Genomic DNA, 57671 nt, shown 5'->3' with positions numbered 1-57671 from the left:
GACTACCCCATACCAGCACCTGCTCATCGCCGGTCAACCGCTTGGGGGGGCGCCTGACAAACCGCAGATCATCGGCCAGATGGGCACAAAAGGTGCGCATAAAGGCACGCTTCCAGAGCGAAAATCCCACCAGATAAAGCCGCCGCCAACGGGCTGGCGCCATCTGCTGGCGGGCCAGCAGCTTGACGATGTCCTCGACTTCGCAACGTTCTCCCAGCACAGGGTCACAATAACGGGGATAACGAATAAGCGCCGCCGCCACCAGTTGTGGCAGCGACACAGCCTCATCGGCCCTTGACAAAACACGCCGCAAGCAGAGCTTGCTGTCATGGGTCAATCCCCAACCGGCGTAGAAAGGCATACCAAAGCAGTGGACCGGCTTGCCAAGCAGTAACGCCTCGAACCCCAGTTGGGAAGAGACGGTATAGACCGCATCCACCATCTTAAGCAGGAGATGGGGATGACAGGGCTCGCTCACTATCTCCAGATCTGCCAGCTCAGGGAGCTTTTGTGCCAATCGCGCCAGCACGCCGCTCTTTTTGCCAATACGCGTATCAGGATGGGTGCGCAGCAGCAGACGGGCACCGGGATGATTGCGCCGAGCAGCGGCCACCATCGCCAGAAAATCGGTATTACAAGCCAACGCCCCCGGGATGGAGAGATCCCCTGCCACCTGATCGACCAGCAATACACTGGGTCTGCCATCTTGCAGCAACCCCTCGGCCAAAGAGACAAGCCCCCCCTGCTCTTCACCATACGGCGCCTGCGTGGCAAGCTCATAGGGATGAGTGGCATAGCAGTTGTATTTGGTGACGCCGAGGCGTACCAGCTCACCGATCAGTCGCTCAGCCCGTGCCAACATCTCTGGTTCGCACGGGGTGGCGATCAACTGCTCAAGCTGGCTGGGCTGGCGGGCATCGTAGTAGATCCCCACCGGATCGGCGATCAGCGAGACCGCCTTGCCCCCCCTGGCGGGATGGCCGATATAACCGATAAAACCATCTTCCAGCTGCCAGTAGGGAAACCCCAATTCCTGCGCCTTCTGTTTAATCTGACCGGTATTGGCCTTCTGGCCCCAGCCGACCAGCACATCGCCCGCTTGTGGCAAACACTTGGAAGAGGGCTCAAGTCGGGCCAATGGCTGACCGAGACAGGCAGAGATCTGCCGCCTGCGCGCCAGAATGCCGCTGGATTGTGTCCATAGAGTCATTATTAATGCTCGATTCTGTATTTGGTAATGGTAAAAATGTATATGGCATTTTCATTTAAATTAAATTTTTCGTCATATCAAGTTCAACTATGGATAATGAATTATTGAAATCAGACTTTCTAAAAATTGTCACAGACTTAAATGAACATAGGCCTATATTGCAACATGATGCAATAAATACACTTGGCCTTTACAAAACTGACAAGAAATAGACTATGCCATTCCAGAATTGGAATGTTTTTCTAAATCGTATTGCTATCAAATTTGGTGGTCACCCAAGCGGTCACCTGTAATGTAGTTGGCAGTTACAACAAATTATTTACAACCTCACACAACCAACATTCACCTTTATTTTTTGGATATGAAAAAAACAATAGCCTTACGATTTCCTTTATCTCCTACAGAAAATGCGATGAGCAGTTTGTTTTTAATATAATCATAACTCAACCCCTCAGGTTCCCAATGCGTTCCCATGCCAGTGGTTGCTGCAATATCCCAACCAATAACAATGTTCTCTTCTTTATTAATCAAATTACCATTAAAGTCATAAGTAAACAGCCTTTTAGGCAATAAATCATCTTTACCACTCAAAGTATAAATATGACTATCATCCGCTGTAATTGCTTGAAAATGATATCCATCTTTAGTTAAACCAGCATCTACGCCCCACTCAACAATAAAGGATGATGATAGGTCGTCATCATCCTTTATTTTGTTGTGATCGTAGAGACGCAAAACATTTTTACCATTTTTCCTCCCTCTAACGATAAGAATATCTCCGCTTGGCGTAAATGTAGGCATGCTATTTGTTGTTTTGCTATACCCATCACCAAATGCTTTTATTATTTTTAAATTCAGCGGTTTACTGCCAGCGGAAAATGTAAATCTTGTGATATACCACCCTCTGTTTTTAACTTCTGTACCGGCCGATGAATATAAACTACCATCTATGGGGTTAACACTGACCCCTTGATGGCCGATAAATTTAGATTGTAACTGTGTAGAAATTGCTATAGCTGAAACCGTATCAGTGTAATCAAAGCGATTAATCACTCCAGCTTCAGGCTTCCCTGTTACATGAAGAGTGTAAAGAAAATTATTTTTTTGGTCTAATGCAATACCCTGGATGACATTGTTTCTCCCTGCCCCATTTCTCACCAAGTTGAGTGAGGTGTAAGAGCTTTGCATAATCCCACCACATGGGTTAATACTTCCCTCATCTTTAGCAAGCAAGTATTTAGGGAGAGATAGCAGTGCAAGTGTAAAAATTAAATATTTCATCATTACAGACCATTAAAAAACATCAAAAGCAATCAAATAGCTTTCTATTTATAAAAGCTCGCTCTTTCTCTGTATGTTTGCATAGCCAAGTAACTCTTTCATTAAAAGACATCGACTTATCAAGTTCACTTGGGTATGAAAAAAAATAGCTGTAATACTCTTTGTTCATTGGTGGGCACTTAATAATTGATTCGCTATCACTATATATAAACCGGTCTTTATAGTGTTCGATAAGTACTTTAGGTATTGCTAGATTTCTTACTTTTACTTTATCTGTAAATAAACTACATGGAATCCCTTTATATAAAAATTGAACCTCCATTGCAGAAATATCAGTTAAAGCATATTGAACTGACAGTCGTTCTGGTAATTCCACATTGTTTTTACGCTTGGAGAATAAATCAACAATTCGTTTAGCTGGTGAGGCCCCAATTAAATAGCTCTTTAGCCCTGCTATATCAAGCATATTCATCATAATTAACAAATCATTTTTCTTAGATTTGATTCGATGACCTAAGTTAGGGTGGGATTGTACGTAAACGGTGCTGATTTTATACAAGTGACAAAATTCTATTATTTTTTTTGTGTTAGCGACACATACTGAGCAATAATCTTCATCTGGCACACCACCCTCCCATGTGGGAGCATAAACCAAAGCGGTGGAATGTTCATCATAAAAATATTTATTGCTACCAACAAACGTATTACCTAGAGTGATAACTTTCCCATTCTGAATATCGTACTTAGAGAAAATCCCAGATTTTAGATAACGGTCTATACCAACCTGACCTGATGTAACCACATAATCATAGATTCTGACAATTGGTTTTATTGATGCTAGTTTATGACTTTCACCATGGGTAACAAAAATATGTGTTAAATTACGGTTTGCGACTAGCCTGCAGTTTGATTGCGCATTGAAAAGATAAAATACAGTTTTATTGTTTTCTAATTTAATGTCAGAGTGCTTTTTTATAAATTTGAAAGTTATATTATTTTCAGTGAATTTTTTACTAAACGACTTTTCAATATCTATATAATACTTGCAAAGCACACATATACAGGCCTTCTGAGTGAAAACCTGTGCCTGAAAATACCTAACCAATTGCTCAATCGCCCCACTTATCTTGGTGTCCATGTAAATATAATAATACTTTTCAGGCACATTATTCATTGTGTTACCGACCATCCTTACGAATATCAACAATCAATCCAGTTTTATTCGTTCCCAACACCTGAAGCGTTGTAAGAGCTACCTCGTTTGCGCTTAGTAGCATCTCCTCTGGTTCAATACCAAAATTAGCAGTGCGCATAGGTGTTGCTGTGCGTTCAGGATTGATACAGTTAATTTTTATTTTCTCAGAACTCCACTCATCAGCCAACGCTTGAGTAAAGTTAACGATCGCCGCCTTGGTGGATGAATAGAGCGCATAATAAGGACGACCACGAGTATAAGAACTGGATGTAAAGTTAATCAACATCCCAGACGTCTTGGCTAGAAATGGCTTGGCCGCGACAGTAACATTTACTGCCCCATGGTAGTTAATACCGATCAAGCTATGTATTTCTTCGATAGAAAGCGCATCGATTGGTTTCTTGATTAAAAGGCCTGCGGTGTTAATAATGTAATCAATAGAGCCTAATTTATCCTCTATACGCAAAAGATAATCTTTTATAGAGTCAATATCAGTGATATCGATACCATTAAATGATCGACTGGCTACTTCAACCTTAGCACCAAGTAATATTGCATTGTTTTTGATCTCAAGCCCAATACCACTACTGCCACCAAAAACGACTATTTTTTTATTACGTAAAAACCCTAGATCTTTATCTATAGATAGTGGAATGTCATTTGATTCTTGCAGCAGCTTTTCAGCAATAAAAAGATCAATTGGTTGAGTTATTTTCATATTAGCTTCGCTACCATTAACGGTTGCAACTCTAACGCCTGGAATCATTGAGCGAACGACACCACAGTCGCAGGTAAATGTAAACTTCTGGGCGACAATGGCTTTCTCATAAGCAAGTTTTATCACCCCCAGCTTGAATGCTTGAGGAGTCTGACCGCGTCGCATAACAGAACGATTTGGAATATTAGCAATACACCCATCATCATATACTTCAACCAAAGTATCGGCAGATGGAATAACAACATCTACAGCATCATAATACTGCAAAGCGTGGATGCAATCATGAATAATCTCTTCAGTTATTAATGGACGAACTGCATCATGAAAAAGAACATTGGCATTATTGTCAACGTATTCAAGACCCTGCAGTGCTGAATAGGTAGAGTTAAATCTTTCATTACCCCCAACAAATACCTTGGTAACTTTCCCCCATTTATTTTTTTTAATTAGACTCCAAGTCAGATCAATATAGTCTGGTTGGGAAACAATAACAACCTCGTCGATTTCACTGGCATTATTAAATGCATCTATCGTATATTCGATAACAGCTCTTCCGGCCAACTTTGTAAATTGTTTAGGGAGTGTTCCTCCAAAGCGTGAACCGACACCACCGGACAAAACCACTGCAATATTTTTCATTATTAATACATCTCTTATTGATTAACAAAGTCACGTGGGTTGGCATTTAACTCTTTATCTGCACTGACTCGTTGAAGTTCGTGATCAAATGTATCGTTGATTGTTTTATCAATCGACAATAAATAGTCCAGAGCTTTGTATCTTGCCTCTTTTAGATAATCATTACCATTTATTAGCACATCATCTATAAGCTCCATAAGTTGAGGTATATTGTTAAATACATATGCATAATCTGCATACTGCATATCGCTACTAGATGTTGAAATATCCCTGTCAGTAGGAATATAAATGAAAATTGGCGATAGCGATGAGATACACTCACTCACTACTGCAGATATATCACATATAAAAGCATCGCTACCGACTATTAAATTTGAGATTGGAGTACTCTTTTCCGCCACATCCAACATATAAGTACGGTCTGCAAACTCCACCTGTAAAGATGTAGTAATATTTTTTAGCGTTACATCACGAGAACCTGTTACAGGGTGGTATTTTGCTGATATTTTACAGTTCAGCTTACGTTGAATTTCTGACAGAAGAATAACTGACAGATGAGCAGAAGAGTAATTGTTTTCTTCATAAACACCTTCCCATGTAGGAAAATAGGTTACTTTAGAAATTTTATTTTTAATTTCAATTTCATTATCAATTGAAGTTTTTATAATGTGTTTTAAATTGGGGCGCCCCACCTTTACAAAGTCAATATGCGCGGTATTAAAACCTGCATTTTTGAATCTATCTATATGTGCCTGACCAGCTACCCATATTTCATCGTACACACGGAAAAACTTATGAGCACTGGCAGATTTATCACTATCTCCATGTCCTAAAAAAATGTGTTGGTAACGATTATAACGCAAAGTATGAATGAGGTTTCCTGTATTGGAAAAGTAATAAATAGCCTTAAGAAATGGGAGCTTATGTAATACCTTTTCCACATCAGTAGGATTTTTTGCATAAATAATATTCAAGTATGGGTATTTATCAACCGCCCAGTTATACAAATTAAAATCTCGGACTAAAATTGAAAATTCTTCTTTGGAAGATATAAATTCACCTACCCACAGTTCAAGATGTGAAGGACCATGTGTCATTCCCTCCCCAGTATGGAGCAAATGAGCAATCCTCGAAAAAAGTCGACTGTTTTTAGTAATTACAGTAACAGGTGAAGGTGATTTTTTTTTGGCTTGAGCAACATTTTTTTTGGGGGTTGGTGATGTACTTTGATTAGTTAAGCCAACTCTATTTAAAAGTGAAACTTTCTTTTTCAGCATATCAGAAATGAAAAGTGTAGGGGTGTTCAATAATTTTGTAAACTTAGACATGATACAATCCAATTTTAATTTCATTCAAAATAAAAGATCATTGATAACATAAAGATCTCTAAACCAGATTTTTCATCCAATACTTGACTTAATTGTTAAAGAAAATATTCAATGCCATTTCGATGATTCTCTGCCCTTCTTAGCTGATATTTATATGTAGATTGCATTTAATAAAAAATCACACACTAATCAGTTTAGATAGCAAGTAGTACACCCGCCGACACGGCGATCTGGTAAAGCACGCTGGTAAAGTCTTTGGTAATTTGCAGCGATTTGGTTTCAACCTGCGGCAAGACAAAGATCTCGTCGCCCGGGGTTACGCGAATATTTCTATCGTCCAGTTCGCTCTTCTCTATCTGGCTAAAGGTGCCGTCGCGATGCAGCAGCAGGATACGTGAGTTGCTCGCCTTCTGGGTAAAACCACCGGCCAGATTGATATAGTCCGCCACGGTGCGTTTCTGATCCGCCAGGATAGCGTTCGGGAACATCACATCCCCGTGCACCATCACAAGATTGGTCTGGCGCGGAATGCGGATGATGTCGCCGGGCTCAAGACGTACCTCTTCCAGATTGGGGGCGTTGGCCAGCACCACCTGACCGCTTGGCTCGATCTCTTTGGCCCGCGTAACCCACTGCATCAGCAAGTCCGCCTCGCTTTTGCGCAAGCTGGCTTCACCATCGGAGGCGGAGCGGGCGGTGAGAATGCTCGCTTCAAAAGCCTTGAGGGAGGAGCCCAGCATCTCTTTCTGGCGAACCTTGACCAAGTCGCGATAGAGCTGAATGGCATTGATATCGGCATCGCGGGTCAATTTCAGGCCATTGAGCACCTCGCCCAACCGCGCGCCGTAGCGCAGTACCACCTCCTGCTCGCTGTCGTGCTCCCCCTCAATGCGTACCGCGATGGAGGCATAACGCTTGTCGGCGATAGCCTCCACGGTATCGCCGCTGCTGACCATTACCCGAGCCAAAGTAGCAGCATCACTGAGGGGATAGTTATCCATCCGGATATCTTCCCCCTGATTGCGGCTGACCCGGATATGGGTGGCATCTGCATCGGGTCTGGCCAGTTGCAACAGCTCGGCCAGGGTCATATGGGGGGTGGCCATCTCAAACTTGTTGGCATTGGCCACCTTGCCACGCACCGTGCTCTGATAGCGCAGCGGCGCCACCACCAGGGTATCGCCGTCGCGCAGTTGGGTCGGCTGCAGATTGCCGTTTAGCAAAAACTGGTAGAGGTTGAAATTGCGCAGGGTCTTGCCACCGCGCTTGAGCGCCACATCCAGATAGCTGCCACGCTCGGGGGAGATGCCACCCGCCTTGTCGAGGAAATAGAGGATGGAATCCCCCGATTGGCCGGCATAGAGGCCCGGTTGATTGACAAAGCCGGTAACGAAAATCTTGACCGGCTGGCTCACATCAAGGGTGGCGTAGACGCTGACGTTCTTTTGATAGACGCGGGTGATGGCGCCAAGCAGGGTGTCATTGAGCTGCTCGTTGCGCACTCCGGCAACCTTGACCGGCCCGACCTTGGGCAGAAAGATATTGCCCTGGTGATCCACCAGCAGGCTCTGTTCAAACTCGACCCCGCCCCACAGTTGCACCTGCAGCTTGTCGCCGATGGCGATGCGATAATCGGGGTTGAAGCCGTTGAACGATTCACGGGCAAACTCGCCGCGAAACAGCCAGTTGCCAAAGACGGGATCGCGAGTCTGGGTGTCGCTCACCACCTTGCGCACCGGCGCCGCCTCCTGGGCGACCTCCAGTCCATAAGCCTGAGGGGTCATCAATGCGGCAACCAGCGCCAGTGATGTGGTGCGGAGATTGAAGTGGATAGACGTTAACCGCCGGTTGCGTCCGGGGTCACGGGTTCGAGAGAACAACGTTGAAATCAAGGTAAGCTCCTGCGGGGCGCAAGTTTATGCACTGCGCCATCGGGTATTGAAAAGGACGAGTATCAATTGGTGTTGCTACCCGTGCTGGCGGGTAGCAGTGGCCATCAATCCTGATGTTCGCGCAAGGTGGCGAGTCCCATTACCACCAGGCCATAGAAGAGGCAAAGCAGCACGCCAATGGTGGCTAGGTTGTAGAGGCGGCGCGGGTACTGCGCCTCCTGTGCAGCACTTGGCGTACTCACCACCAACAGGTGCTTGAGCTTGCGATAGGCTTCGACTCGGGCCTGCTCCAGACTGACCAGCCCGGTTTTGTAGATGTCGGCCGCCAGCTGGGTCTGTACCTGCACCGCCTGATAGTCGGCATTCACCTCGTTAAGGGACTGTTCCTCGTTGCTGGTCAGCCGCCGCTTCTCTTGTGCCAGCTGGCGGGTCAGCGCGTCCACCCGGTCTTTGGCTGCCACCACATCAGGCGCTTTGGGATTCATGTAGATTTGCAGCCGCTTGAGCTCGGTATCCTGGCGCACCAACTCGGCCTCCAGCTCCGAGACCAATCCCAGCATGGCGCTGCTGGTGGCCTCAGGGCTCATCAGCTTGTGGCGATTCTGAAACGCCAGCATCTTGTCCCGCTCGGCCTGCAACCGCTCGTGGGAACGGGCCACCTCGTTTTCGACGAAGGCGAGCTGCTCGAGGGCGACCTGATGGCCCAGTCGGTTGATAAAGCCCTCCCCCTCTTTCAGCATCAGGGCCACCACCTCGCGGGCATACTCGGGCTCGAATGCCTGTAGCCGGATGGTCAGGATCCCCGACAGCTCGTCAAGGGTCAGGGTGAGATGGTCACGGTAGTAGGCAAGAAACTCTTCATTGCTGGCATCCAGCGAGAGACGTGATAACCAATCAGCGTGACCACTCTGATAGTGCCCCTTGAGGTCGAGCGCCTTGTCGAGCCGCTGCAGCATGTCCCATGAGCTCAGATGGGCATGCAGCACCTGCACATCCTGATGATTGCTGCCACCAAGCCCCAGCATGGAGAGGGCATCCGGCATCATCTTGAGTTGATCTGCCTGCTTGACGATGATGCTCGCTTCGCTGACATAGCGATCACTGGCGATGGCAACGTAATAGAGGGTCGCCACACCAAAGCAGAGCAAGACCCAGAGAAAGCTGCCCAGCCTGACAGCCTTTTGCCATGAGAAGTGGGCAACCTGATATCCCCTGGAATCGATGAGGAAGCGTTTGGGGTCGCGCCTGAATTTGCGCAGCTTGCGACCGATATGGGTCTTGATGGTGCTGGTGTTCATGACTATCCGAAGTGAGGATGGCAAGTGGCCCGCATCGCGCGAACCGACATGGCATCGTGACAAAAATGAGTGTGAAAACAGTGGTTACAGCTTTTGATAGACCGCGATGGCCTCTTCAATATCGGGATAGAGGGTCAGGCTGGCATTGTTCAGCACAATCCCCATGTCACACTGCTTGCGCAGGGTATTCATATCGTGGGAGACCATGATGAGGCTCGCCGTTTCTCGCTTCTGGTTGAAGACATCGATACACTTTTGCTTGAACCTGGCATCCCCCACCGAGGTGATCTCGTCGGTCAGATAGATGTCAAAATCAAACGCCATGCTGACCGCAAACGAGAATTTGGACTTCATCCCGCTTGAATAGCCTTTAATGGGCAGCTCGAAGTGCTGGCCTATCTCGGAAAAGCCCTTGACCCACTCCTCGACCCGGCGCGTGTCATGAATGCCATGGATCCTGCAGATAAAACGGGTATTTTCACGACCCGTCATGCTGCCCTGAAATCCACCGCTCAGCGCCAGCGGCCAGGAGACCCGACTGTGGCGGGTGATCTTGCCGCGGCTCGGCATATCCATGCCGCCAAGCAGGCGCAACAAGGTGGATTTGCCTGCCCCGTTGGCACCCAGAATGCCGATATTTCTATCTCCCGGCAGAGTGAAGTTCACATCCTTCAAGACATAATTACGCCCGAATTTGGTGGGGTAATATTTGCTGACATTTTCGAGGGTTATCATTTTTTAACTTGCAATCAGTCGACGGTGGCTCAAGCGATAGGCACTCATCGCAAACGCCAGAAGTATCAAGGTGGTACCGAACAGATAATTCCAGCTCCCCCCCTGGGTTTGAAACCCAGCAATCCAGCCACTACGAATCAACTCGAGCGCATGCACGATTGGATTCCAGAGCAGCAGATGCTGATAATTTTGGGGTACAGCCGCTAATGGAAAAAAGACCGCAGATATCCAGAGTAGAGGACGCATCAAGATCGGAATTAGCTTGTCCACTTCGGCAGAAAGACTGCTCACAATGCAAAGCAGGGTACCGAGGCCCAATGAGAAGATCATCAGGGTGCCATACCCCATGATCACCGCCAGCGGATCATCGGGTATCGCATCAAAACCAGACCAGACCAGAATCAGGATTAATACGATGGCCACCAATATGCCGATAATGGATTCCAGTACAAATCGGGAGAACAAGGTGGCAAAGGCTGTGACCTGACGATAGCAGAACAGTCCCTTATTCGCGCTGACGGCTGATATCAGGCGATTGGCAGTATTTAGAAACATCAAAAATGGCAGATAACCGCTGGCAATAAACACCGGAGCTTCAACACCACCGAAACCATTGCGTTGCCTGATGCCGAATATGACACAGAATACGGTGATAGTAATCAAGGGGTCCAGCAAGGCCCAGGTATATCCCAGGCGATAATTGCCAAAGCGGGTCTTCAACTCCCTCATCAATAATCCGAATGTGACATCTTTCAATACCACTGCAGGACTGCGTCTTTGTATCAACATTGGGGTTGGCTTGAACACCTCAGGTAATAGATAAGAATGTGGCACTCATTTTCAATGAGTTTCCCTGCGGCCATCGTCTGTACGCCAGGGCTGTCAACTACTTGTAAAACACCATAGCTACCGCACGGCAATGACAATTCCCGAATCTCATTCAAGCCACGTTTTCTAGTTGCTTTTCATTTGCCATAGCTACCGCACGGAAATGACATTTTCCGTTGTCGGGCCAGAGCAGGGGCAGAGTCTCATCGCCAGAGACAAGAAACACTGACGTGCTCTTCGCTTGTCTGAGTGCTGTTGCAACCCATGATGTCTCTCTGGATCACCCGTCTCTTCGACGAGCGGCAATATAGCCACAGGCTCTTTTCGTTTCCACTCGAAACCATGAGAAAACCATGAAATAAGTGTGATTTTTCTATGAAATGTGAATTAACAAACCAAAAAAGACATACTTTTCAGCATTAATCACCAACTCCATCGCCATAGACCAGATACAGAGCGCCAGACCTGATTATGAGAAATGAGGTTGAAGCGCTGGCAAGGAAGTGCTCACCAACCCTTTGCTCACCCAGCACTCTCCCATGCTGCCAGCGACCTCCACTATCGCGAGCACATTCTCATCCGTTTCCAAGCCATCACTCAGCGCTGTTTCACTCGCCAATTGACGAGTAGGCAACAGGCGAAAAGGCACCGCCACAGAGTTTCCGTCGTGCAAAAATGAGCACAACGACACATCAAGCAAGGTAATTACTCACAAGCTTGATAGCCCGTAATCCCTGCGATTATCCGCTGATTGCCCCAAGTTGATTGCGAAAAAACGTGATCACAAGCTACAATACGGCCCTGATTTTATGTCTAGCCATTATGTTAAACGGCGCATAAAGGGTGCATAATTTGATATTTGGTGGCACTGAAATATGATTTCGCTAAATGAAAGTAGCGGAGAGTTAATATGGGATGGCACAGTCATTGCCCAGCTTAGCTCCAGCGAAATTCAGGTTTTGCAATGTCTGCTGGAGAGGCCTGATGAGCTGGTAGAGAAAGAAATTTTGCTAGAGGCAGGCTGGCCAAGTAAAGTTGTACAGCAAAACTCACTGACCGTTGCTATAAAAAACATCAGAAAAGCGTTAGCAGAAATTACCGATGGCCCCATAATTGAAACGCGTCATCGGAAAGGATACATATTTCACCCTGCGGTCAACCAAAATAAAAATATCGAACTCGACTCGCCAATAGATGACGATGTATTTAGCCAAGACAGCTCTATTGAAGCAATAAGTCCTGATTATATTCATGAACGAAACATCCATAAGCCAGGTTCCATTCTCGCCAATATTATTTTTTACAGTGCATTCACGGCTCTTGCTTTATGGTCATTATTCATTACCACTCTCGACACACCAATACACTGTAACAAGATCAACAAGGCAAATCTCTGTGGCTATTCAGAGCTCAGTGATACCGACATAAAGTATATTGAGCAAACCGTTGGTGAATCAACAGGAACTTACCTCTATGGATACGATAAAGAACTGGGCCAGCTTCAAATCCATAAAATGGATTAGTTTCGCTATATTACTGGTTTACTCTGCAACACCCTTTATCAATGGGCTCGGATGTGATTATCAGCAGCAATATGAGCGCGATGATTTCTCATTCTACTCAACCTGCAAGTTTGGTTATGCCAAGAGCGTTGTGCATGACAAGGCCACGGGTGAAGTGCTTAAACATGAAGGCTTGTTAGGGAAACGTGGTGATACTGTCATTTTCATTGCAAATAGAGTGACTCGAACAGCACCACATCCGGACCTCCATAGCAATGTGTATTCGGTGATGCACAATGACTTTCTCTATATTGCCAAGATCATTCATAAAGATAAGGAAGATTGGATTGTCATGACCTATCCCTACTACCGCCTGCAGAAGGTCAAAACGCTCGGTAAGCAGTCGTTCTGGTAACCAAACGATCCAAATCGCATTCACAGTGGTTCAAACTCTTGCAGCCTAAAAGGCCTCATTTACCCCCCTAACAGGCATGAGTTATCCTCGGGAAGATCATGCCAAAGAGGTACCTGGTTCCCATCCACGGGAATAGTCCAAGCTGACCAGCCTCGAGCCCGAGGGTGAGCAAAGTAGAGGAATTTTCACTACGAGCTGGAATGAAATAATGTCCAACGCTGTTCAGTGATGTTCTATGCCAGTCAATACCCGATGGCATATTGAATGGTACATCAGCAAAAGTAAAATAATGAAAAAGCCCAACCTATTCAATAGGTTGGGCTTGGTGTGTGGCGGAGAGACAGGGATTCGAACCCTGGGTGGCATTGCTGCCACAATTGATTTCGAGTCAATCCCGTTCGGCCACTCCGGCATCTCTCCGTGGGGAGAGATTTTTACCTAAGCTGGGCCGAGGATGCAATAAAAATTTCTTAGATATCAAATGGCTGAATCAGCTATCTGGGAGCAGGCTCACAATGCGGCGCGTGATGTTCGCGTTGCGAGGCCGCCCTGTATAGCCCTGTATCCACCCGCTCACACACCCGGCCATTATCCATATCGTGATATTCACCCATTGCCATGAGGCGTCTCTTTTTCCTGCTTGGCGCTCAAATTTATGGGTGATGCCGATTTTGGCAGGTTTCCTATGTATCCCCACATCATTGCGAGTGCGCGGCAAGCTGGTAATCATGGGCTGATTGAGGAACAATCGCGCCATCCTGGCGGCTGTGTTGATGATGTTCCGCCCCGATTGAACTGATGGATCTTCTTATGCGATTGCCGAAACTCAAGCCCCTACCCTTAACGCCCGCCCTTTCCATGTTGCTGGCAGCCATCCTGCTCTGCGCCACGCCGGCAGAGGCCAAACGCTACCCGCTGCCACCTGCCGGGAGTCGCCTTATCGGTGAGCTGGAGGATTACATCATCCAGCAGAATGAACATCTGGAACTGGTTGGCAAAAATACGCAAATTGGATTTTTGGCGCTACTTGAGGCAAATCCGGGTGTAGATCCCTATTTACCCAAGCCGGGTACCCGCTTGACGCTGCCCACCCAGATGCTGCTGCCTGATGTGCCTCGCGAGGGGATCGTCATCAATCTGCCCGAACTGCGCCTCTACTACTTCCCCAAAGGGAAGAACGAGGTCATCGTGCTGCCCATCGGGATTGGTGATATCGGCCGCGAGACTCCGGAGATGACCACCACCGTCATCGAGAAAAATCCCAACCCGACCTGGGTACCCGGTCCCATGGTGCGCAAATCCTGGCTGGAGCAAAAAGGGATCACCCTGCCCGCCGTGGTGCCCCCCGGCCCGGAGAATCCCCTCGGCAAGTTCGCCATGCGCCTTGGTTATGGCAAACGCGACTACCTGATCCACGGCACCAACAAGGATTTTGGCGTCGGCCTGCGGGTAAGCGCTGGCTGCATCCGGCTGCGACCTGACGATATCGAGGCCCTGTTCAAGATTGTGCCGATTGGCACGCCGGTGCGGGTCATCAATCAACCGGTCAAGGTAGCCATCGAACCGGATGGTCGCCGCTGGCTGGAGGTACACTCCCCGCTCTCCCGCACCGAAGAGGAGCTTGAAAATGGCGCACCGCTGGTGCTATCACCGGCCATAGAGAGCTTTATCAGCGCACCTGATGTGATGCAGGATGAGGTGATGGCGGCGCTGGAGAACAAAAACGGCCTGCCCCGCCCCATCAGCAGCCAACTTGTCAGTGGCTAAGTCACCAGCGCCCAAGTCGCACCGGAGTCACCTTACCTCATGAAATTCCTGCCCCTCCTACTCCTGTTGGCCTGTCACTCCTTGTGGGCCAAGGACATTCTCTGGATGAACAATGGCGATCGTCTGACCGGTACCATCGAAGAGATTGGCGATGAGTCGGTACGCATCTCTTTGCCCTATACCGGTGCCGTTACCGTCAAGCGGGATGCCATCAAGCGCTGGCGACTAGAGCATCAGGATAAACCCAAGGCGACCGCCAAAGGTGGATTCACCCTGTTCAAGGATGAGCAGGATGAACGCAAGGCCTGGCTCTGGACCGGTAGTGGCGATCTCAACATCAAGCTCAAACATAAGGACAAGCACACCAACAACGTCAACTTCAAGGGCAAGACCGAGTTGGCCAATCTGGACTGGCGCTACAGCTTCTCCGGAGAGTACTCCTACGAAACGTCTGACAGCGTCACCGATAACCACGACTACAAACTGAACCCGACCATTGACTACTTTTTCGATCAACAGTGGTTTGTGCGCAGCTCGCTCAATGCCGAATATGACATGCTGGAGAGCAACTACCTCAGCCTCGACTATGGTACCGGGCCGGGTTACCGCTTCTGGAACGAGAAGCGCCGTCGGCTGGAGTTCGTAGCGCAGGGGGGTCTGCGTAAGACCTACTTCAGGGAAGAGAGCGGGATTGGGTTGCTCTTCAAAGGCAACCGGATCATCGACTATCCCTTTGCCAGCATGAACTGGGATTATCGCCAACCCATCCCGATATGGCGGGAAAAACTGGAGCTGTTCAGTCAGGGGCGCTATCTGCTCTATCTGGATCAACCCTCCCCCTATATCACTCTGAATCGAGATGTGACCGGCAGCGTGGGCTTGCGCTACTACTTCAACGACCACCTGCGCCTCTCCTGGTCGAGCGAGATGGAGTGGGAAGATGGCGAAGTGCATTTCGTCGGTCTCGAGCAAAAGTACAAAGAGACCGAATTCAGGCACCTGCTCAATCTGGGCGCCAGTTTCTGAGTCAACTGCAAACAGAAAGAGGAGCCAATTTGGCTCCTCTTTCTGTTTTGGTCATCACCTGCCATGGTACTTCTCCGATGATGGAGCAGGCAACAGATGAGAAACCGCCGTACGCTCAGATCAGCCCCCAGGCGGCAATCTGGTAGATCCATACCATCGCCAGCAGGGTGCCGACTAACCCCATGATGACACCGATGCGCACCATCTGGTGACTCTCCACCAGACCGGTGGCGTGGGCCAGCGCATTGGGCGGGGTACTGATGGGCAGCGACATCCCGAGCGAAACCGAAATAGTGACGGCCAGGATCAAGGTGTGGCTGCCGCCCCACTCTGCCAGCTCCGGCATGCTGACTGCCAGTGCCGCCACCAGTGGCAGCAACAGATTGGCGGTTGCGGTGTTGGACATAAAGTTGGCCATCACCACCGCCAGCAGACAGGCACCAATGAGCACCGCCAGCGTGGAGTATTCGTGGAACGGAATGTGGGTGATGAGCCGCTCGGCCAACCCGGAGTCCTCCAGCGCCAGCCCCAGCGCGATACCGCCAGATACCAACCAGAGCACGTCGAGGGAGATCTTGTGCAGATCGTCCTTGGTGATGATGCCGGTGGTCAGGAACACTGCTACCGGGATCATGGCGACCACGTAGGAACTCATGCCATGCAGATCCCCCAGCAGCCAGAGCACTATGGTGGTGATAAAGGTGAGGTAGACCACCCAGGCGCGGGGGGTCTGCATAAAGCGCCCCTCAATCTTGAGATCCATCCGCTTGAGGGTGCTCGGGAAGAAGCGCCCCAGCAGAAACCAGCCAAGCAGCAACAACAGCACCACAAAGGGCACCGCAAATCCCATCCACTGACCGAACGAGATGGCATGCTCGCCGGTCAGGTATTTGAGGGCCACTGCGTTGGGCGGAGTGCCGATGGGAGTGCCGATCCCGCCGAGGTTGGCCGCCAGCGGAATGGCCAGCACAAAGCCGATTTTGGCCGGGTCCTTGTCGGGAAACGCCGCCTGCACCGGGGTAAGGATGGCCAGCATCATGGCGGTGGTGGCGGTATTGCTCATAAACATGGAGAAGGTGGCGGTGATCAACATCAGCCCCAGCATGACGATCCGGGGATCCTGACCGAACGGGCGCAGCAGCACCCGCGCCAGATTGACGTCCAGATGGTACTTGGTCGCCGCAATGGCGAGGAAAAAACCACCGAGAAACAGCATGATAACCGGCGAGGCAAAGGTCGCCATCACCTCGGTGGACTTGAGCAGCTCACCAAACCCCGGTTCAGCCTTGTCGGCAGTCATGAACCAGAGCCCCTGGTCGGAGAGCAGCAGCAGCTCCAGCACGATGATCAGCACCGAGGTAGCAAAGATAGGGATGGGCTCCAGGATCCAGCAGAGGGCGGCCAGCACGAAAATGGCCACGACCCGCTGCTCGATGACGGTGATCCCCTCGAGCGGGATCCAGTGGGTCGGGATCAGCAGGAGGGTGAGGCTCAGCAGCAGTGGCAGAATAATCTTGTTATTGATGGGCACTATTGTCTCCAGGATCGGGAGTAAGAAGCCAATAGTGGCATAACATGCTATCGCCTCACGCGGCCAACTCGCCAAAATGAGAGCTGGCTAACTGCACGGCGCACCGTTTTGTGAGTCATATCAAGCTGGGGTCGGCGCGCTATGGCTGACGCCTCACCCCTTGCAACAAACAGGCAAAAAAACGGGCCCGCTGTTCGTTGCACACGACAGCGGGCCCGTTTCACCATTCATACCGATGAGGGGGCTCAGAAGTAGATGCGGGTCACCGACTCGATGACGCAACCCGGGCGGCGGATCCCTTCGATCTCCACCTTGATCTCTTTGAGCAACTCCAGCCCACCCTTGATGGGGGTGACCCGGGCCAGCTTGGTGCGGGCGCGGATATTGCTGTCCACCTTGATGGGGTACGGGAAACGTACCTGATCCAGCCCGAAGTTCACCACCATGCGGGCGGTCGGGAACTCGGGGGTGGCCTCGTCGACCGAGCCAGTCAACTGTGGCAGCAGCGCCAGGGTCAGGAAGCCGTGGGCGATGGTGGTCTTGAAGGGCGACTCGGCGGCCGCGCGCTCCGGATCGGTGTGGATCCACTGGTGATCCCCGGTCACTGCAGCAAACTGATCGATCATCTGCTGGCTGACATGCAGCCACTCGCCGACATGGGTCTCTTCACCAATGCGAGCCTGCAGGGCGGCATAGAGCTCGGCCGCCTCGGCCCCCAGCTCAACAGCGGGTTCCTGAGCCACGGCTGGCTGACCGTTGGCTACTTGTGCCACTGTTGCTGCATCCTGTTGCTGCTCGCTCTGGGACTCGGCTTGCAAGTCCAGCACACGCCCCAGCAAAGGATGAAGATGTGCCTTTTGCTGAAACTCACGCCAGTAGTCGCGGATCGCCGGAGAGAGCCAATCCTTGAGCTCAAAGGGGTGCTGCGCCAGAATTTCGCGCTTGCGCTTCAGAAAATCGACAACTTTCATCTACCGATCCCTATTTGATTCAATGCCTGTAAAGAGGTCTAACCAGTCCTATTTTATTAAAGTTTCAGCTGTAAGTGCAAAAAAATCTCGGCGTACACCTGTACCAAGGCTGAAGTAACTACTTAGACCATGTAAACCAGCACGATCTGCCAATAAGGAAATCGATTGCCAAAGATGCCGCCAGCAGGGGAAATTCGCGGTGTTCATCATGAAAAAAGGCCCTCATCGGGCCTTGTGGTGGGGACTCAGCGCACGCCCGACCAACCGTTACGCAATCCCTCTTCATCCAGAAAGGACCAGGCGAGGATCCGGCTCACCTTGTTGCCCTGCGCCATGTCGATCACCCGTACCTGACGCGCACCCACCCGGCTCAACGCCTTTTTCGCCCCCGGCAGGTTCTCTTTTTTCGACACCAGCGAGCTGAACCAGAGGCACTGAGTGGCAAACTCCTTGCTCTGGGCAATCATGTTGGCCAGAAACGCCGCCTCGCCCCCTTCGCACCAGAGCTCGGCCTTCTGGCCGCCAAAATTAAGCACAGGGGCGCCTGTCACCTCCTTGCCCAGATTGCGCAGCTTGCGCTCCGTCCCCTTGCTCGCCTCTTCCAGCGATGCATGGAACGGCGGATTGCACAGCGTCAGGGCGAAGCGCTCCTTTGGCCCTATGATGCCGCGAAACACATGGTTGGGGTTACCCTGCAGGCGGCACTCAATCTGGTTGCCGAGTCCGTTGCTCCTGGCCAGCAGGGTGGCCGCCTTGACCGAGACCGGATCGATATCCGATCCCACAAAACGCCAGCCATATTCGCGGGCACCCAGCAGCGGATAGATGCAGTTTGCCCCCACCCCGATATCCAGCACCCTCACCCCCTTGCCGGTAGGGAGCTGGCCTGCGCTCTCGGCCAACAGGTCGGCCGCCCAGTGCAGGTAGTCCACCCGTCCCGGGATAGGCGGGCAGAGGTAACCGGCAGGCAAGTCCCAGTGGGCAATCCCGTAGTGATGGGCCAGCAGGGCGCGATTGAGGGTCTTCACTGCATCGGGATTGGCAAAATCGATGGTGCGGGTGCCGTAGTCATTGATAAAGACGTGGGCAGCCAACTCGGGAGTTCGCAGGCAGAGCGCCTCAAAGTCGTAACCCGCCTGATGGCGATTACGGGAGTGAAGTCCGGATTTGCGGTCGCCCGACTTGGGGCCACCGGCTGATGGGATGCGGGATTTCATGCTGAGCCTGCCGAAGAAAACGGGCCCACACTATAGTGATTTGACTCGGGAAAGTCTAAACGAGGGCAATAAAAAACCGGGCTATCGAGCCCGGTTCAAGTGAGGTTGGAAAAACAGTCCGTACTGCGAGCCGTTTGTCCAGCCTGACTCAGATATCGATCCGGCGAGCTTGCCAGAACTTGTTGCGCCAATATTGGCTATCCAACTTGGAGCGCGTAACACCGGCTCGGGTCGAGGCATGGATAAATTCACCATTGCCGACATAGATACCAACGTGGTTGAGACGACGATTGATTTTGAAGAAGACCAGGTCACCCTCGACCAGATCCTGCTTGGAAACGCGCGTCCCTTCATGGACTTGGGAGCGGGTATCGCGGGGTAATTCGATACCGACGGCATTGCGGAACACTTCACGGGCAAAGGCGGAACAGTCGATACCGCGCTGGCTGCTGCCACCCATCCGGTACGGAACACCACGCCACTCTTTATATACAGTCAGGATTTCATTCACATCGGGTGTCTGGGAAGCTTCCGGTTCGATGACAGGTTCAACCATGGAAACTTCGATCTTGCTTGCGACCTCGGGTTGGGGTGCCGAGGCACAACCCACCATTCCGAGCGCGACCAGCAGTAGCATCAGGTGGCGCAATCCTTTATCCCCGCTAAATAGTAAATCTTGTTAAAATACGGCCCCAAAGGGCAATTTATAAGGCAACAGCACCCGACTATATCCAAGAATTCTATCGAGGCAAGTGAAAATCCCTATCGAGCTCACATTTTTGCAAGGAAATGCACGATTTTTCATAATTAATGTGATCATGCCCAAACAATATACAATCGCAAAAAGAGCCTTGGGCCTCATAGATAACTGGCTTTTATCCCTGCTTCAGCACCTTTTTAAAGTGAAAAATCATGATCGAAACCGATCTTTTTTTGTTAAAACCGGCCAGGGTATGCCAGGAACTGCTTGCTCAATTGCCTGAATGGCTGTCAACCGATGAGCAGCATATCTGGCAAGCCATGACCCATCCTGAACGGCGTCAGGAATATCTGGTGAGCCGCTCCCTGCTGCGCCAGCTATTGGCCGAGCGGCTGCAACAACCCGCCGCCAGTCTGCAATTTTGCAACGGCCCCCACGGCAAGCCCCGACTGCATGATGATGCCTGGCAGTTCAATCTGAGCCACAGTGGCAGCTGGCTGGTGTTGGCACTCTGCCCGCAGGGGCCGCTTGGGGTGGATATCGAACTGGGCAAACGGCGGCATCATCCCCTCCCCCTGGCCCGCCGGTTTTATGCGCAGAGTGAATATGAGTGGCTCTGCGCACAGCCTGCTCAAGAGCAGGAGAGCGCCTTCTACCGGCTCTGGTCACGCAAGGAGGCGGTACTGAAAGCCCACGGTGGCGGCATAGCGGCGGGACTGGAGAAGGTGCGATTTATCCCGGAGGAAGGATGGCGACTCGACAATCGACTCGATGACACCCCTTATCAGGTACAGGATTGGCCATTTGCCAGCGGCTGGCTCAGCCTCGCGGCGACGGCAGCCCCTGTGACCTTTTCCCGGCTGGATGAGCGCTTGAATTGCCACTCGCTTAACCCCATGTTACTCAACACCCTTTCTGAAGAGTCCAACTCATGATCGTCGACATTACTCCCCAGAATTTTCACGCTGAACTTATCGATGCGTCCATGAAGAAGCCGGTCGTCATCTATTTCCATGCTCCGCAGATGCCGGAGTGCCAGGGGATGACACCGCTGATCGAATCACTGGTTGGGCCCGCCAATGAGCAGGTCACCCTGGCCAAGGTGGATATGAACGATCCCCAGTTGCAGCCGCTGGCCAGTCAGCTCGGCCTGCGCGCCCTGCCCGCATTGGTGCTGTTCCATCAGGGTCGCCCTGACGAACAGGGGATCATCGAAGGACCGCAGGATGAAGCCACCCTGCGCCAGTATTTCGCCGCCTTCGCCCCCAAAGAAGAGGAAGAGTTGCTGGCCAAGGGGCAACAAGCACTGGCTGACGAGCAGCCCAGCATCGCCTATGCCCATCTGACCAAGGCACACCAGCTAGCTCCTGAACGTCACGACATCAGCCTGTGGCTGATCCAGGCCGCGCTCGACCTCAACCTGCTGGAGGAAGCGCAGGAGCGCCTCGGCACCATCCCGATGGCGGCGCAGGATAGCCACTTCCATACCCTGAGCTCACGGCTGGCGCTGGCCCTGCAAGCGGCAGACAGCCCGGAGCTGCGCGCGCTGGAAGCCCGCCATGCAGAACAGCCTGATGATTTTGCCCTGGCTCAGGAGCTGGCGGTGCAATACAACCAGGCTGGCCGTCAGGAAGAGGCGTTGGGACTGCTGCTGGAGATCCTCAAGCGGGATTTGGCATTCGGCGATGCCAGAAAGACCTATCTCGATATTCTGGCGACCATGGGCAGCACACCGGCGGCACAGAGCTACCGTCGCAAACTCTATAGTCTGCTCTACTGATCGGAATCGAACTGGCTGGTAATGATGGGGGAGTGCCGGGAGACCAGCATGACCTCATGGGTCAAGTACGAAGAAGGTACTGTGGGAATAAGGTGCTGTGGGAATAGTGGAAATACGGTGAATTTCAGGCAAAAAAAAATGGCGCAAAACTGCGCCATTTTTTTCGCATGGATTACTTCTTGTAGGAAGTAGCCATGTTGTCGATGCGCTGGTTAGCACGCATAGCTTCTTGCTTGGCTTCGGCAACATCAGCAGCGATTTTGGACTGATCAGCACGAACTGCGCTAACATCTTGAGCCAGTTGGTCAACTTTGTTAGACAGATTCTGAACGGAAGTTTCCAGTTCGCTAGTGTTTGCGCAACCACCCAGCAGAGCGGACAGACCAACAACACCTACCAACAACAATTTTTTCATTTTTAAAGCTCCCTTGAACTCGCCAGACGTTTAGCAAGCGGCGTGATTATGGCACAAAAAAATCCTACTTTGCATAGTCCCCACCACAGATAAATGCATTAAAACCCTCATTTTTTTTTGAATGAACAGTTTTTGTCCAGATTCGTCTAAAAAATGAGTGCCGTGTGGTGGGGGCACGGACAAAGGTTAACCAAATTTTTGCCTTATTACAATTTCGTATGAGGCTCAGGCTGTACGTTCTGACAACAATTGACGATATTGCACCAGATCCTCGATGGTCAGCACCGGCATCTGGTGCTTGCGACCGAACGCAACCAGATCTGGCAGACGCGCCATCGAGCCATCTTCTTTGGTCAATTCACACAACACACCAAACGGTTTGAGGCCAGCCAGCTGCATCAGATCGACCGTCGCTTCGGTATGACCACGACGGGTAAGCACCCCACCGGTTCGCGCACGCAACGGGAAAACATGACCCGGGCGGTGCAGATCACCCGGTTTGGCGCCGTCTGCGATGGCTGCACGGATGGAGGTGATGCGATCAGCCGCCGAGACACCGGTCGTGACCCCCTGCGCCGCTTCGATGGTCACGGTAAAGGCGGTCTGGTAGTGGCTGGAGTTGGCTTCCACCATCATTGGCAGTTCGAGCTGGCGAACCCGCTCGTCGGGCAGGCAGAGGCAGACGATGCCGGAGCACTCGCGGATCATCAGCGCCATCTGTTCATTGGTCATGGATTCAGCGGCGAAAATGAGGTCGCCCTCGTTCTCTCGGTCTTCATCGTCGGCCACCAGCACGCCGCCTCCGGCACGCAAGGCAGACAGGGCCGCTTCGACACGGGCAACGGGATCACCGAATTCACTGAGTAGAGACTGATTCATGGTAAAACTCCTAAACAAGACAAGGACCAGAATCAGGGCATGGAAAGGCAGACAGAGACGGGCATGCGGCGGCCAGCCCACAAGGGGCAACACGGCAAGGTCTGTCTTATCCTCTTTCATCCGGACTATGACCGTCGGCTCCGGCATCTCACCGGATCTGCTGACCCCGACCTGGCAATCAGCCAAGTCGGGCGCTCGCGGGCTCCCCGAGTCAATCGGGATACCGCCGGTGGGGAATTGCACCCCGCCCTGAGAATAAGCGCAGACAGCCTAAAGAAAAACGGTTGCAGATACCAGCCAAAATCTCCCGCAGGCTGAAAAGCGTTTCAACATTGCGCCCGGGATCCCGCTCTGCGGCCTGCTCGCCAGCGTGCGAGGCTATGACTGGTGAATTTCTTTATGGCGCGGATCGGTTTATGGCATAGTTCCCGAAACCAAAAAACAGGGCCCGAAAAGAGAGCCTGAACAACGCTGCCGGCGCAGACAGCAGCGCCAACACCACAAACGGAAAATGACAGAGATGGAAAAGAAAATACTGCTCACGGATTGCCCGGATGCCAAAGGGCTCATCGCCAAGATCACCAACATCTGCTACAAGCACCAGCTCAACATCATCAAGAACGATGAGTTTGTGGATCACGAGAATGGCCGCTTCTTTATGCGTACCGAGCTGGAGGGGCGCTTCAACGACGAGACCCTGCTGGCCGACCTCGATGATGCCCTGCCCACCGGCGCCCAGCGCCGTCTGGTCAAGGCGGGCAAGAAGCGTATCGTCATTCTGGTGACCAAAGAGACCCACTGCCTCGGCGATATTCTGATGAAGAACTACGCGGGCGCGCTGGATATGGATATCGTCGCGGTGATCGGCAACTACGACACCCTGGCCGAGCTCACCGGCAAGTTCGATATCCCGTTCCACACCGTCAGTCACGATGATCTGAGCCGGACCGAACATGAAGAGCAGGTTCGCGCCATTATCGACAGCTATGAGCCTGACTATGTGATCCTGGCCAAGTACATGCGGGTGCTGACCCCGAGCTTCGTCGAGGCCTATCCGCGCAAGATCCTCAACATCCACCACTCCTTCCTGCCCGCCTTCATCGGTGCCCGCCCCTACCGGCAGGCATTTGATCGCGGCGTCAAACTGATCGGTGCCACCGCCCACTTCGTGACCGACGATCTGGATGAAGGCCCCATTGTCGAACAGGACGTGATCCACGTCGGTCACGCCTTCAGTGCGGACGACATGGCCAAGGCGGGTCGGGATGTGGAGAAATCGGTGCTGAGCCGCGCGCTGGAGCTGGTACTGAACGAACGGGTGTTCGTCTACGGCAACAAGACGGTGGTCTTCAAGTAATTCGCCCACACGGCCCATATGCAAACGCCAGAAACAACAACGGCTCCCGCGGGAGCCGTTGTTGTTTCTACATCATGTGTCAGAGCGGCAGATCGTTTACCGTCACCGCGCCCTTCTCCAGCTTCAGCTCGGAGGTCAGCGCTTGCTTGTCGGCCTTCAGATAACCCATCAGGGTCAGCTGATCGAGCATGGGGGCCAGTTGCGGCACCGCCTTGCCCAGCTTGTCGCTGAGGCTGGCATGCAGCACGCCGGAGAGGGCCTGCATGCCCGCGTCGCTGTTGAACAGCTGCTCCAGCGAGGTGGAGGCCAGCTTCACGTCCCCCTTCATGGTCACCGCCTCACCGTTGAGCTTGGCGCTGAGATCGGCCAGCTCCAGGGTCGCACCACGTTTGAGCATCTTGCCCAGCGCCTGCTGGATGGCTGCATCTTCAACCCCCTTGCCACCGGCGGCCTGCAGCCCCTGATACCCTTCCAGATCCAGACCGTTGAGGTTGAGCGCCAACTTGCTGTCGGTCACCGCCAGGGTGTCGGTCTCGTTCTCCAGATCCAGCTTGGCAATTTTCATCTGATAGCTGCTGGAGAGGGTCTGGGCATCATCACCGGTCAGCTGAGTCTCGGTTGTCATCCCCTGCAGGGCGACCTTGACGCTGTCAGGCAGTTGTACCGTGAGGGCCGAGAGGGTCATCTCGCTCTGGGGCGAGAGGAGCACACCGCTGATCTCGGCAATGTCGGCACTCCCTTTCAGGTCGGCCAGCACCAAGTCCATCTTGCTCTGCTCTTCATGGACCGTCATCCCCTGCCAGGTCATGGTGAGGTGACCATTCCCCTCCAGATTGCCGTGGAACTCGCCGCTCAGGGGCAGGAAGCTGAACTCGTCCAGCCCCTGTTTGATCTTGAATTCATTGGCCCAGAAACGGCTGCTGTTACCCTGGGTCCAGAGACTGGTGACCGACTCCAGACCGAGTTCCCACTGCTCCATGCCCAGTGCGGTAAAGACTGGCGCCAGAGTGCCATTATGGGTATCGAGCAGGAAGTGGCTCTTGATGTATAGCGGCAGGATCTGGCTCTTGACCACAAGTTGCAACTCGATGGGCTGACTGCCCTCCAGCTCGCTGTCAATGGCAGCCAGCTCCTCCGGCGTCACCACGACCTTCAGGACCCCGTCACGGGTGAAGAGGTTGCTGCTACCCGACTGCCACTGCATGTCGATACCGGTCTCTTGCTCTACCTTGGCGATCTGCTCCGCCATGATGTTGTCGAAGCTGTTGCCCGTGTACCAGCACGCAGCCAGACCACCACCTACCAGTGCCGCACCCACGGCGAGGGCCACTATCTTTTTCATATATCCATGTGTCTCCAGGGAGTTGTCACTGCACTCTACGGGGCGGACTCGGGGCTAGGCAAGTCCAATCAGATGGCGAGTCCACTTTCTTGCGGCTCGCCACAACATCACAGCAAGGGGCTGAAGAGATAGAAGATGTTCTCCATCGCCTTCTTGTACCAGGGGCGGGCCTGCCATTGGGCCAGGGTCATCGGGGTGGCTTCCGCCATATAGCCCTGCACCAGTCGGGTCATCTGGGCCACGAACGAGGGGTTATCCACCAGCAGGGTCACCTCGAAGTTGAGCCAGAGGCTGCGCCGATCCAGATTGACCGTCCCCACCAGCGCGAAGTCATCATCCACCAGCACGCTCTTGGTATGGAGCAGACCGGCATCGTAGCGGTAGATCTCCACCCCGGCCGCCAGCAGCTCCTCCATAAAGGCGTTGCAGGCGTAATTGGCCATGATGGAGTCGTTGCGTGCCGGCAACACCAGCTGCACCTGTACCCCGCGCGCCGCTGCCGAACTGAGTGCGGCCGCCAGCGGATCGTCGGGCACAAAGTAAGGGGTCGTCAGCACCAGATGGCTGCGTGCCTGATAGATGGCCAGCAGCAGGCTCTGCTGGATGCAGTCGCCGCCGACGAAGGGACCGGACGGGATCAGCTGGGCGCGATAGTTGGTCTGGGGCCAGGCCTCCGGCTCATGCTGCAGACTGTCGAGCAGCCGCTCGCCGGTCTCCATCTCCCAGTCCCAGACAAAGATCGACCACATCAGCGGCACCATGGGCCCCTGCACCCGGATCATGATGTCGACCCACTGGCCGACCCCGGCATCCTGTTTGAAGAAACGGGGATCCACCATGTTCATGGAGCCGGTGTAACCCACCCTGTCATCAATCACCACCAGCTTGCGGTGCATCCGCAGATCCTGACGCTGGAACAGAATACGCCAGGCGCCGACCGGCAGCACCTCCACCAGCTTGACCCCCGCCTTGCGCAGCTTTTTGGGCCAGTGGGAGCGGAAGAACTGCTTGCTGCCCACCGAATCGAGCAGCAAGCGACAATCCACGCCGCGTTGCGCCACTTCAATCAGCGCCTCGCACACCTCGTCGGCATCGCCGCCCGGATGCCAGATATAAAACTCCAGATAGCAGGAGAGCGTCGAGCGACGGATATCCTGGGCAATCTCGCGCAAGATCCAGTCCGGCTTGTTGAGCAAGGTCATGCGGTTACCGGATAGCATCGGCATGGCGAGCCGTCCCTGGATGAGATCGTGCAGCGGCTGTGCCTTGGCGCCCACTTCGCAGCAGTGCTGCGGGAACAGACGGGCCAGTTGCCGGATCCAGATGGCATAAGGGCGATACATGGCCTGGGCGCGCTCGGCACGGCGGCGCCCCAGCTTTATTTCACCAAACAGCACATAGAAGCCTACCCCGGCAAACGGAATGGCATAGATCAGCGCCAGCCAGGCCAGCGACACCCCAATGGGACGGCGTTTCATCACCACCCGAAACGACACACCGGTGACAATCACGGTATGAAAAAGCAGTAGCAGCCAACCCAGAAAACGGGAAAACAGCAGTTGAAGATCGTGTTCCAGACCGTTAAACAACGGGGACTCCTTCTAATCGACAAACAGCGCGGTGGGCAGATCCCAACCGGCCGGGATGGTATGCTGTAAGGCAAATCCATTCTATCAGGTCGCACGCATGATCCTGCAATCTATGCTGCTCAGCCTGGCCATGCTAGGCCAAGGCTCATATGACATCAATGAGCAACAGATAAACCAGTACCTGCAATCTCAGGTGCAAGTCGACAAACAGCTGGAGCTGCCGGGCATCATCAAGGCCCATGTGACGCTTGAGCAGAGCGATGTCCAGATCGGTCGCCAACGCCCCGATACCGCCCGGGTCTATGGCAAGGGCAAGCTCAAAATCGCCCTGCCAGACAATACCGAATATGACGCCCGCCTGCAGATGACCTATGAGGCGAGACCCCGCTATGACAAGAGCCAGAGCGCGCTGTTTCTCGATAACATGAAGCTGGTGGAGTACAAGCTGGAGCCAGAGGCGGCCGAGAAGAAGTTCGGGCTGATGCTCAACATGCTGCTGCAGAGCATGGAGAAGCGGCTCGAGACCAAACCGGTCTACAAACTCAATGACAAGGATCCGGATCAGGCCTGGCTGAAGGAGAATCTGCTGGGGCTGGAGCTGTCACCGGGCAAGATCCACCTGCTGACCAAACCCCGCTAAACCGCTCAATTCAGGAGGGGCTGGGTGGTATCCCGTACCAGCAGCTCCACCTGATACCCCTGCTGCTGCTGCCGCTCGTAGAGGGAGAAGAGCGACCCGCTCAATTGATTGAGGGGCATATCGGCAAACCCGGCCTTGAGATAGAAAGGCTTCTCGAAGGGCAGCGCCTGACAGACCACAGGTTTGTCCAACAGACCGTGACAGGCGTGCTGCAGCAGCCGTGACCCCAATCCCAGCGACTGGTAGTGGGGCAACAGGCGAAAGCCGCACAGATGGTAAAACTCCTCCTCGTCCCGCAGCCGTACCGCCCCCACCAGCCAGTGAGCATCACGTACGACAAAGATCCGCTCGGCCAGATCCGGCACATAGTGGGAAAACGTCGTCTCGTAATAGTCCCTGATAAGGGAGAGGTCGGCGTCGCAGTACTCTTCGAAAGTGAGTTCCATCGCCAGCTTGCTTGTCACAGACAAATCCTTTGATAATCAGTTATTAGTGCCAGATACGGTGCGCTAATCCGACCACATGACGCCAGCACGATAGCATGCCTTTCGTCAACAAAAAAGCGGACGTCGTGGGCAGCTTGCTTACCCGGTGGAAGAGGCCATGACCCACCGCCTGACGGCCAAAACCGTGCTTTATGATGACAATCCTTTATTGCGGCGGATACTTTGATCCCGGTCACCGAATCGGATCATTTGCCCCCTGTTGGCCGCTTGTTCTGCCCTCGTCATGATGCTTTACTCAACATGGTCATCACAAGAAGGAGTATCAGGGTTGAAAGCATGGATGCTGGCAAGCCATATGTTGTTGATCCCCCTGAGCGGATGGAGTCAGACTCCCCCCCCCGCGGAGGTGATCTTCCTGACCGCCGCTCCCTCCCCCTTGCGTCCGAGCAAAGATGCCACTCCCGCCTCACAACCCGACACAGCTCAAACAGCGGCAGTCGCCACCAACGGCAAGAAGCAGATCCAGGTCTATAAATCGGTGCAACAAAACGGGGTGGTTCGCTACTCCGACATGGCGCCCGAAGAGGGCCATTACGAGCTGCTGCTGTTCAACGACTGCTTCGCCTGCGACCCCAAATCCAGCGTCAACTGGCAGACCACAGGGTTGTTTCTCTATGACTATGCCAGCACCATCAAGGCGGCCGCCAAAACCTATCAAGTTGAGCCGGCGCTGATCCGGGCGCTGATCCATGCGGAATCCGCTTTCAATCCTCTGGCGGTCTCCCGCAAGGGGGCGATGGGCCTGACCCAGCTGATGCCCGCCACGGCGCGGGAGTTGGGGGTCGGCAATGCATTGCTGGCGGAGCAGAATATCTTCGGCGGGGTGAAATACCTGGCGGGACTGCTCAAGCAATATGATGGCAACGTGGCGCTGGCGACCGCGGCCTACAACGCCGGCGCGGGCGCCGTACAAAAACATGGCGGTATCCCGCCCTATGCGGAAACCCGTGCCTATGTGGAGCGTGTCCAGCTCCTCCATCTGCGCTACAAAGAGATGCTGCAGGCCAAAGGGCTCTGAGGTTAGCCTCGGTTAATGCTCTTTTCTCGCCCCTCCAGAAACAAAAAACACGCCCGCAGGCGTGTCGATACCACACTTTGTTTCGCAAATGATTACTTCTGCTCAGTCGCCACCAGGCGATAAGCCAGCGCACCCAGAATGGCACCGACAATCGGGGCAACCCAGAACAGCCACAGCTGGCTGATAGCCCAGTCACCGACAAACAGCGCAACACCGGTACTGCGGGCCGGGTTGACCGAGGTATTGGTCACCGGAATGCTGATGAGGTGGATCAGGGTCAGGCACAGACCGATGGCGATCGGCGCGAAACCGGCAGGCGCACGGCTATCGGTGGCGCCCATGATGACGAACAGGAAGAAACCGGTCATCACCATTTCGCACACCAGTGCGGCAGTCAGACTGTAACCACCCGGAGAGTGCTCACCGTAGCCGTTGGAAGCAAAACCGGCAGAGAGATCAAACCCGGCCTGACCGCTGGCAATCACGTAAAGCACGGCAGCGGCGGCAATGCCACCCAGCACTTGCGCCACGATATAAGGCAGTACACCGGATGCCGGAAAACGGCCACCCGCCCACAGACCGACGGTCACGGCCGGATTGAGGTGGCAACCGGAGATATGGCCGATGGCAAACGCCATGGTCAGCACGGTCAGACCGAAAGCCAGCGAGACCCCCAGCAGACCAATCCCGACGTGAGGGAAGGCTGCAGCCAGCACGGCACTGCCGCACCCGCCCAATACCAGCCAGAAAGTGCCCATAAACTCAGCAGCAACAGGTTTCACATTATTTCTCCCATTTGAGATAACACCGAATAAGACCCGAGAATGGCCCATGCTTGAACAAGCGCAGCATTATGGGAGTGTGAGTCCAGATTGCGAACCCGGCAGGCAGGTTTCACTGAATGTGATATTCGTCACAATTAGTTGATTAGATAAGGGATTTATCATTAAGACAGCTGGCTACACATCTCATACCCAAGGGCGTCATGCGACAACTTGTGACACCATTTAGCTCGAGTGCTCATCCCTTGAGCGATAAAAACAGAGGCATGGTCAGTCTCCTGCCGGGGCAAAACGGCTGACAACCTGCCCCTGATGCTCAATCCACTCCATAAACATGGCGACGGGACGGGCATAGACCTGACCATCCTGCTCGGATTGATAAATGACCAGCTGCTCCTGGGTTTCGGTATGCAAAGCCAGGGCAAGCACTTGATAGTAACCCCCCTTGAAGTGGCGATAGCGGCCAGGAACGGGTGCTTGCATGGGAAAACCTCGCAGAAGTGAACGCCGATGAGCGAACCACATAAAGATGACACCATGAGTGCCATTCAACTCATCGAAAAGGGGGACGAAGACGATTTTTTACACAAGCCAATCGTGCCACAGGATCCGGATATTGCAACACAGTCAGGCAGCATTGTTAATTCGTTCCCCATGTTTCACTAGTTAACCTTGGTTAGCACCAAATATCGTGCTGAATTTAACGTTCTAGCAACCCTGTTTTAGGGCTAAAAATCAGGGAGTTCTTCTAAAAAGAGGATTGTTCTAGCATTCAATTCTGTGAAGAATAGGGGAAAAGAAATTTGATACTAAAAATCGCCTTTTTCGCCAACGCGTCCCTGTGGGGAAGGAATCACTGTCACCATGTTCACAATCGACAAGTCGCACAAGCTCGACGATGTCTGCTATGACATCCGCGGCCCGGTGCATAAAGAGGCTCGCCGTCTCGAAGACGAAGGCCACCGCATTCTCAAGCTCAACATCGGCAACCCGGCCCCGTTCGGCTTTGATGCGCCGGAAGAGATCATCAAGGATGTGATCCTCAACATGCCACTGAGCCAGGGCTACTGCGACTCCAAGGGGCTCTTCTCTGCCCGTAAAGCGGTGATGCAGTACTACCAGCAAAAAGGGATGCGCAAGGTCGATATCGACGACATCTACATTGGCAATGGCGCCAGCGAGCTGATCGTGATGGCGATGCAGGCGTTGCTCAACAATGGCGACGAGATGCTGGTGCCCTCCCCCGACTACCCGCTCTGGACCGCGGCCGTCACTCTCTCCGGTGGCCATGCGGTGCACTACCGCTGCGATGAAGGAGCTGACTGGTATCCGGATCTCGACGACATCCGCGCTCGCATCACCCCGCGCACCCGCGGCCTGGTGCTGATCAACCCCAACAATCCGACCGGTGCCGTCTACGGCAGCGAGTTCCTGCTGGAAGTGATCGAGATCGCCCGCCAGCACAACCTCATCATCTTCGCCGACGAGATCTACGACAAGATCCTCTACGACGACATCTCCCACACCAGCGTCTGCACTCTATGCGACGATGTGATGGTGGTAACCTTCAACGGCCTCTCCAAGGCTTACCGTGCCTGCGGCTTCCGTCAGGGCTGGATGGTCATCACCGGTCCAAAAGGCCGTGCCCGCGGTTACATTGAAGGGCTGGAGATGCTGGCCTCCATGCGGCTGTGTGCCAACGTGCCGATGCAGCACGCCATCCAGACTGCGCTTGGCGGCTACCAGAGCATCAACGAGCTGATCCTGCCGGGCGGCCGCCTGCGCAAGCAGCGAGACAAGGCATGGGAGCTCTTGAACGAGATCCCCGGGGTCTCCTGCGTCAAACCCAAGGGGGCGCTCTACATGTTCCCGCGCCTCGACCCCAAGGTGTATGACATCCGCGACGATCAGAAGATGGTGTTCGACCTGCTGCAGCAAGAGAAGCTGCTGCTGGTACAGGGCACCGGCTTCAACTGGCCGGCGCCGGATCACTTCCGGCTGGTGTTCCTGCCCCGCGAAGAGGAGCTGGAGGATGCCATCGGCCGCCTCGCTCGCTTCCTCAAGGGCTACAAGCAGTAAGCAAAGCTCATGAAAAAGGCTCCCGCGGGAGCCTTTTTGTTATCTGTGGTTTTATCCGTGCAATCAGCCGTGCAGCAGGGCACCAGCCACCAGTACCGCCATGGTGATGAGAGCCACACCGATGATAAATGGCAGCACCCAACGCACGAAGCGATCGTAGGGGATCTTGGCGAGCGCCAGACCCGCCACCAGATGGGCGGCGGTGGGGGCAAACAGGTTGATCCAGCCGGAGGCGGACTGATAGGCGGTGATCACCAGATCCCGGGAGATGCCGGAGAAGTCGGCCAGCGGCCCCATCAGCGGCATGGAGACCGTCGCCAGCCCCGAGGTGGAGGGGATGAAGAAGCTCAGGATGATGTGTACCAGATAGGCCATCAGGATGAAGACCGACGAGGAAAGCCCGCTCACCAGCCCTTCAGCCCAATGCAAAATAGTGTCGATGATGACGCCCTGCTCCATCACCACATAGATGCCGCGCGCCACCGCAACCACCAGTGCCACCCCGATCAGATCCCGAGCGCCGCTCAGGAAAGTCGCCACATAGTTGGACTCCGGCATCCGGTTGATCAGCGCAATCAGGATGGAGGCACTGAAGAACAGGGTGGATAGCTCGTCAAACCACCAGCCAAAGGTGGGCAGCACGTCGATCCCCAAATCCGACCAGGGCACCACCGCATAGATCATCAGCAGGAAGGTGCCGAAGAAGACCAGCATGGTGAGTTTCTGCTTGCCGGTGAAGGCGAGGTTGCCGCTCTTCATCTGGGAGAACTCGTCGTCATAGACGATGTCGGCCAGCACGGAGCGGGATCTGTCCTGTTGCACCTGCTTGGCGTAGCGCATCACGAACCAGGAGGCGAAGATCACCAGTAGCAGCCACTGGATGACCCGCAAACCGATCCCTTCGCCGATGGGGATACCGGCAAAACCGGAGGCAATACCGGTGGCAAACGGGTTGACGGTGGAGGCGAGCACCCCAACCCCGGAGCCGAGCAGGATGATCCCCGCCGCCACCATGCGATCGAAGCCCGCCGCCATCATCACCGGCACGATCAGCGCCCAGAAGGCTACCGTCTCCTCCGCCATGCCGAAGGTGGAGCCGCCGAGGGCAAACAGGGCGATCAACACAGGAATTAGCAGCCGCTCACGCCCGGCAAAGCCACGCACAATGGCCCCAACCCCGGCATCAAGCGCACCGCTTTGCATGGTCACCGCGAGAAAACCGCCGATGATGAGCACGAACAGCGCCACATCAGCGGCCTTGTGAAAGCCCTGAATGGGGGCTTTGAGCACCTCGAACACTCCTTGCGGGTGGGCGGGTAACTCGGTGTAGCTGCCGGGCACCGGCAACAGCCGCTCGTCGCCGCTGTAATCGGCCACGGCCGCTGCCGCCACCGGCTGCTGGGTCTTGGCGGTGACATAGTCATATTTGCCCGCTGGCAGCACCCAGGTCAGGGCGGCCATCAGGGCGATGATGATGAAAAGCAGGGTATAAACAGTGGGGAGTTGGCGCTTCTTGGGCGCCTCGTTTGGAGTGGTCATAGCTTCCGTACCTCGGCAATGCCGTCTGTGATCCGATCAGCGCAAGACTAGCGGGTTTGATATGGGAAAAAGGTGATCGCTGATAATAAAATTCCGCAAATTAGCGGAATGTTTGCCAAAAAAACAGGGCCCCGCGGGGCCCTGTTTTCACTTGAGTCAGACTCAGAGCTCGACCACGTCGAATTTCACATCCGGATTTACATCCGCATCGTAATCGACCTCATCCAGACCGAAACCGAACAGGCGCAGGAACTCCTGCTTGTAGCCGGTGTAGTCAGTCAGCTCGGAGAGGTTTTCGCTGGTGATAGATGGCCACAGGTCGCGGCAGGTCTGCTGCACATCTTCACGCAGTTCCCAGTCATCCATGCGGATGCGAGCCTGCTCGTCCAGCGCCATGTCGGACGCGTAGAGACGGGTGCGCATCATGCGATCCACCTGCTCCATGCAACCCTCGTGAATGCCCTTCTCCTTCATGATCTTGAAAGCCATGGAGATATAGAGCGGCATCACCGGAATGGCGGAAGAAGCCTGGGTCACCACGGATTTGAGCACGGCCACGTGAGCGGTGCCGCCCTTGGCTGCCAGATCGCCACGGATGGCGGCAGCGGCGCGGTCCAGATCTTCCTTGGCGCGGCCCAGAGTGCCATGCCAGTAGATTGGCCAGGTCAGATCGGTACCGATGTAGGAGTAGGCCACGGACTTGGCGCCGTCAGCCAGCACGCCGGCATCACGCAGGGCAGCCATCCACAGCTCCCAATCCTGACCGCCCATGACGGTGATAGTGTTCTGGATCTCTTCTTCGTTCGCCGGCTCGACGGTGGCGGTGATGATCTGATCCTTGTTGGTATCGATGGCGGTGGTGGTGTAGACCTCACCGATCGGTTTGAGGGCAGAGCGCACCACTTCGCCGGTTTCCGGCATCTTGCGCACCGGAGAGGCCAGGGAGTAGACAACCAGATCGATTTGACCCAGATCCTGCTTGATAAGCTCAATCACCTTGGCGCGGCACTCGTTGGAGAAGGCATCGCCGTTGACGCTCTTGGCGTAGAGGCCCGCCTCTTTGGCTGCCTTGTCGAAGGCGGCAGAGTTGTACCAGCCAGCGGTACCGGTCTTGGACTCGGTGCCCGCTTTTTCAAAGAAGACGCCGAGGGTGGCGGCGCCGCTACCGAAGGCAGCCGCAATCCGGGAGGCCAGGCCATAACCGGTGGAAGCGCCGATCACCAGCACCTTTTTGGGACCATTCTCGATGGTGCCCTTGGCCTTGGTATAAGCGATCTGGCGACGAACATTGGCTTCACAACCGACCGGATGAGTGGTGGTGCAGATAAAGCCGCGAACCTTGGGTTTGATGATCATATGGGGTCTCGGATCCGTTTAATGGATGAAATCGGGGCATAAGATACCTCATCTTGCCGCGATAAGGTGCTCTGATGTGTTGAACTGCGGCAAAAATGGCCATTCAGGGTGACAGCTGCCGTCAAAAATGCACAATTTTTCGGAAAGCGTCACTTCATCAGTCCGGTAATGAATCTTCCCATATCTATGGAAACCGATGACATGTTTCAACACAGGTGCAGTACGAACAACATGATACAAAAAGGCCCCGAACTCTCGGGGCCTGGGGGTAATGTCATCGAACTATATCAAGCGGCATGTGAGCGCCATTTAAAATGATTAATCTGTGTTCTCATTGACTTGGCCATCTCATCAAGACGCTGACACTTGGCCGATACATGGGCTGCCGAGTCCGAGGTATGTACTGCGATATCGGCAATATTGACCATGCTGCGCGTCATCTCTTCGGTGACTTTGCTTTGCTCTTCGGCTGCAGCAGCGACTTGCACATTGAGATTATTCAGATCATCCACCGCACTCACAATTTCTTCCAAAGAGACGCCACAGGTCAGCATCAGGGTATTCGTCTTCTCCACTTCAGATAATCCGATATTCATACTATCAACAGCCATAGTTGCATTCTGTTGCAGGCGATTGACGGTGTTCTGGATTTCTCCGGTAGAGTTTTGGGTGCGCTGAGCAAGTACCCGGACTTCATCAGCCACCACCGCGAAGCCACGCCCCTGCTCACCAGCTCTGGCGGCTTCGATGGCCGCATTCAGTGCCAGTAAATTGGTTTGTTCGGCAATCGAGCGAATAACCCCCATCACCTGGGTAATGTTATTGCTTTCGATAGCCAGGTTTTGCAGCACAGTGGATGTATTTTGCAATTGACCAGAGAGCAGAGCCATATTCCCAATGGTCTCCTTGACAACCGCTTGCCCCTCTTCTGCCTTGTTTTCAGCCTGACGGGCGGCAATTGCAGCACTGTTTGTATTTTGAGCGATTTCGTTAACCGTTGCGCTCATCTCATTCATCGCCGCAGCGCTCTGATCTGTCTCCAGACGCTGCTGGGCCATTTGCTCTGCACTGGTTAGCCCCAGCTCGTTCAGTGCATCGGCGCCTGTCGATAACTGTTCGGCCACGTCATCCATTTCGCCAATCAATCTGCGGAAATGGCTAACCATATCATTCAGCGCCCGTGCGACTTGCCCCAATTCATCTTCCCGAATGACGGGGACGGTGACGGTCAAATCCTGCTCATGCTGCAATTTGTAAAGCGCTCTGCGCAAAGCGGTGAGCGGTTGACTGATCCCGCGAAAAATCCAGATCCCCAGCACGGATAAAGCGAACAGGGCAATCCCGGTAATGGAGAGGAAGGCAAATGAAAAATCAACGGCCAGACTTTCCAGGGTACCAACATGCTCATCTGCAAATCTCAGCTGGAGTTCAACCAGCTTGCCCAGCTCCTCATTAAAAGGATCAACCGTGCTGTATAACTGATGAATTGCCTTATCAAGAGGAGCTTTTAATGAAAGATCACTCTGAATACCATCCAGTGTAATGTCGGCTTTGTTCATCAATACCTGGGCAGACTCCGCTATCGCCCGCTCTTCCGCAGACATCTTCTGGGCCATGTAACGCTTCCATTCCGTTGCGGCTTTTAACTGCGCTTCAGTAACGGAACGTTTTGCCTCTTCACGGGTGATTAATCCAACATGCGCTTTATTGATCGCATCAACGACACTGACCGCATACAAGTCTGAAATCAGCTTCAGTTCGGATAACTGCTGCACCTCCTCTTCATTCACCTGATGGGCAGCCTGATTCATCAGGCGCATCCCCCAAAGGGAGAGAGTGCACAGCAAAATCATACAAAACAGCGGTACCACAACCAGCATCAATAATTTGCTACGAACCGAGATCCCTTTCATGGTGTCGTCCTCATACTCAGGCCACTGGTCGTTTAATATGCAATTGATACACCAAGCATCACGCGACCACTCATTTCAATACAATCACCCGCTTACCTCATTAAAAAGCGCGGTCTGTGCACCATAGTGCAATGCAAGTTGCAACCTGTTCGCAAAACCAGACCTTAAACACATCACCGCAGAAGAAGGGCTAATGCCCTTATTGATAATGCGCTTTTTGAGTCTATTCATCATTTCGTTGATGTCTAATCTTCGCAAAGCAAAATCCGTAGCGTGTTGCAGCCTGCATCGTCCATGAACTGATGGCGGCAACGTCCACGAAACTAGCAGGCAATGCGAGTGATGTGGCCATCCTGCAGCTTATAGAAGGCATCTTGGGGCAACTCCTGTGACCAGGTCGCCTCATAGTCGAGATCGGCATAGACGCCGCGCAACATGGCACCGAGCAGACCGTGGGAGATAACAATGGCCCGCTCGGCGATGGCAGGATCCTGCAACCACTGGTGTGCTCGACGCTGAATGCTCTCGAAGCTCTCGGCCCCCGGTGCCTGCAGATACCAGTCCCCCTTGCCGGTATCGAGCTCGGGATGAGCGAGCCGCAGCACCGGGATCTGGCAGCTCTCCCACTCCCCCATCCCCAGCTCCATCAAGCGATCGTCCCAGATGATGCGATCAGCTGACAGCCCCAACTGCTCGCACACCAGCAGTGCAGTCTGACGGGCGCGACCGAGCGGGCTGGCATAGACGGTCCAGCGGGCGGGATCCGCCAGTTCGGTGGCAAGGCGCCGCCCCATGGCGATGGCTTGCGCCTCGCCCTTGTCGGTCAGCTCGGAGTTGCAACGCCCCTGCAGACGCAGCTCGGCATTGAATCGGGTCTGGCCATGGCGCAGCAGATAGATGAGTCGAGACATGATTTCTCCAGCACGTTCAGAGAGATAGAAAAATAAAGGGGGGTGATGATAGCAGATGAGCCAGAAGGATGGCCCAAACAGAGAGGCTAAAGCGGGCGTAAAAAACGGGTCAAGGCTGACCCGTTTGCTGCCAATTTGGCTAGAGTGTATCGGCTCAGCCCTTCTTGATCTCCCGCAGATAGCGGTAGATGGAGTGGACCGAGATCCCGAGCTGGCGCGCGGCGATCTGGGCACTGTCTTTAAGCTCGAAGATCCCCATGTCGTGCAACTGGTTGACGATGACCCGGGTCTTCTGGGACGGAGGCACCGCCTCGTTGCCGCGCACCTCGGCACTGACGGTATCTATGGTGCTGTTGAGCGCTTCGTCGATGTTGCGGGCGAACACCTCCGGGGTGGCATGGCTCTCGTGGGAATGCATACACTCCGGCATCATGGTGCGCAGCACGGATTGCAGCGGAGCATCCATGTCGCTGTTGATGCAGAGCAACCCGATGGCCCTGTGCTCCCCGTTGCGGATCACGGTCGTGATGGAGCGCAGGGTCTTGCCGGTGGCGCACTTGGTCATGTAGGGGCTGGAGATATCCTGCCCGCTCTTGAGCTTCATCATCGCCAGGTTGGTGATGGGAGCGCCGACACTGCGGCCGGTGATATGGCCGTTGGCAATCTTGACGATCGAGGGATTGCGCGCATCCAGACTGTGGAGCAGCACTTCGGTGTGCTGGCCATACATGGCGGCGATGCCGTCCACTATGTTCTCCATCGACTTGAGGATCTCAAAATCGCTCGGACTCAACTCTTGCAGCTTCACAATGGGACCTTCTTGCAAGGGTTGCTGCCGGACAATGGGCGCCGGGCAGCAACCGACAGGGACATCAGGCGGACATGATATCAATAATGGTGCTGTCTGTGGCAGACATGCCCTCCTTCACCATCTGACCGACGTTGCGGATGGTCTGATCCACGTCGCCGGCGACGATCCCCTGCCCCGACACCGAGTGGCTGTTGAGAGCCATCAGGAAGCCGCGCACCGCCGCGCCGGAGGAGGTACTCACCTTCATGGCGCAGGAAGCCTTCGCCCCGTCACATACCATACCGGCACTGTCGCTCAGCACGTTCTGGATGGCGAAGCAGGATTGCTCGAAGCTGCCGCCCGCCAGATAGACCATGGCCATGGAGGCGGCCGCGCTGGTCACGGTATTGCCACAGAAGGCCGACAGCGGCGGATAGTGGGACTTGATATAGATAGCGCCCAGATGGCTCATGATGAGGGCGCGAGCCAGCTGCTCTTCGCTGGCCGCAAAGCGCTCGGCAATCACCATCACCGGAATGGTGGCGGCAATGCCCTGGTTGCCGCTGCCAAAGTTGCTCATGGCTGGCAGGGTCGCGCCCCCCATGCGGGCATCGGAGGCAGCCGCCGTCATCATCACGATGCGGTTCATCACATCCTCGCCGATAAGACCGGCATTGATGTTCTGCTGCATGGTGCGGCCAATCTCCAGGCCATAGGGGTTGTTCATCCCCTCGGCGGAGAGCTTGCCGTTAAGTTCCGAGGCTTTGAGGATGAACCTGATCTGCTCGAACTCCACCTGAGTGGCGAACTCGTAGATGGCGGCGATGCTGATATCTACCCCGTCGCAGATGGAACCGGTGGCACCGCCCTGGCTCTGATCGGCGGTGAAGGTCACCTCGCCATCGCGGCGCTGCTCGACGATGCGGGTATGACCGCCGCAGAGGGTCACTTCGGCGCTGTGTTCTTCACCCTTGTCATCAGTGCCATAAACGGTCACGCGGCAGAAGATAAACTCGGGGGCGGCGGTGCGGCTCACCTGCACCTTGCCGGCATCGATCAGCTGCTGGGCACGATCCACCTGTGCTGGCTGGATCGCGGCCAGCACCTCCAGCCCGGCATCGGCGTTGCCGCCGATGGCACCGGCCGCGGCCGCAATGGCCAGACCGATCTTGCCGGTGCCCGGCACATAAACACCCATCGAGTTTTTATAGAGATTGTCCGACACCGCAACCTCGAGGCGACCGGGCTCACACCCCAGTTGCCGAGCGGCGACAGCCGCGGCATAGGCGGCGGCGATTGGCTCGGTACAACCCAGCGCTGGTTTGACAACCTGTTGAATAATCTGCAGATACTGCTGCCACGCTTGTTTCATCACTTGAACCTTTTTATCAGCATTAACGAGCGATATGGGCGATCGCTTCCACTTCAACCTTGACGCCCATCGGCAGATCCTTCACTGCGAAGCAGCTGCGCGCCGGACAATCTTTCTGGAAATAGGCTTTATAGACCTCGTTGAACGCGGCAAAATCGCTGATCTCGGCGAGGTAGCAGGTGGTTTTGAGCACGGTATCCAGCGAGCCGCCAGCGGCTTCCAGCACGGATTTCAGGTTTTCCAGTGACTGGCGGGTCTGGTCGGCAATGCCCCCTTCCACCACACCACCCTGCTGCTTGCAGACCGGCAACTGACCGGAGGTAAAGATGAGGTCGCCATAGGCAGTGCCGTGGCTGTAGGGACCGATAGCGTCAGGTGCCGCTGCTGCTGTGATGATGCGTTTCATATAGCCACTCCTGTTTGTGCAATTTTTTTTGCAATCATGAATCTCGTTCCGTTCAACATTATTTGCTTTTTATTTTATCCATTCAACAAAAAGATACAAAAATGGCGTTTAAAGGCACCTTTCGGCCTCAATATAAACCGTGATCACCATCCTGATTTGAACAAAAGTACTCTTATGGGCATTGTTTATGACAGTTTCATTCAACTATATTTGCGCCGCTTTCCCACATCCCTACAAAAAAGAAGGTTTTAATGGACGCGCATAGCACTACACTCGCCAGCCCCGTGATGGGCACGCTGGAATGGAAAGAAGCGGTTCGCTTCGACAGCACCGACTGGGGCTGGATCATCATGAGCATCGGCATGGCCATCGGCGCGGGGATCGTCTTCCTGCCGGTACAGGTGGGTCTGATGGGCTTGTGGGTCTTTCTGCTCTCGGCTGTGATCGGCTACCCCGCCATGTACATGTTCCAGCGCCTCTTTATCAACACCCTGGCCACTTCGCCGGAGTGCAAGGATTACCCCAGCGTCATTACCGGCTACCTTGGCAAGAACTGGGGTGTGCTGCTCGGCGCGCTCTACTTCGTGATGCTGGTGATCTGGGTCTTCGTCTACTCCACCGCCATCACCAATGACAGCGCCTCCTTCCTGCAGAGCTTCGGCGTCACCGACGGCCTGCTCTCCGAAAACCCGCTCTACGGTCTGGTGCTGATCTGCGGTCTAGTGGCACTGGCCTCGCGCGGCGAAAACCTGCTGTTCAAGATCTCCACCTTTATGGTGCTGACCAAGATCAGCGTGGTGGCCGTGCTCGGCCTTATGATGGTGGACAAGTGGGATGCGGCAAACATCACCGCCATGCCCGCCGCCGGTGACTGGATGAAGGATGCCATCATCATGCTCCCCTTTACCCTCACCTCCATCCTCTTTATCCAGAGCCTGAGCCCCATGGTGATCTCCTACCGCTCGCGGGAAAAGTCGCTGGAAGTGGCCCGCTTCAAGGCGATGCGCTCCATGAATATCGCCTTCGGCATCCTGTTTGTGGTGGTGTTCTTCTACGCGGTCTCCTTCACCCTGGCCATGGGCCACGATCAGGCGGTCAAAGCCTCCGAAGAGAACATCTCCGCGCTGGCGATGGTAGCCCAGGGGATGCCCGGCCAGACCCTCAAGCTCCTGAGCCTCACCCTCAACATCTTTGCGGTAATGACCGCCTACTTCGGCGTCTATCTGGGCTTTCGTGAAGCCTGTCAGGGTCTGGCGATGAACCTGCTGCGCCGGGTGCTGCCGGAAAACCGCATCAACAAGGGATTGGTGGGTAAGGGCATCATGGTGTTTACCGTCATGCTCTCCTGGGGGGCCATCGTGCTCAACGCACCGGTACTGAGCTTCACCTCCATCTGCAGCCCCATCTTCGGCATGGTGGGTTGCCTCATCCCGGCTTATCTGGTCTATCAGGTACCGGCGCTGCACAAGTACAAGGGCACCTCCCTCTACATCATCATCGTCACTGGCCTACTGCTCTGTGTCTCGCCCTTCCTGGCGTTCAACTGATCGATTGCAAACGCCCTCCTTATCGACTTCGGGCCACCTTCGGGTGGCCCGTTTTCTATTGGCTCGGCTGACGGCGTCCCGCCTGGAAGTAAAAAGCCAAGGGGATCACAACTTGCAACCGGCCATCACCCAAGGGAGGCCGCTCGGAGTACTATTCAGGCAATACGACTCACGCCCGCACTCAGGTATCGAGGCTTAACATGAAATGGATTTTCAACCCCGCCATCCGGCTGGGCAATCAGCTCTCCTTCAAATACAAATTCCTGCTCTGGTCCTGTCTGATGCTGCTGCCACTGGCCTACAGCATGACCAATCTGCTGGGGCGGCTGCAGGATGACAACGTCCAGGCCAACCGCGAGCTGGCGGGAGTGGTCAATCTCGCCCCCGTTCCCGCCATCGAGCAAGCCCTGCTCACCCATCGCAATCTGGTAACCCGTCACGCCCATGAGGTGGATCCGGTCGGTGATGATCAGGTCAAGGCAGCCGCACAAACAGTTGATCAGAGCCTGCAAGCCTTTGCCGACACCAGCCAGAACAACCCCTCCTTTGAAGTGATCCAGCAGGGCTGGGCCGCCCTGCAGAGTGAAGCGGGCAAGCTGGAAGTGGAGCAGAGCAACCTGCGTCACGACAAGCTGCTGACCGAGGTGCGCCACCTCTACAAGCACATTACCGCCAGTAGCAGCCTGATCCAGGATCCGGCGCTCGGTACCTACTACATGGTGATCCTCGCCAGCGAGCGGTTGCCGCAACTGCGCGACCTGCTGGCCCAGGTGCGGGATCGCGCCGCCACCATCGCCGATTTCGGCCTGTTTCAGGCCGAGGGCTACAGCGGCCTGCGTTTTCGTCTCGACCTGATCAGCGCCACTCTGCAAGAGCTGGAGGCCGATCTGACCCTGCTATACCAGATTGAACCGGCCTACCGCGCCGAGCTGGGTCAGCAGACCGATGCTCTGATACAGCTGGTGCGTCAGGGGATCGAGACCATGGAAAACAAGATGATGAAGGATCAGCTGGTGCAGCTCTCCACCAAGGAGGTGCAGGCACTGGGGGATAAGATGGACGAGGCTATCACCGCGCTGGCAGGCCAGGTACGCCAGCGGCTGGAGGCCGACCTGCGTCAGCGGCTGGCCGCCAACCAACGCCACTTCTGGTGGGTCACCGCGCCGCTAACCGCCAGCTTGCTGCTCTACCTCTACCTGATGATCGGCGCCTATCTCTCCCTGCGCGACACCGTAGGGCGGGTGCGTGATATCGCCGCCCGGGTCAACGCCCAGGATCTCAGCCAGCATATCGAGATCGTCGGTCAGGACGAGCTGGCCGCCATCAGCCGGGATTACAACGTGACCCTGGAGACCCTGCGCACCCTGATGCTGCGAGTGCGTGAAAATGGCGTCACAGTAGTGGAGAGCGCCACCGAGATCGAAGCGCGCACCTGCCGCTCGCAGGAGGTCATTGCCGATCAGCAAGGGGAGACCCATCAAGTCGCCACCGCCATCAAGGAGCTGGCCGCCACCTCCCAAGACATGGCGGGCAACGCCCTGCAAGCCGCCCGCATGACCCAGGAGGCGCAGAACGTGGTCGGTCAGGGCGAGGATGTGGTGGAGCGCACCATCAAGGCAATCGACCATATCAACCGCGAAGTGCTGCGCACCGCCGACACCATCGGCCAACTGGAACAGCAGTGCAGCCAGATTGGCGGCGTCATCAGCGTGATCCGTGGCATCGCCGAACAGACCAACCTGCTGGCCCTCAACGCTGCCATCGAAGCGGCCCGGGCCGGTGAGCAGGGTCGCGGCTTTGCGGTGGTGGCCGACGAGGTGCGATCTCTTGCCAACCGCACCCAGGGGGCTACCGTCGAGATCCAGCAGATGATTGAACAGCTGCAATCCGGCGCCCGCGCCTCGGTCACCGCCATGTCGGCGGCCAGCCATGAAGCGCAGGAGGGGGTCGGGCTGGCGCAGGAGGCAAAACAGGCTTTCGGCGCCATCACCGAGAAGGTGGATCGGATGGTCGATACCAACGCCATCATCGCCAGCGCCATCGAGCAGCAGGGCGCAGTGGTCAACGAGATCGAACGCAACGTGGTGCGCATCTCGGATGGCAGCGACGAGGCGCTGCAAGTGGCCAACGCCGCCCGCGATGCCGCCCGCCAGATCCACCAGCTCACCGAACAGCTGCGCGCCATGGTACAGAGCTTCGTGCTGTAACAGAGCGCTGACAAGCCGGGCTCAACGTGAGCCCGGCATTATCTCGGTCTCGCCCCTGCCAACAACATCTCGGTTGCTCGGATCATCCAGAAAATCTCTGCGACCCACTTGCCGGGCAAACGCCAACAAAGTAGTCTCGAACGAAAACAAAATGCGGCATTCCCGACACGCGCTCTCGATGATGTCGAGGGAAACCAAGCCGCCTGCGAACCACAGATTAAAACCAGCGTCACGTCATCTATCACCCGCTTCAAGCGAGGATTTACCCATGGCCAGATACCAGTTTTTTACCATTCCGGCATCCAATCGGCAGCAATACACCTTTATCGACATGGCATCTCCGACTTTTTTGAGTGAAAAGGCGGCACTGCTGACCCAAGGATTCGAGGTGGAGGAGGACTTTATTGATGCGACCAGTCCACGGGAGGCCGTCGAGAAGTACCAGTCCAATTTTCTCTATGTAGCGGACGAGATTGGCAAGTCCGATAGCAGCTACGCCGCGGCCGTAGCCATGCTGGAGATTGGCAAGGGGTTATTGGGCAATAAAGCCCGCTGAGATAAGGTACAGCGGTGAAGAGTGGTGGCCATCGTGGCAACGCGCCCGATGGCCATATGGCAAGACATCAATTCGGTGATTTAGAAGCGCCCCAGCTGCTGGAGCATCTCGATCAGCTCCTCTTCGCTGCTCGGCTCATAGGCCAGCTGAAGGCTCGGCGCAGCGCCCCCCATCAGCATGTAGACGTTGGTGCTGCAGTGGTCGTAGTGATACCACTTACCGTCGATACAGACGTCGGTATAGCATCTCGGGTCCCTTTTCAGTTCCATATGCACATCCTTTTGTTACATCCCATCAACATCACTCCTGACCGTAAAATAACCACCGAGGTTCACGCTTGATGCAGATCAAGGGAAGCGGCTGAAAGGGACAGATATCAGCCAGATCTGTGGCCTGCGGATGCCCCGAGCCACCATAGGTTATCCGAATGAAGACGGGCCGAGTGCCCTGTCATATCGCCGGATGGCCCCCGGTAACAAAAACGGCGCCCGCAGGCGCCGTTTTTTCATTCCCGTCATGTTATTTCCACCGACGGGGTAAACAAGCAAGAGGCTTATTCGTCTTCCAGATAGGCGTAGCCTTGCAGGCCCAGCTCCAGCTCGTCGAGCAGGGCTTTGCGAGTGGCATCGTCCAGCGCCGGGTGAGCGGCGATCCGCTGGTAGTTTTCGCGGATCACGGACGGGTCGATGTTGACGTAACGCAGCAGCTGGTCGACGGTGTCGCCGCGCACCACGTTGCGAATGTCCATCTTGCCCTCTTCGTCCAGCCACACTTCCGCGCAGTGGGTGTCACCAAACAGGTTGTGCAGATCCCCCAGGATCTCCTGATAGGCACCGACCAGGAAGAAGCCGACGTGGCACTCTTCGTTCTCGCCGTAGACCGGCATCGGCAGGGTGCTCTCGACCCCCAGACCGTCAACATAGTGCTCGACCTGACCGTCAGAGTCACAGGTGATATCCATCAGGATACCGCGACGGGTAAGCGGACGATCGAGACCCGCCAGCGGCATCACCGGGAATACCTGACCGATACCCCAGGCATCCGGCAGGGACTGGAACAGGGAGAAGTTGGCAAAGCACTTGTCCGCCAGCTTTTCACTCAGCTCGTCAGCCAGCGCACGGTGGTTGCGGTTGACCGGATTGAGCATCTCTTTGAGTGCCAGACAGGTGTTCTGGTGCAGCATCTCGGCCCAGGCACGCTGTTCAAGGTTCAAGAGGCCCATGGTGTACTGGGTGTTGACGTCACCCAGATCTGCCACCGAGTCATGGAAGATCTCCAGCAGGGAGGGATCTTCGCTACGCAGATCCAGCCAGCCTTTCCACATGTTCTGCAGAATGGTCGGCGCATCTTCGTCCGGCGCGCTGATGTCGTTCATCTCCACCCCTTCGGCACCAATGATATTGGTGACCAGCACGGCGTGGTGGGCGGTCAGGGCACGGCCAGACTCGCTGATGATGGTCGGGTGCGGCAGGTCGAACTCGCGGCAGACATCGCCGATGCCCCATACCACGTTGTTGGCGTACTCGGAGAGGCTGTAGTTGGCGGAGCAGTGGCTCTGGGAACGGGTTCCCTCGTAGTCCACCCCCAGGCCGCCACCGACGTCCACGACTTCGATGTTGGCACCGAGGCGACGCAGTTCGGCGTAGAAACGGCCGCACTCGCGGATGCCGCCCTGAATGTCGCGGATATTGGCGATCTGGGAGCCCAGATGGAAGTGCAGCAGTTGCAGACAATCCAGCTTGCCCAGCCCGCGCAGACGTTCGATCAGCGCCAGGATCTGGGAGGCGGAGAGACCAAATTTGGACATGGAGCCACCGCTCGATTCCCACATGCCGGAGCCGGTGGAAGCGAGCTTGGCACGCACCCCGATGTTGGGCTTGATGTTGAGACGAGCTGACTCGTCCAGCACCATTTCCAGTTCGGAGGGCTTCTCCACCACGATGTAGACCTTGTGGCCCATCAGGTTGCCCAAGAGGGCGTGGCGGATATATTCGCGGTCTTTGTAACCGTTGCAGACGATCACCGAGCCTTGCTCATGGTGATGGGACAGCACGGCCAGCAGTTCCGGTTTGGAACCAGCTTCCAGGCCAAGCCGGGGCTTGTCGCTGTAGGACTGGCTGATGGTCTCGATGACACGACGCTGCTGGTTTACCTTGATCGGGTAAACGCAGAGGTAGTCCCCTTCATAGCCTGACTTCTCGATGGCCTGACCAAAGGCGTTGAACAGCGCATCGACCCGACTCTTGAGAATGTCGGGGAAGCGCAGCAACACGGGGGTGGTCAGCCCGGACTGACGCAACTGTTCGATGGCGTCAGAGAGCACAATATGCGCGTCAGGGCGTGATTTGTCGGGGGCGACGGTCACATGACCGGCGTCATTGATATTGAAAAAACCCGCACCCCAGTAGGGAACGTTGTAGACCTTCAAGGAGTCCTTGCTGGACCAGTTAGTCATGGGCTATGCCTCGCAAATGAGCGACCCAAAGTCGCCTTCGTTACCCTCAATCACATCCAGACCATCTAGTGCAGAGTACGGCGAGCGCTGCCATCACGAGATGCAGCCACCCAAACCAACGCTTTGCACATCGCGGCAAGCCAGAGGCTGCCTGGTGGATCTTGGGGAAGTAACGAGTCTTGATGTGGGGCTGGTGGCTTTACATCAAGCTCAACGGTATGCGGTGCCACTATGCCGTAGCGCCGCGGTACTTTGATGACAGACGACATCAGCCACGCCGTCAGTTCATCATTCGGCAGCGATCCCGACAGAAGGAGAGGGTTCCAAGGAAGAGAAGCGAAGGCGCCAGCACGCATGCGTGTTGATAGACGACAACAACCACAGCCCACCTCACCGTCAGTGACCGCCCATGACAAGGGAAGATGATGAGCCGGTGGCCCACTCGGTCAAATGAAGGATGAGAGTCTGTTGTTCTCCCTGATACCGGAGCCTAACCGGTATTAAAGAAACCATTCCCCAGCAGTGTCTGTCGTTTCTGCGTGCCTCGCCCTATAGGCGTATGATCGGTCGGGTTTCTGGCGGCTCTGCCTGCTTCAGGGTTACCCTTGGATCGGCGCGGAGTGTACACACTTACCGCGGGCAGTGACAATAAAAAATAGTGTTCAAAATCCCCTTTTAATAAGTCGATCAAATCTTGCTGGCGGGCAGGCGGGCTCTGGGATGGCGCAGGTTATGCGACAGCCCGATTCCCCCTTGAAAAGTGTGCGAAAACGCCATGGTTGGGCTGACGCCTTGCTGTGCGGTCGCTGAGGGGAATTTGGCCGCTTCCGCCAGCGCCTAAATATTGCAATAAATGCCACATTTATGCGCTCTCCCTCCCGGACGTTGCCCCGCGCGCCGCACATTCGCCGCTCTTCCCTTGCGTCAAAAAATGGGAAAAACCTGCGCTGACGCAATGAGTGTCCCGCACGGATTGGCCACAATGACCGCTCACAATCGGTTAGAGGCTGACTAATGGATACCCTGCTTGAGCGTTTTCTGCGTTACGTAACTTTTCATACCCGCTCCGATGAGACCAATCCAGCCTGCCCCAGCAGCGAAGGCCAGCTGATCTTTGCCCGTGCCCTGCAAGAAGAGATGAAGGCGCTGGGGCTGAGCCAGGTCACCCTGGATGAAAACGGCTACCTCACCGGCTGCCTGCCGGGCAACCAGCCGGACGCCCCCGCCATCGGCCTGATTGCCCACATGGACACCGCCGACTACGAGGCGGAGCACGTAGTACCGCAAATCATCGAAAACTATCAGGGCGGCGACATCTGCCTTGGCAAGGGTGACGAGGTGCTTGCCATCCGTGACTACCGCTTCCTGAAAAACTATCTGGGTCAGGATCTCATCACCACCGACGGCACCACCTTGCTTGGCGCCGACGACAAGGCGGGCATCGCCGAGATCCTCACCGCCATCGACCACCTGCAGGTCCACCCCGAGATCCCGCGCGGCGATATCTGGATCGGCTTTACCCCAGATGAAGAGATTGGCCGCGGCGCCAACCTGTTCCCGCTGGAGAGATTCCCTGCCAAGTGGGCCTATACAGTGGATGGCGGCGAACTGGGCGAGCTGGAGTATGAAAACTTCAACGCCGCCAGCGCCACGGTGCGTTTTATCGGCAATAACGTCCACCCCGGCACCGCCAAGGGGAGCATGATCAACAGCCAGACTCTGGCCGCCCGCTTCCACGCTGCCATGCCTGCCGAGCAGACCCCGGAGTGCACCGACGGGTATGAGGGCTTCTTCCATCTGGCCCAGATGAACGGCACCGTGGAGGAGAGCACCCTCCACTACATCATCCGTGACTTCGACGACGAGCACTTCGCCGCACGCAAAGCCGAGATGCAGAGCCGGGTCGCCGCCCTGCAAGCCGAGTATCCGAAGGCCCGCATCGAGCTGACCCTGACCGACAGCTATCGCAACATGCGCAGCCAAATAGAGCCGCACATGCATATCGTCGAGCTGGCTCGTGCCGCCATGGAGGCCGCCGACGTGGTGCCCAAGATCAAACCCATTCGCGGTGGTACCGATGGCGCCCGCCTCTCCTTTATGGGTCTGCCCTGCCCCAACCTCTTCACCGGTGGTCACAACTTCCACGGCAAGCACGAGTTCATCCCGCTGCAATCCATGGAAAAAGCGGTCGCCACCCTGGTGGAGCTGGTGCGCCTCACCGCAGCCTGGCGCGGTTAATCGGTAGCTGTCATTACCAGGGCAAAGGGGGGAGCCGGTCAACCGGCCCCCCCTTGCTATCTGGCCATCCCCCATCAGGAAAGAGAAACAGGGAGAGTCGCTCAGGAGCAACTGGCTGCCACTGCCATCAAACTGTCATCCCGCTGACATGTCGCGGGAACAGTGTCACATCATGCTGGGAGCAACGGATCGCCGGAGCCCTCCAGATGTTCACTATCGATACCCTGCTAACCCAACACTTCCCCCGCCTGCTTGGCTACCCCCTGCTCACCCCGCTGTTAAAGCGGCTGCTGGGCTGGCTGCTCAACGAACGTGCCTTTGCCGACTTTGCCACCCGCTACCCGCACCTGCGCGGCCTCGACTTTGTCGAGCAGGCGCTGACCCAGCTCGATTTCGACTATCGGGTCAGCGAGGCGCAACTGGAGCATATTCCCGCCAGCGGCCGGGTCATTCTTGTCGCCAACCACCCAATCGGCTCGCTGGACGGACTGGCGCTGCTGCAACTGCTCGGTCGCATTCGCCCCGATGTAAAGATCGTCGCCAACCAGCTGCTGGCCCAGCTCGCGCCGCTGCGCCCTCTGCTATTGCCGGTAGACAATATGGAGGGCAAGACCGATCGACAGGCCATCCTCGCTATGAATGAACACCTCGCCCATGAAGGGGCGCTGGTGATCTTCCCCGCAGGTGAAGTCTCGCGGCTTGGCCTCAAGGGGGTGAAAGATGGCCCCTGGCAGGCAGGCTTTATCAAGCTGGCCCAGCGCACCCGCACCCCGCTGGTGCCCATCCATCTGGGGGGACGCAATAGCCTCTGGTTCTATCTCGCCTCCTGGCTCAACAAGCCAGCCTCCGCCCTGTTGCTGGTGCGTCAGCTGTTTCGCCAGCAGGGGCAGACCCTGCCGGTGACCATAGGGGCGCGCATTCCGCTCGGCAGTTTTCAGGAACTGCCCGCCAAGACGGCGGCGCGGCTGGTGCGCAACCACCTCTACCGGATTGGCCGTGGCAAGGCGGGACGGCTGCAGACCGAGGCCCCCATCGCCCTGCCGGAGGATCGCCGCCAGCTCAAACAGGCCATCGAAAGCTGCGAACAGCTCGGCACCACCCCGGATGGTCAGGGGATCTACCTCTACCGCCGCCATGAACTGAGTCACTCGGTGATCCTGCGCGAGCTGGGGCGGCTGCGGGAGATCGCATTTCGCGCGGTGGGGGAAGGATCCGGCAAGCGGCGGGATCTCGATGGCTTTGACAACGACTATCACCACCTGATCCTCTGGGATCCGGCCCGACTCGACATTATCGGCGCCTACCGCTTTGCCCCGGTGGCGGAGCTGCTGGCCAGCAAGGGGAAGGATGGTATCTACAGCCACACCCTGTTCGGCTTTGAGGATAAGCTGCTGCCCCGGCTGGAGCAGGCCATCGAGCTTGGCCGCAGCTTTATCCAGCCCGCCTACTGGGGCAAGCGGGGGCTCGATTATCTCTGGTTCGGCATCGGTGCCTATCTGGCCCGCTATCCCCGCTACCGCTACCTGTTTGGCCCGGTGTCGCTCTCCGGCAGCCTGCCGCCGGCGGCCAAGGATATGCTGGTGAGCTTCTACCGCCAGCACTTTGCCCCCGAGCTGGCGCTGGCCCCCTCCCGCCGTCCCTACCCCGAGACGCAACCTCTGTTCGAGGGGTTGGATTACGGCGCCGACCTCAAAGCACTCAAGGCCCGCCTCGACAATTTGGGCTGCGCCATCCCTACCCTCTACAAGCAGTATTCCGAGCTGTGCGAGCCGGGCGGCGTCCAGTTTATGGATTTTGGCATCGACCCCGACTTCAACCACTGCATCGACGGGCTGGTGTGGGTCGATGTGAGCCGCATCAAGTCCCACAAGCGGGCCCGCTATATCGGCAGTCATCTGGCCGAGCCGCGCTTATAACCCTGCTGGAGCCAGGCAAACAGCCAAAGGCAAAAAAGGAGAGAGAGGCCATCGCCTCCCTCTCCTTTCGCTCTCATGCTCAGCACCTTTTCGAGGCGCTCGGCCCATCTGGCGTTACTCGGCCGCCTTGCGATCCGAGTGGCCGAGATCCCGCTCAGGGGCGATAACATCGCGCACCCGCTGCTTGATCTCCTTGGCCTCGGGGAAGCCGTCATCGACCACTCGATCCCACACCTGCACCCCGCCCACCAGAATGCGGAACTCCCCCTTGCTGGCCGGCACCAGCGCCACCTCCCCCAGATCGCTGTCGAAGGTGGAGAGCAGCTCCTGCGCCAGCCAGGCGGCGCGCAGCATCCAGCGACAGAGGGTGCAGTAGCGGATTTCGATGCGGGGTTTGCTGATCAGGGTTTCAGACTCGGTCATGAGTGACTCCATAAAAAAGCGACAATGGCGGGAAGTGGCGTACCGCTGCCCAATGGCCGCTCCCGGTTTGGTCAAATCAGTGCTGATCAACCCCATGAAAATCGGCCAGCCAATGGCGGGCAATGGTACGCATCGCCGATTCTGGCAGCTCGAACAGGCCGGGAGCAAGAGGGCCTGCCGCCAGCATCCGGATCCCTTCCATAATCTCCGCCAGCACCAGATAGACATATTCGCCAATCACGGCGCCATGAACGAAGTTGACCGCCTCGCCCCGGTTGAGCAGGTAGATCTGGGTACCATCCGGCCGGTTGAGGGCCAGCACATGGGGGCACACCTCTTCGCTCGGCCACGGCAACTGGGCCAGCGAGAAGGCGAACTCGTCGTCAGCCGAGGTGACCGAGGCCACCATGGTGCCGGGGCGCAGCGCCTGCAGATCCGCCAAATCCAGCGAGCCGTTGCCGGTAGAGCAGATCACCAGCTCGGCGCGGCTCAAGGCTTCAGCCTTGGTGATCAAGCGAAAACCGTGAGAGAGCGCTTCGACCTGTCGCAGCACATCTGTTTCCACCAGCCCGAGATGGAGGTTGCGACAACGCAGGTCGCGGGCGATGCTGCGCCCCACCTTGCCATAGCCAAACAGCACGGCTTCGCAGACGTTGAAAGTACGGTTGAGATTACGAGCCAGCGACTCCGCGGAGTAGACCACGCTCAAACCAATCTGGATATCCTCGGCCTGCTTGAGGGGACTGCGTGCCACCGACACCACCGGGGTCGCCAGCACCTCCTGCTCATAGCGCTGATGGCCGTTCTCGGTCATCTCCACCACCCCGAGGAAACGGGGGCCGAAGTATTCACTCAAGGTCACCTGGGTTTTGGCAAAGTAACCACCAATATCGAGGATCAGCAACCGCTCGTGGGGGGCCACCAGCGGTGCAATCTGCTGGATGAGGCTGTCGGGTTCATTGGTCCAGCGCCGGTTGAGGGGCAGCACAGGATAGTGCTGGGATACCCACTCCAGGGTCGGACCGTGTACCGATTTCGGTTTGGGCAAAATGGCGCCAATCCGCCCAATCCGGGAAAGCGCTTCGACAAAACGGGGGCGATCAGGAAGCAGGTGAGTGACCAGCAGAATGCAGAGACCATCGATACGTCCCTGTCCGGTGAAATGGCGAAAAAACAGATGCTCAGATCCTTGACTGCGCAACTGTGGCCTCCTTATGTGCCGCAAAGCAGGCAAACAGAACCCAGCGCGGCCGGGTTCTGTGTGTGTCCAAATAAAATGAAAAACCTTTTTATCTGAAACACATAGGTGGCTCAATCATTATCTGCCAAGAGTATGAGCGGGTATGCAAAAATGACTGTAATTGCCTGTTTTTCATGCAAAAATCAGTACAAAGAAGCAGCAGGCCACACCCACCACAGGCTGAGCCCGGTTCCCGCGGCAGCAAGCAATATCAGCCCACCCCAACGCACTGGCCACGGTTTGTCACGCAACACCCACTCCAGCAGCGGCAGCAACCAGACCGGCAGCAACACCACCAGCGGCACCTCCACATATTGCCAGGCCAGCATCTGGACGAAGGCGAGGACCAGCGCCAGACCGGCTGGGGCTACCTTGATGCCAACAAAGGTGGCGAGCAGGGCGCGAAAACCGGCGAAAGCGGCCAGCGCACCGGCCAGCTGGGCAATCAGCAGACTACCATCGATGCCGATCACCAGCGCCAGCCAGATAAAGCCGAGGGCAAACCCGAGCCCCTCGCGGCTATCACAGCGCAAGGTGCTCCAGCCAAACCAGAGGATGGCGGGCAGTAGCGCCAGCCAGATCCCGGGTTCGCTCACCAGTACCGAGGCCAATCCCTGCCACCACACCAGCGCACTGATCACGGCAAAGAGCAGCAACGAGCCGCGTTGATCGTTCACCTGAGCCGCGATGACGGGGACCAGCAGGGTCAGCGGCAGCCACTGCCACGCCTTGGCCGGAATACCATAGAGACCGCCGAGCAAGGAGCCCACCAGCCAGAGCGCCAGCGCGCCCCACAGATAACCCAGTCGCGGCCAGCGCCACGATAGCAAAGCGGCTCCCAGAGGAGCCGCCAGGGTTTGCAGCAGAAGTTCCGCGCCCATTACTTGCGTACGCCTTCGACAAACAGGTTGATGTTCATCTCGTCCGGAATGCCGGGCAGCATGTAACTCACGCCAAAATCACTGCGCTTGATGGTGGTGGAGGCGTTGAAGCCACTGCGGTAACCGCCCCAGGGATCCTTGCCCTCGCCAATTTTGACCAGATCGAAGGCCACTTCCTTGGAGACACCGTGCAGGGTCAGGGTCCCTTTCAGCACGCCTTTATCCTTGGTGCCCTCGTAAGCGGAGCTGACGAAGGTCATCTTGGGATACTGCTTCACGTCGAGGAAGTCAGGACTGCGCAGATGCTTGTCGCGGGCCTCGTGATTGGAGTCGACGCTGGCGGCATCCACTTCAAAGCTCGCCTTGGCGGCCGCCGGGTTGGCGTCATCCATGCTGAAGGTGCCGCTGAAGGTGTTGAAGCGACCCACCAGCTCGGAGAAGCCCAGGTGACCCACCTTGAACTGCACCGTGGTGTGCGCCGCATCCACATCATAATCCGCCGCCATCAGAGGGGTAGCCATAAACAGGCAGGAGGCCAGCAGAGCCTTGGTCATTTTCATCCGTTCGTTCCTTCATCTTGGGGTTCACATCAGTGGTTAAAATGCTAACCTCGTTCTGAAGATGAATAATCAGTGATTTATTAAATTCATTATTTACTGAGGATGGAAAATGGACCAGATCGCCGCCATGCGTACCTTTATCAAGGTGGTGGAGTGCCAGAGCTTTACCAAGGCCGCCAACCAGCTCGGCATCTCGGTCGCCATGGCCTCCAAGCTAATGCAGCAGTTGGAGGAGTCCCTCACCACCCGGCTGCTGTCGCGCACTACACGCCAGGTCAATCCCACCGAAGCGGGGCAGTTCTACTACCAGCGCTCCCTCGCCCTGCTGGCGGAGCTGGAAGAGACCCACAGCCAGCTGACCCACCACAACCAGCAGCCGAACGGCACTCTCAAGCTCTCGGTGCCGATGGATTTTGGCTATCTGCACCTCTCCCCCGCCCTACCGCTGTTTCGCCAGCGCTTTCCCGATCTCAAGCTCGATATCGAGTACAGTGACCGGCGGGTAGCGCTGGTGGAAGAGGGGTTCGATCTGGCGCTGCGGATCGGCCACCTCAGCGACTCCTCGCTGGTGGCGCGCCAGCTTGCCACCATTCGGGTCGAGCTTTGCGCCAGCCCCGCCTATCTGGCACGCAAGGGCAGACCGGGAAAACCCGAGGATCTCAAGCAGCACGACTGTCTGATCTACACCCTGACCCAGCCGGAGTGGCACTTCAAACGGGGAAGCGAGCAGCAGAGCATCCGGCCACAGGGGCCGCTGCGGGCCAACAACGGGGTGGCGCTGACCCGCGCCGCTTGTGATGATCAGGGCATCATATTGCAGCCCACCTTTATCGTGGGGGAGGCCCTGCGGTCAGGACAGCTGGTCAGCCTGCTGCCGGAGTGGGACAAGGGAGATGTGGGACTTTATGCGGTCTATCCGCACCGCCGCTTCGTCTCGGCCAAGGTGCGCTGCTTTATCGAGTTCGTGCAGGAGCGCTATCTCGCCCCGCAACAGTGGGATAAGCCGTGATGATTGCCAGAGCAGAGGATAGGGCCTGACTGTCCGGCCTGCTAGTCCGGCTTGAAACCTAACGCTGGCCGGATGCGGTGGTGGATGCGGCAACAGGGGTGAGCTTGGCTAGCAGACGCTCCTGCTCGGGGTGCAACTGCCAGCGTGGCAGCCGGGTGCGGACAACCGACAACTGCTGTTCACTCAGGGCATAGGGGAGCGCCACTTCAATCTCGGGGCAGTCAAACATGGCGGCCAGCTGCAGGATCAAAATGAGGTTTGCCTCGTCGGTCTTGTGCTTGTTGACCCGTTTGCGGATCTCGTGGCGCAGCTGGGTTTCGGGGTCCTGGGTCATCGCCTGCCAGCCGAAACCGAACAACGGCACCAGCGCGCTGACAATCCCCAGCGCCGTCATCGGCTGCTTGGGGGGATGATAGAGTGCGTTGAGATCCAGCCGAACAGGATTCTGACGAACCTCACCCTCACCAAATAAAATCGTTTTCGTCATTGGATTACCCGTTATATTCCACTAGACTGCGCCGCATATTTTACCCCGATATGCCAACGAGGTGCTGATGCTAAGCGATATCGAGATCTCCCGCCAGTCCCCCCGTCTCTCAATCCACGCGCTGGCAGAACGCCTCGCCATCCCCCAGCACCTGCTCAGCCCTCATGGCCACTACAAAGGCAAGCTCAGCCTCGACCTGCTCACGTCTCAGCCCACACAGAGCGGCAAGCTGGTACTGGTGAGCGCCATCACCCCTACCCCGCTCGGTGAAGGGAAAACGGTGACCACCCTTGGCCTCTCCATGGGGCTCAACCATATCGGCCAGCCCAGCATCGCCACTATCCGCCAGCCGAGCCTCGGGCCGGTATTCGGGGTCAAGGGGGGCGCAGCCGGTGGCGGCCACGCCCAGGTGGTTCCGATGGAGGAGATGAACCTCCACCTCACCGGCGATTTTCACGCCCTGACGGCGGCCCACAATCTGGCGGCTGCAGCCCTCGATGCCCGCCTGTTCCATGAGCGCAAACTCGGCGACCAGTTCACCGCCAAAACCGGCCTGCCACGGCTCGATATCGATGCCGATAACATCCTCTGGCCGCGCACCCTCGACATGAATGACCGCGCCCTGCGCCACCTCACCATAGGTCAGGGCGGCGCAGCCGATGGTGTAGAGCGCAGCGATCGCTTCGTCATCACCGCCGCCTCCGAGCTGATGGCCATTCTGGCGCTGGCAAGCGATCTCAAGGATCTGCGCGCTCGTATCGGCCACATCCAGCTGGCCCGCGATATCCACGGCAAGCCCATTACCGCCGAACAGCTGGAAGTAGCGGGCGCCATGACGGTGCTGCTGAAAGACGCGCTGCAACCGACCCTGATGCAGACCACCGAGCAGACACCGGTGCTGGTGCACGCCGGCCCCTTTGCCAACATCGCCCACGGCAACTCCTCGGTGATCGCCGATCGTATCGCCCTTGGCCTGACCAACTATGTGGTGACCGAGGCAGGTTTTGGCTCCGACATGGGGCTGGAGAAGTTCTTCAACATCAAGAGCCGCCAATCCGGTATTACCCCCGCCTGCGTGGTGCTGGTGGCCACGGTGCGCGGTCTCAAGGCCAACAGCGGTCTGCTGGATATTCGCCCAGGCCAGCCGTTACCAGCCAGCCTGCAGGGGGAAGATCTGCCGACCCTCAAGCAGGGCTGCGCCAACCTAGCCTGGCATATCCGGAAC

Annotated in this window: 51 protein-coding genes, 1 tRNA gene and 1 riboswitch (1 of these 53 running past the window's edge); of the genes, 17 read left to right on the top strand and 35 right to left on the bottom strand. The window is 55.7% G+C overall.

The genetic code is table 11. The features are described 5' to 3' along the window. The 9 genes from AACR14_RS09510 to AACR14_RS09470 all read right to left on the bottom strand — a co-directional run. On the bottom strand, nt 1-1210 hold the 5' portion of the coding sequence (locus AACR14_RS09510) for a capsular polysaccharide biosynthesis protein (RefSeq protein WP_026035006.1). Its footprint begins 890 nt before the window's first position; the window shows 1210 of its 2100 coding nt (coding positions 1-1210); its start codon is at nt 1208-1210; its stop codon lies off the left edge, out of view. A 348-nt stretch (nt 1211-1558) separates the two neighbouring features. Next, the gene (locus tag AACR14_RS09505) at nt 1559-2494 is read right to left on the bottom strand and encodes a phage baseplate protein (protein WP_152985330.1); all 936 of its coding nucleotides are present in this window, start codon (nt 2492-2494) and stop codon (nt 1559-1561) included. Nucleotides 2495-2513: 19 nt separating this feature from the next. Further along, on the bottom strand, nt 2514-3665 hold the full coding sequence (locus tag AACR14_RS09500) for a hypothetical protein (RefSeq protein WP_019445977.1): 1152 nt from the start codon (nt 3663-3665) through the stop codon (nt 2514-2516). Nucleotides 3666-3669: 4 nt separating this feature from the next. Beyond that, complete coding sequence (locus AACR14_RS09495; RefSeq protein WP_019445976.1) at nt 3670-5043, bottom strand: bifunctional cytidylyltransferase/SDR family oxidoreductase; 1374 nt, start codon at nt 5041-5043, stop codon at nt 3670-3672. A 14-nt stretch (nt 5044-5057) separates the two neighbouring features. Next, the gene (locus AACR14_RS09490; RefSeq protein ID WP_041201883.1) at nt 5058-6371 is read right to left on the bottom strand and encodes a CDP-glycerol glycerophosphotransferase family protein; all 1314 of its coding nucleotides are present in this window, start codon (nt 6369-6371) and stop codon (nt 5058-5060) included. A gap of 194 nt (nt 6372-6565) precedes the next feature. Further along, a complete protein-coding gene (locus AACR14_RS09485) occupies nt 6566-8155 on the bottom strand; it encodes a polysaccharide biosynthesis/export family protein (protein WP_019445974.1) in 1590 nt (529 codons plus the stop codon). Nucleotides 8156-8367: 212 nt separating this feature from the next. Continuing rightward, on the bottom strand, nt 8368-9561 hold the full coding sequence (locus AACR14_RS09480; RefSeq protein WP_019445973.1) for a polysaccharide transporter: 1194 nt from the start codon (nt 9559-9561) through the stop codon (nt 8368-8370). Between the two features lie 84 nt (nt 9562-9645). After that, nucleotides 9646-10296, bottom strand: coding sequence for an ABC transporter ATP-binding protein (locus tag AACR14_RS09475; RefSeq protein ID WP_019445972.1), 651 nt, complete (start codon nt 10294-10296; stop codon nt 9646-9648). A gap of 3 nt (nt 10297-10299) precedes the next feature. Continuing rightward, complete coding sequence (locus AACR14_RS09470) at nt 10300-11085, bottom strand: ABC transporter permease (RefSeq protein WP_019445971.1); 786 nt, start codon at nt 11083-11085, stop codon at nt 10300-10302. 914 nt (nt 11086-11999) lie between these two features. Here AACR14_RS09470 and AACR14_RS09465 point away from each other — a divergent pair. Together AACR14_RS09465 and AACR14_RS09460 are read left to right on the top strand one after the other, a co-directional pair. Further along, nucleotides 12000-12647, top strand: a complete 648-nt coding sequence (locus tag AACR14_RS09465) for a winged helix-turn-helix domain-containing protein (protein ID WP_019445970.1) — start codon at nt 12000-12002, stop codon at nt 12645-12647. Continuing rightward, on the top strand, nt 12598-13041 hold the full coding sequence (locus AACR14_RS09460) for a hypothetical protein (protein WP_026035003.1): 444 nt from the start codon (nt 12598-12600) through the stop codon (nt 13039-13041). Before AACR14_RS09465 ends, AACR14_RS09460 begins: the two co-directional genes overlap by 50 nt. 330 nt (nt 13042-13371) lie before the next feature. On the opposite strand, the gene AACR14_RS09455 is transcribed toward AACR14_RS09460, so the two are convergent. Continuing rightward, nucleotides 13372-13461 (bottom strand) — tRNA-Ser (locus tag AACR14_RS09455). 438 nt (nt 13462-13899) lie between these two features. Between AACR14_RS09455 and AACR14_RS09450 the strand changes: the two genes are divergently transcribed. After that, the gene (locus AACR14_RS09450) at nt 13900-14808 is read left to right on the top strand and encodes a L,D-transpeptidase family protein (RefSeq protein WP_026035002.1); all 909 of its coding nucleotides are present in this window, start codon (nt 13900-13902) and stop codon (nt 14806-14808) included. Between the two features lie 39 nt (nt 14809-14847). Beyond that, complete coding sequence (locus AACR14_RS09445; RefSeq protein WP_019445966.1) at nt 14848-15834, top strand: DUF481 domain-containing protein; 987 nt, start codon at nt 14848-14850, stop codon at nt 15832-15834. Between the two features lie 115 nt (nt 15835-15949). Here AACR14_RS09445 and AACR14_RS09440 read toward each other — a convergent pair whose 3' ends face one another. From AACR14_RS09440 to AACR14_RS09425, 4 genes are all read right to left on the bottom strand, one after another. Beyond that, entirely contained in the window at nt 15950-17365 is a 1416-nt protein-coding gene (locus tag AACR14_RS09440) for an SLC13 family permease (protein WP_019445965.1), read from the bottom strand. A 245-nt stretch (nt 17366-17610) separates the two neighbouring features. Continuing rightward, a complete protein-coding gene (locus tag AACR14_RS09435; protein WP_019445964.1) occupies nt 17611-18336 on the bottom strand; it encodes a MaoC family dehydratase in 726 nt (241 codons plus the stop codon). Nucleotides 18337-18581: 245 nt separating this feature from the next. After that, nucleotides 18582-19553, bottom strand: coding sequence for a 23S rRNA (adenine(1618)-N(6))-methyltransferase RlmF (rlmF, locus tag AACR14_RS09430; RefSeq protein ID WP_019445963.1), 972 nt, complete (start codon nt 19551-19553; stop codon nt 18582-18584). Nucleotides 19554-19701: 148 nt separating this feature from the next. Continuing rightward, nucleotides 19702-20190: a C40 family peptidase gene (locus AACR14_RS09425; RefSeq protein WP_005334331.1), complete on the bottom strand. Its 489-nt coding sequence runs from the start codon at nt 20188-20190 to the stop codon at nt 19702-19704. A 275-nt stretch (nt 20191-20465) separates the two neighbouring features. On the opposite strand from AACR14_RS09425, the gene AACR14_RS09420 reads away from it, so the two are divergent. Both AACR14_RS09420 and AACR14_RS09415 read left to right on the top strand, forming a co-directional pair. After that, complete coding sequence (locus tag AACR14_RS09420) at nt 20466-21188, top strand: 4'-phosphopantetheinyl transferase family protein (RefSeq protein WP_019445962.1); 723 nt, start codon at nt 20466-20468, stop codon at nt 21186-21188. Beyond that, a complete protein-coding gene (locus AACR14_RS09415) occupies nt 21185-22033 on the top strand; it encodes a tetratricopeptide repeat protein (RefSeq protein WP_019445961.1) in 849 nt (282 codons plus the stop codon). The genes AACR14_RS09420 and AACR14_RS09415 overlap by 4 nt, the downstream gene beginning before the upstream one ends. A gap of 172 nt (nt 22034-22205) precedes the next feature. Here AACR14_RS09415 and AACR14_RS09410 read toward each other — a convergent pair whose 3' ends face one another. Together AACR14_RS09410 and ribB are read right to left on the bottom strand one after the other, a co-directional pair. Beyond that, the gene (locus tag AACR14_RS09410) at nt 22206-22448 is read right to left on the bottom strand and encodes an Lpp/OprI family alanine-zipper lipoprotein (RefSeq protein WP_005334342.1); all 243 of its coding nucleotides are present in this window, start codon (nt 22446-22448) and stop codon (nt 22206-22208) included. A 225-nt stretch (nt 22449-22673) separates the two neighbouring features. Continuing rightward, the gene (ribB, locus tag AACR14_RS09405; protein WP_019445960.1) at nt 22674-23327 is read right to left on the bottom strand and encodes a 3,4-dihydroxy-2-butanone-4-phosphate synthase; all 654 of its coding nucleotides are present in this window, start codon (nt 23325-23327) and stop codon (nt 22674-22676) included. A 104-nt stretch (nt 23328-23431) separates the two neighbouring features. Then, nucleotides 23432-23588, bottom strand: a riboswitch (FMN riboswitch). A 259-nt stretch (nt 23589-23847) separates the two neighbouring features. Here ribB and purU point away from each other — a divergent pair. Continuing rightward, the gene (gene purU / locus AACR14_RS09400) at nt 23848-24684 is read left to right on the top strand and encodes a formyltetrahydrofolate deformylase (protein WP_019445959.1); all 837 of its coding nucleotides are present in this window, start codon (nt 23848-23850) and stop codon (nt 24682-24684) included. A gap of 79 nt (nt 24685-24763) precedes the next feature. On the opposite strand, the gene AACR14_RS09395 is transcribed toward purU, so the two are convergent. Further along, complete coding sequence (locus tag AACR14_RS09395) at nt 24764-26026, bottom strand: DUF945 family protein (protein WP_019445958.1); 1263 nt, start codon at nt 26024-26026, stop codon at nt 24764-24766. 107 nt (nt 26027-26133) lie between these two features. Further along, a complete protein-coding gene (cls, locus tag AACR14_RS09390) occupies nt 26134-27615 on the bottom strand; it encodes a cardiolipin synthase (RefSeq protein WP_005361740.1) in 1482 nt (493 codons plus the stop codon). A gap of 97 nt (nt 27616-27712) precedes the next feature. Here cls and AACR14_RS09385 point away from each other — a divergent pair, with 97 nt between their 5' ends. Then, nucleotides 27713-28255: a DUF1439 domain-containing protein gene (locus tag AACR14_RS09385; RefSeq protein WP_005353308.1), complete on the top strand. Its 543-nt coding sequence runs from the start codon at nt 27713-27715 to the stop codon at nt 28253-28255. 5 nt (nt 28256-28260) lie between these two features. Here AACR14_RS09385 and AACR14_RS09380 read toward each other — a convergent pair whose 3' ends face one another. Next, the gene (locus tag AACR14_RS09380) at nt 28261-28701 is read right to left on the bottom strand and encodes a GNAT family N-acetyltransferase (RefSeq protein WP_041980377.1); all 441 of its coding nucleotides are present in this window, start codon (nt 28699-28701) and stop codon (nt 28261-28263) included. A 355-nt stretch (nt 28702-29056) separates the two neighbouring features. Here AACR14_RS09380 and AACR14_RS09375 point away from each other — a divergent pair, with 355 nt between their 5' ends. Next, entirely contained in the window at nt 29057-29779 is a 723-nt protein-coding gene (locus AACR14_RS09375; protein WP_111899625.1) for a lytic transglycosylase domain-containing protein, read from the top strand. 92 nt (nt 29780-29871) lie between these two features. Here the strand turns inward: AACR14_RS09375 and aqpZ are convergent, their stop codons facing one another. Beyond that, nucleotides 29872-30561: an aquaporin Z gene (gene aqpZ, locus AACR14_RS09370; RefSeq protein WP_019445956.1), complete on the bottom strand. Its 690-nt coding sequence runs from the start codon at nt 30559-30561 to the stop codon at nt 29872-29874. 270 nt (nt 30562-30831) lie between these two features. Further along, on the bottom strand, nt 30832-31044 hold the full coding sequence (locus AACR14_RS09365; RefSeq protein ID WP_005334366.1) for a DUF1653 domain-containing protein: 213 nt from the start codon (nt 31042-31044) through the stop codon (nt 30832-30834). A gap of 381 nt (nt 31045-31425) precedes the next feature. Here AACR14_RS09365 and AACR14_RS09360 point away from each other — a divergent pair, with 381 nt between their 5' ends. Then, nucleotides 31426-32640 carry a pyridoxal phosphate-dependent aminotransferase gene (locus AACR14_RS09360; RefSeq protein WP_005334367.1) on the top strand — a complete coding sequence of 405 codons (1215 nt, stop codon included), beginning with the start codon at nt 31426-31428 and terminating at the stop codon, nt 32638-32640. Between the two features lie 63 nt (nt 32641-32703). On the opposite strand, the gene AACR14_RS09355 is transcribed toward AACR14_RS09360, so the two are convergent. From AACR14_RS09355 to AACR14_RS09325, 7 genes are all read right to left on the bottom strand, one after another. Further along, nucleotides 32704-34179: a YfcC family protein gene (locus AACR14_RS09355; protein ID WP_019445954.1), complete on the bottom strand. Its 1476-nt coding sequence runs from the start codon at nt 34177-34179 to the stop codon at nt 32704-32706. Between the two features lie 162 nt (nt 34180-34341). Then, nucleotides 34342-35535: an enoyl-ACP reductase FabV gene (gene fabV, locus AACR14_RS09350; protein ID WP_005353312.1), complete on the bottom strand. Its 1194-nt coding sequence runs from the start codon at nt 35533-35535 to the stop codon at nt 34342-34344. 287 nt (nt 35536-35822) lie between these two features. After that, nucleotides 35823-37448: a methyl-accepting chemotaxis protein gene (locus AACR14_RS09345; RefSeq protein WP_019445953.1), complete on the bottom strand. Its 1626-nt coding sequence runs from the start codon at nt 37446-37448 to the stop codon at nt 35823-35825. A gap of 323 nt (nt 37449-37771) precedes the next feature. Beyond that, nucleotides 37772-38359, bottom strand: coding sequence for a histidine phosphatase family protein (locus AACR14_RS09340; protein ID WP_019445952.1), 588 nt, complete (start codon nt 38357-38359; stop codon nt 37772-37774). Between the two features lie 154 nt (nt 38360-38513). After that, nucleotides 38514-39167, bottom strand: a complete 654-nt coding sequence (locus AACR14_RS09335; protein ID WP_019445951.1) for a helix-turn-helix transcriptional regulator — start codon at nt 39165-39167, stop codon at nt 38514-38516. Between the two features lie 64 nt (nt 39168-39231). Then, a complete protein-coding gene (locus AACR14_RS09330) occupies nt 39232-40521 on the bottom strand; it encodes an L-cysteine desulfidase family protein (RefSeq protein ID WP_019445950.1) in 1290 nt (429 codons plus the stop codon). A 22-nt stretch (nt 40522-40543) separates the two neighbouring features. Then, a complete protein-coding gene (locus AACR14_RS09325; protein ID WP_019445949.1) occupies nt 40544-40927 on the bottom strand; it encodes a Rid family detoxifying hydrolase in 384 nt (127 codons plus the stop codon). 251 nt (nt 40928-41178) lie between these two features. Here AACR14_RS09325 and AACR14_RS09320 point away from each other — a divergent pair, with 251 nt between their 5' ends. From AACR14_RS09320 to AACR14_RS09310, 3 genes are all read left to right on the top strand, one after another. Continuing rightward, nucleotides 41179-42474 carry an amino acid permease gene (locus AACR14_RS09320; RefSeq protein ID WP_019445948.1) on the top strand — a complete coding sequence of 432 codons (1296 nt, stop codon included), beginning with the start codon at nt 41179-41181 and terminating at the stop codon, nt 42472-42474. 200 nt (nt 42475-42674) lie between these two features. After that, the gene (locus tag AACR14_RS09315) at nt 42675-44681 is read left to right on the top strand and encodes a methyl-accepting chemotaxis protein (RefSeq protein ID WP_019445947.1); all 2007 of its coding nucleotides are present in this window, start codon (nt 42675-42677) and stop codon (nt 44679-44681) included. Nucleotides 44682-44949: 268 nt separating this feature from the next. Beyond that, a complete protein-coding gene (locus AACR14_RS09310; RefSeq protein WP_019445946.1) occupies nt 44950-45237 on the top strand; it encodes a hypothetical protein in 288 nt (95 codons plus the stop codon). Between the two features lie 80 nt (nt 45238-45317). On the opposite strand, the gene AACR14_RS09305 is transcribed toward AACR14_RS09310, so the two are convergent. Continuing rightward, nucleotides 45318-45506, bottom strand: coding sequence for a hypothetical protein (locus tag AACR14_RS09305; RefSeq protein ID WP_005334402.1), 189 nt, complete (start codon nt 45504-45506; stop codon nt 45318-45320). Nucleotides 45507-45790: 284 nt separating this feature from the next. Continuing rightward, nucleotides 45791-47692, bottom strand: coding sequence for a biosynthetic arginine decarboxylase (gene speA, locus AACR14_RS09300; protein WP_019445945.1), 1902 nt, complete (start codon nt 47690-47692; stop codon nt 45791-45793). A gap of 1014 nt (nt 47693-48706) precedes the next feature. Here speA and pepT point away from each other — a divergent pair. Together pepT and AACR14_RS09290 are read left to right on the top strand one after the other, a co-directional pair. Next, complete coding sequence (gene pepT / locus AACR14_RS09295; protein WP_019445944.1) at nt 48707-49930, top strand: peptidase T; 1224 nt, start codon at nt 48707-48709, stop codon at nt 49928-49930. 206 nt (nt 49931-50136) lie between these two features. After that, nucleotides 50137-51846 (top strand): lysophospholipid acyltransferase family protein, encoded by a 1710-nt coding sequence (locus tag AACR14_RS09290; protein WP_019445943.1) that lies wholly within the window; start codon nt 50137-50139, stop codon nt 51844-51846. A gap of 114 nt (nt 51847-51960) precedes the next feature. Here the strand turns inward: AACR14_RS09290 and AACR14_RS09285 are convergent, their stop codons facing one another. The 4 genes from AACR14_RS09285 to AACR14_RS09270 form a co-directional block, all read right to left on the bottom strand. After that, entirely contained in the window at nt 51961-52269 is a 309-nt protein-coding gene (locus AACR14_RS09285) for a SelT/SelW/SelH family protein (RefSeq protein ID WP_019445942.1), read from the bottom strand. Between the two features lie 76 nt (nt 52270-52345). Further along, nucleotides 52346-53470: an adenosylhomocysteinase gene (locus tag AACR14_RS09280; RefSeq protein WP_019445941.1), complete on the bottom strand. Its 1125-nt coding sequence runs from the start codon at nt 53468-53470 to the stop codon at nt 52346-52348. Between the two features lie 182 nt (nt 53471-53652). Further along, nucleotides 53653-54390 (bottom strand): hypothetical protein, encoded by a 738-nt coding sequence (locus AACR14_RS09275; protein ID WP_019445940.1) that lies wholly within the window; start codon nt 54388-54390, stop codon nt 53653-53655. Continuing rightward, nucleotides 54390-54950 carry a YceI family protein gene (locus tag AACR14_RS09270; RefSeq protein WP_005334411.1) on the bottom strand — a complete coding sequence of 187 codons (561 nt, stop codon included), beginning with the start codon at nt 54948-54950 and terminating at the stop codon, nt 54390-54392. The genes AACR14_RS09275 and AACR14_RS09270 overlap by 1 nt, the downstream gene beginning before the upstream one ends. 109 nt (nt 54951-55059) lie before the next feature. Here AACR14_RS09270 and AACR14_RS09265 point away from each other — a divergent pair, with 109 nt between their 5' ends. Beyond that, the gene (locus tag AACR14_RS09265; RefSeq protein WP_019445939.1) at nt 55060-55959 is read left to right on the top strand and encodes a LysR family transcriptional regulator; all 900 of its coding nucleotides are present in this window, start codon (nt 55060-55062) and stop codon (nt 55957-55959) included. 58 nt (nt 55960-56017) lie between these two features. Here the strand turns inward: AACR14_RS09265 and AACR14_RS09260 are convergent, their stop codons facing one another. Continuing rightward, nucleotides 56018-56446 (bottom strand): hypothetical protein, encoded by a 429-nt coding sequence (locus AACR14_RS09260; protein ID WP_019445938.1) that lies wholly within the window; start codon nt 56444-56446, stop codon nt 56018-56020. Nucleotides 56447-56513: 67 nt separating this feature from the next. Between AACR14_RS09260 and AACR14_RS09255 the strand changes: the two genes are divergently transcribed. Next, nucleotides 56514-57671: formate--tetrahydrofolate ligase (locus AACR14_RS09255; RefSeq protein ID WP_019445937.1), on the top strand; the 1158-nt coding region annotated here is incomplete at its 3' end.

Origin of the sequence: Aeromonas sp. 159, assembly GCF_963862045.1 — a bacterium.
GTDB classification, from domain to species: domain Bacteria; phylum Pseudomonadota; class Gammaproteobacteria; order Enterobacterales; family Aeromonadaceae; genus Aeromonas; species Aeromonas veronii.
Note: the sequence above shows the minus strand (reverse complement) of the source record. Positions and strands in the feature narration are given on the sequence as shown.

What these genes read in the sequence shown, in the direction of transcription:
- AACR14_RS09465 (WP_019445970.1), top strand. Translation starts at nt 12,000, where the DNA reads ATGATTTCGCTAAATGAAAGTAGCGGAGAGTTAATATGGGATGGCACA.
- AACR14_RS09290 (WP_019445943.1), top strand. Translation starts at nt 50,137, where the DNA reads ATGTTCACTATCGATACCCTGCTAACCCAACACTTCCCCCGCCTGCTT.
- AACR14_RS09265 (WP_019445939.1), top strand. Translation starts at nt 55,060, where the DNA reads ATGGACCAGATCGCCGCCATGCGTACCTTTATCAAGGTGGTGGAGTGC.
- ribB (WP_019445960.1), bottom strand. Translation starts at nt 23,327, where the DNA reads ATGAATCAGTCTCTACTCAGTGAATTCGGTGATCCCGTTGCCCGTGTC.
- AACR14_RS09310 (WP_019445946.1), top strand. Translation starts at nt 44,950, where the DNA reads ATGGCCAGATACCAGTTTTTTACCATTCCGGCATCCAATCGGCAGCAA.
- rlmF (WP_019445963.1), bottom strand. Translation starts at nt 19,553, where the DNA reads ATGAAATCCCGCATCCCATCAGCCGGTGGCCCCAAGTCGGGCGACCGC.
- AACR14_RS09355 (WP_019445954.1), bottom strand. Translation starts at nt 34,179, where the DNA reads ATGACCACTCCAAACGAGGCGCCCAAGAAGCGCCAACTCCCCACTGTT.
- AACR14_RS09460 (WP_026035003.1), top strand. Translation starts at nt 12,598, where the DNA reads ATGGATACGATAAAGAACTGGGCCAGCTTCAAATCCATAAAATGGATT.
- AACR14_RS09330 (WP_019445950.1), bottom strand. Translation starts at nt 40,521, where the DNA reads ATGAAACAAGCGTGGCAGCAGTATCTGCAGATTATTCAACAGGTTGTC.
- AACR14_RS09325 (WP_019445949.1), bottom strand. Translation starts at nt 40,927, where the DNA reads ATGAAACGCATCATCACAGCAGCAGCGGCACCTGACGCTATCGGTCCC.
- AACR14_RS09505 (WP_152985330.1), bottom strand. Translation starts at nt 2,494, where the DNA reads ATGATGAAATATTTAATTTTTACACTTGCACTGCTATCTCTCCCTAAA.
- AACR14_RS09495 (WP_019445976.1), bottom strand. Translation starts at nt 5,043, where the DNA reads ATGAAAAATATTGCAGTGGTTTTGTCCGGTGGTGTCGGTTCACGCTTT.
- AACR14_RS09340 (WP_019445952.1), bottom strand. Translation starts at nt 38,359, where the DNA reads ATGTCTCGACTCATCTATCTGCTGCGCCATGGCCAGACCCGATTCAAT.
- AACR14_RS09305 (WP_005334402.1), bottom strand. Translation starts at nt 45,506, where the DNA reads ATGGAACTGAAAAGGGACCCGAGATGCTATACCGACGTCTGTATCGAC.
- AACR14_RS09480 (WP_019445973.1), bottom strand. Translation starts at nt 9,561, where the DNA reads ATGAACACCAGCACCATCAAGACCCATATCGGTCGCAAGCTGCGCAAA.
- AACR14_RS09375 (WP_111899625.1), top strand. Translation starts at nt 29,057, where the DNA reads ATGTTGTTGATCCCCCTGAGCGGATGGAGTCAGACTCCCCCCCCCGCG.
- AACR14_RS09360 (WP_005334367.1), top strand. Translation starts at nt 31,426, where the DNA reads ATGTTCACAATCGACAAGTCGCACAAGCTCGACGATGTCTGCTATGAC.
- AACR14_RS09425 (WP_005334331.1), bottom strand. Translation starts at nt 20,190, where the DNA reads ATGCTACTGCTGGTCGCGCTCGGAATGGTGGGTTGTGCCTCGGCACCC.
- pepT (WP_019445944.1), top strand. Translation starts at nt 48,707, where the DNA reads ATGGATACCCTGCTTGAGCGTTTTCTGCGTTACGTAACTTTTCATACC.
- speA (WP_019445945.1), bottom strand. Translation starts at nt 47,692, where the DNA reads ATGACTAACTGGTCCAGCAAGGACTCCTTGAAGGTCTACAACGTTCCC.
- AACR14_RS09260 (WP_019445938.1), bottom strand. Translation starts at nt 56,446, where the DNA reads ATGACGAAAACGATTTTATTTGGTGAGGGTGAGGTTCGTCAGAATCCT.
- AACR14_RS09385 (WP_005353308.1), top strand. Translation starts at nt 27,713, where the DNA reads ATGATCCTGCAATCTATGCTGCTCAGCCTGGCCATGCTAGGCCAAGGC.
- AACR14_RS09365 (WP_005334366.1), bottom strand. Translation starts at nt 31,044, where the DNA reads ATGCAAGCACCCGTTCCTGGCCGCTATCGCCACTTCAAGGGGGGTTAC.
- AACR14_RS09445 (WP_019445966.1), top strand. Translation starts at nt 14,848, where the DNA reads ATGAAATTCCTGCCCCTCCTACTCCTGTTGGCCTGTCACTCCTTGTGG.
- AACR14_RS09275 (WP_019445940.1), bottom strand. Translation starts at nt 54,390, where the DNA reads ATGGGCGCGGAACTTCTGCTGCAAACCCTGGCGGCTCCTCTGGGAGCC.
- purU (WP_019445959.1), top strand. Translation starts at nt 23,848, where the DNA reads ATGGAAAAGAAAATACTGCTCACGGATTGCCCGGATGCCAAAGGGCTC.
- AACR14_RS09315 (WP_019445947.1), top strand. Translation starts at nt 42,675, where the DNA reads ATGAAATGGATTTTCAACCCCGCCATCCGGCTGGGCAATCAGCTCTCC.
- AACR14_RS09435 (WP_019445964.1), bottom strand. Translation starts at nt 18,336, where the DNA reads ATGAAAGTTGTCGATTTTCTGAAGCGCAAGCGCGAAATTCTGGCGCAG.
- AACR14_RS09285 (WP_019445942.1), bottom strand. Translation starts at nt 52,269, where the DNA reads ATGACCGAGTCTGAAACCCTGATCAGCAAACCCCGCATCGAAATCCGC.
- AACR14_RS09380 (WP_041980377.1), bottom strand. Translation starts at nt 28,701, where the DNA reads ATGGAACTCACTTTCGAAGAGTACTGCGACGCCGACCTCTCCCTTATC.
- AACR14_RS09395 (WP_019445958.1), bottom strand. Translation starts at nt 26,026, where the DNA reads ATGAAAAAGATAGTGGCCCTCGCCGTGGGTGCGGCACTGGTAGGTGGT.
- AACR14_RS09490 (WP_041201883.1), bottom strand. Translation starts at nt 6,371, where the DNA reads ATGTCTAAGTTTACAAAATTATTGAACACCCCTACACTTTTCATTTCT.
- AACR14_RS09485 (WP_019445974.1), bottom strand. Translation starts at nt 8,155, where the DNA reads ATGACCCCTCAGGCTTATGGACTGGAGGTCGCCCAGGAGGCGGCGCCG.
- AACR14_RS09270 (WP_005334411.1), bottom strand. Translation starts at nt 54,950, where the DNA reads ATGAAAATGACCAAGGCTCTGCTGGCCTCCTGCCTGTTTATGGCTACC.
- AACR14_RS09470 (WP_019445971.1), bottom strand. Translation starts at nt 11,085, where the DNA reads ATGTTGATACAAAGACGCAGTCCTGCAGTGGTATTGAAAGATGTCACA.
- AACR14_RS09475 (WP_019445972.1), bottom strand. Translation starts at nt 10,296, where the DNA reads ATGATAACCCTCGAAAATGTCAGCAAATATTACCCCACCAAATTCGGG.
- AACR14_RS09410 (WP_005334342.1), bottom strand. Translation starts at nt 22,448, where the DNA reads ATGAAAAAATTGTTGTTGGTAGGTGTTGTTGGTCTGTCCGCTCTGCTG.
- AACR14_RS09415 (WP_019445961.1), top strand. Translation starts at nt 21,185, where the DNA reads ATGATCGTCGACATTACTCCCCAGAATTTTCACGCTGAACTTATCGAT.
- AACR14_RS09500 (WP_019445977.1), bottom strand. Translation starts at nt 3,665, where the DNA reads ATGAATAATGTGCCTGAAAAGTATTATTATATTTACATGGACACCAAG.
- AACR14_RS09420 (WP_019445962.1), top strand. Translation starts at nt 20,466, where the DNA reads ATGATCGAAACCGATCTTTTTTTGTTAAAACCGGCCAGGGTATGCCAG.
- AACR14_RS09320 (WP_019445948.1), top strand. Translation starts at nt 41,179, where the DNA reads ATGGACGCGCATAGCACTACACTCGCCAGCCCCGTGATGGGCACGCTG.
- fabV (WP_005353312.1), bottom strand. Translation starts at nt 35,535, where the DNA reads ATGATCATCAAACCCAAGGTTCGCGGCTTTATCTGCACCACCACTCAT.
- AACR14_RS09450 (WP_026035002.1), top strand. Translation starts at nt 13,900, where the DNA reads ATGTTGCTGGCAGCCATCCTGCTCTGCGCCACGCCGGCAGAGGCCAAA.
- AACR14_RS09345 (WP_019445953.1), bottom strand. Translation starts at nt 37,448, where the DNA reads ATGAAAGGGATCTCGGTTCGTAGCAAATTATTGATGCTGGTTGTGGTA.